Annotated in this window: 39 protein-coding genes (1 of these 39 cut by a window edge); 23 read left to right on the top strand and 16 right to left on the bottom strand. The window is 38.1% G+C overall.

Going from position 1 to position 43,449, the window contains the following annotated elements; all coding sequences use genetic code 11:
* From H4O18_RS16720 to H4O18_RS16735, 4 genes are all read right to left on the bottom strand, one after another.
* Positions 1–313, bottom strand: partial view of a LysR family transcriptional regulator gene (locus H4O18_RS16720; protein ID WP_072861161.1) — the start only. The gene continues 581 nt to the left of window position 1, outside the view; the window shows 313 of its 894 coding nt (coding positions 1–313); the start codon lies at positions 311–313; its stop codon lies off the left edge, out of view.
* Positions 314–442: 129 nt separating this feature from the next.
* Positions 443–874, bottom strand: coding sequence for an META domain-containing protein (locus H4O18_RS16725; protein WP_072861160.1), 432 nt, complete (start codon positions 872–874; stop codon positions 443–445).
* Positions 875–878: 4 nt separating this feature from the next.
* Positions 879–1,502 (bottom strand): Pr6Pr family membrane protein, encoded by a 624-nt coding sequence (locus H4O18_RS16730; RefSeq protein ID WP_187586669.1) that lies wholly within the window; start codon positions 1,500–1,502, stop codon positions 879–881.
* Between the two features lie 125 nt (positions 1,503–1,627).
* Positions 1,628–1,990, bottom strand: coding sequence for a hypothetical protein (locus H4O18_RS16735; RefSeq protein WP_072861158.1), 363 nt, complete (start codon positions 1,988–1,990; stop codon positions 1,628–1,630).
* Between the two features lie 1,298 nt (positions 1,991–3,288).
* Here H4O18_RS16735 and H4O18_RS16740 point away from each other — a divergent pair.
* From H4O18_RS16740 to H4O18_RS16750, 3 genes are all read left to right on the top strand, one after another.
* Entirely contained in the window at positions 3,289–3,834 is a 546-nt protein-coding gene (locus H4O18_RS16740) for an RNA polymerase sigma factor (RefSeq protein WP_187586671.1), read from the top strand.
* A 5-nt stretch (positions 3,835–3,839) separates the two neighbouring features.
* Positions 3,840–5,108 (top strand): outer membrane beta-barrel protein, encoded by a 1,269-nt coding sequence (locus tag H4O18_RS16745; RefSeq protein WP_187586673.1) that lies wholly within the window; start codon positions 3,840–3,842, stop codon positions 5,106–5,108.
* 592 nt (positions 5,109–5,700) lie between these two features.
* The gene (locus H4O18_RS16750) at positions 5,701–6,372 is read left to right on the top strand and encodes a fibronectin type III domain-containing protein (protein WP_187586675.1); all 672 of its coding nucleotides are present in this window, start codon (positions 5,701–5,703) and stop codon (positions 6,370–6,372) included.
* Between the two features lie 75 nt (positions 6,373–6,447).
* Here the strand turns inward: H4O18_RS16750 and H4O18_RS16755 are convergent, their stop codons facing one another.
* From H4O18_RS16755 to H4O18_RS16795, 9 genes are all read right to left on the bottom strand, one after another.
* Positions 6,448–7,125: an ABC transporter ATP-binding protein gene (locus H4O18_RS16755; protein WP_072861155.1), complete on the bottom strand. Its 678-nt coding sequence runs from the start codon at positions 7,123–7,125 to the stop codon at positions 6,448–6,450.
* A gap of 97 nt (positions 7,126–7,222) precedes the next feature.
* Entirely contained in the window at positions 7,223–9,640 is a 2,418-nt protein-coding gene (locus H4O18_RS16760; RefSeq protein ID WP_187586677.1) for an ABC transporter permease, read from the bottom strand.
* Positions 9,641–9,665: 25 nt separating this feature from the next.
* The gene (locus tag H4O18_RS16765) at positions 9,666–12,149 is read right to left on the bottom strand and encodes an ABC transporter permease (RefSeq protein ID WP_072861153.1); all 2,484 of its coding nucleotides are present in this window, start codon (positions 12,147–12,149) and stop codon (positions 9,666–9,668) included.
* Positions 12,150–12,310: 161 nt separating this feature from the next.
* Positions 12,311–14,710 carry an ABC transporter permease gene (locus H4O18_RS16770; protein ID WP_187586679.1) on the bottom strand — a complete coding sequence of 800 codons (2,400 nt, stop codon included), beginning with the start codon at positions 14,708–14,710 and terminating at the stop codon, positions 12,311–12,313.
* 215 nt (positions 14,711–14,925) lie between these two features.
* Positions 14,926–17,301 carry an ABC transporter permease gene (locus H4O18_RS16775; RefSeq protein ID WP_187586681.1) on the bottom strand — a complete coding sequence of 792 codons (2,376 nt, stop codon included), beginning with the start codon at positions 17,299–17,301 and terminating at the stop codon, positions 14,926–14,928.
* A gap of 149 nt (positions 17,302–17,450) precedes the next feature.
* Positions 17,451–19,883, bottom strand: a complete 2,433-nt coding sequence (locus tag H4O18_RS16780; protein ID WP_187586684.1) for an ABC transporter permease — start codon at positions 19,881–19,883, stop codon at positions 17,451–17,453.
* Between the two features lie 152 nt (positions 19,884–20,035).
* Positions 20,036–20,731 carry an ABC transporter ATP-binding protein gene (locus H4O18_RS16785; protein ID WP_187586686.1) on the bottom strand — a complete coding sequence of 232 codons (696 nt, stop codon included), beginning with the start codon at positions 20,729–20,731 and terminating at the stop codon, positions 20,036–20,038.
* Between the two features lie 147 nt (positions 20,732–20,878).
* Positions 20,879–22,129, bottom strand: a complete 1,251-nt coding sequence (locus H4O18_RS16790; protein ID WP_187586688.1) for an efflux RND transporter periplasmic adaptor subunit — start codon at positions 22,127–22,129, stop codon at positions 20,879–20,881.
* A 1-nt stretch (position 22,130) separates the two neighbouring features.
* On the bottom strand, positions 22,131–23,477 hold the full coding sequence (locus H4O18_RS16795) for a TolC family protein (RefSeq protein ID WP_187586691.1): 1,347 nt from the start codon (positions 23,475–23,477) through the stop codon (positions 22,131–22,133).
* A gap of 376 nt (positions 23,478–23,853) precedes the next feature.
* Between H4O18_RS16795 and H4O18_RS16800 the strand changes: the two genes are divergently transcribed.
* Together H4O18_RS16800 and H4O18_RS16805 are read left to right on the top strand one after the other, a co-directional pair.
* Positions 23,854–25,227: a sigma-54-dependent transcriptional regulator gene (locus H4O18_RS16800; RefSeq protein WP_187586693.1), complete on the top strand. Its 1,374-nt coding sequence runs from the start codon at positions 23,854–23,856 to the stop codon at positions 25,225–25,227.
* A complete protein-coding gene (locus tag H4O18_RS16805; RefSeq protein ID WP_187586695.1) occupies positions 25,217–26,566 on the top strand; it encodes a sensor histidine kinase in 1,350 nt (449 codons plus the stop codon). Before H4O18_RS16800 ends, H4O18_RS16805 begins: the two co-directional genes overlap by 11 nt.
* 228 nt (positions 26,567–26,794) lie before the next feature.
* Here H4O18_RS16805 and H4O18_RS16810 read toward each other — a convergent pair whose 3' ends face one another.
* A complete protein-coding gene (locus H4O18_RS16810; protein WP_187586697.1) occupies positions 26,795–26,965 on the bottom strand; it encodes a DUF6747 family protein in 171 nt (56 codons plus the stop codon).
* A 337-nt stretch (positions 26,966–27,302) separates the two neighbouring features.
* Here H4O18_RS16810 and H4O18_RS16815 point away from each other — a divergent pair, with 337 nt between their 5' ends.
* From H4O18_RS16815 to H4O18_RS16830, 4 genes are all read left to right on the top strand, one after another.
* Positions 27,303–27,611, top strand: coding sequence for a hypothetical protein (locus tag H4O18_RS16815; protein WP_187586699.1), 309 nt, complete (start codon positions 27,303–27,305; stop codon positions 27,609–27,611).
* Between the two features lie 324 nt (positions 27,612–27,935).
* Positions 27,936–28,214: a helix-turn-helix domain-containing protein gene (locus H4O18_RS16820; protein ID WP_187586701.1), complete on the top strand. Its 279-nt coding sequence runs from the start codon at positions 27,936–27,938 to the stop codon at positions 28,212–28,214.
* A gap of 6 nt (positions 28,215–28,220) precedes the next feature.
* Positions 28,221–28,898, top strand: a complete 678-nt coding sequence (locus H4O18_RS16825; protein WP_187586702.1) for a hypothetical protein — start codon at positions 28,221–28,223, stop codon at positions 28,896–28,898.
* Entirely contained in the window at positions 28,895–29,548 is a 654-nt protein-coding gene (locus H4O18_RS16830; protein WP_222942445.1) for a P-loop NTPase family protein, read from the top strand. The genes H4O18_RS16825 and H4O18_RS16830 overlap by 4 nt, the downstream gene beginning before the upstream one ends.
* A gap of 214 nt (positions 29,549–29,762) precedes the next feature.
* On the opposite strand, the gene H4O18_RS16835 is transcribed toward H4O18_RS16830, so the two are convergent.
* Positions 29,763–30,359 (bottom strand): N-acetylmuramoyl-L-alanine amidase family protein, encoded by a 597-nt coding sequence (locus H4O18_RS16835; RefSeq protein WP_246474367.1) that lies wholly within the window; start codon positions 30,357–30,359, stop codon positions 29,763–29,765.
* Between the two features lie 236 nt (positions 30,360–30,595).
* Between H4O18_RS16835 and H4O18_RS16840 the strand changes: the two genes are divergently transcribed.
* The 13 genes from H4O18_RS16840 (at position 30,596) to H4O18_RS16900 (ending at position 42,293) form a co-directional block, all read left to right on the top strand.
* Complete coding sequence (locus H4O18_RS16840) at positions 30,596–30,883, top strand: hypothetical protein (protein ID WP_187586706.1); 288 nt, start codon at positions 30,596–30,598, stop codon at positions 30,881–30,883.
* Positions 30,883–31,167, top strand: coding sequence for a hypothetical protein (locus H4O18_RS16845; RefSeq protein ID WP_187586708.1), 285 nt, complete (start codon positions 30,883–30,885; stop codon positions 31,165–31,167). Before H4O18_RS16840 ends, H4O18_RS16845 begins: the two co-directional genes overlap by 1 nt.
* Positions 31,154–33,583, top strand: coding sequence for a TraG family conjugative transposon ATPase (locus H4O18_RS16850; RefSeq protein WP_187586710.1), 2,430 nt, complete (start codon positions 31,154–31,156; stop codon positions 33,581–33,583). Before H4O18_RS16845 ends, H4O18_RS16850 begins: the two co-directional genes overlap by 14 nt.
* A gap of 62 nt (positions 33,584–33,645) precedes the next feature.
* The gene (locus H4O18_RS16855; RefSeq protein WP_484463090.1) at positions 33,646–34,176 is read left to right on the top strand and encodes a conjugal transfer protein; all 531 of its coding nucleotides are present in this window, start codon (positions 33,646–33,648) and stop codon (positions 34,174–34,176) included.
* Positions 34,176–35,018 (top strand): hypothetical protein, encoded by an 843-nt coding sequence (locus tag H4O18_RS16860; RefSeq protein ID WP_187586714.1) that lies wholly within the window; start codon positions 34,176–34,178, stop codon positions 35,016–35,018. Before H4O18_RS16855 ends, H4O18_RS16860 begins: the two co-directional genes overlap by 1 nt.
* A gap of 21 nt (positions 35,019–35,039) precedes the next feature.
* Positions 35,040–35,657 (top strand): conjugal transfer protein TraK, encoded by a 618-nt coding sequence (locus H4O18_RS16865; protein ID WP_187586716.1) that lies wholly within the window; start codon positions 35,040–35,042, stop codon positions 35,655–35,657.
* Positions 35,647–36,606 carry a conjugative transposon protein TraM gene (gene traM, locus H4O18_RS16870; RefSeq protein ID WP_187586718.1) on the top strand — a complete coding sequence of 320 codons (960 nt, stop codon included), beginning with the start codon at positions 35,647–35,649 and terminating at the stop codon, positions 36,604–36,606. The genes H4O18_RS16865 and traM overlap by 11 nt, the downstream gene beginning before the upstream one ends.
* Positions 36,603–37,403, top strand: coding sequence for a DUF4138 domain-containing protein (locus H4O18_RS16875; RefSeq protein WP_187586720.1), 801 nt, complete (start codon positions 36,603–36,605; stop codon positions 37,401–37,403). Before traM ends, H4O18_RS16875 begins: the two co-directional genes overlap by 4 nt.
* A 515-nt stretch (positions 37,404–37,918) precedes the next feature.
* Positions 37,919–38,254, top strand: coding sequence for a single-stranded DNA-binding protein (locus tag H4O18_RS16880; protein ID WP_187586722.1), 336 nt, complete (start codon positions 37,919–37,921; stop codon positions 38,252–38,254).
* A 69-nt stretch (positions 38,255–38,323) separates the two neighbouring features.
* Entirely contained in the window at positions 38,324–38,773 is a 450-nt protein-coding gene (locus H4O18_RS16885) for a JAB domain-containing protein (protein ID WP_187586724.1), read from the top strand.
* 487 nt (positions 38,774–39,260) lie between these two features.
* Complete coding sequence (locus tag H4O18_RS16890) at positions 39,261–39,848, top strand: BfmA/BtgA family mobilization protein (protein WP_187586726.1); 588 nt, start codon at positions 39,261–39,263, stop codon at positions 39,846–39,848.
* Positions 39,811–40,845 (top strand): MobB family relaxase, encoded by a 1,035-nt coding sequence (gene mobB, locus H4O18_RS16895; RefSeq protein WP_187586728.1) that lies wholly within the window; start codon positions 39,811–39,813, stop codon positions 40,843–40,845. The genes H4O18_RS16890 and mobB overlap by 38 nt, the downstream gene beginning before the upstream one ends.
* Positions 40,842–42,293, top strand: a complete 1,452-nt coding sequence (locus H4O18_RS16900) for a type IV secretory system conjugative DNA transfer family protein (protein ID WP_187586730.1) — start codon at positions 40,842–40,844, stop codon at positions 42,291–42,293. The genes mobB and H4O18_RS16900 overlap by 4 nt, the downstream gene beginning before the upstream one ends.
* A gap of 106 nt (positions 42,294–42,399) precedes the next feature.
* Here H4O18_RS16900 and H4O18_RS16905 read toward each other — a convergent pair whose 3' ends face one another.
* Positions 42,400–42,612 carry a hypothetical protein gene (locus H4O18_RS16905; RefSeq protein WP_187586732.1) on the bottom strand — a complete coding sequence of 71 codons (213 nt, stop codon included), beginning with the start codon at positions 42,610–42,612 and terminating at the stop codon, positions 42,400–42,402.
* A 320-nt stretch (positions 42,613–42,932) separates the two neighbouring features.
* Here H4O18_RS16905 and H4O18_RS16910 point away from each other — a divergent pair, with 320 nt between their 5' ends.
* Complete coding sequence (locus tag H4O18_RS16910; protein ID WP_187586734.1) at positions 42,933–43,244, top strand: hypothetical protein; 312 nt, start codon at positions 42,933–42,935, stop codon at positions 43,242–43,244.
* The last annotated feature ends 205 nt before the right edge of the window (positions 43,245–43,449 follow it).

Below are 43,449 nucleotides of genomic sequence, written 5' to 3' on the forward strand. Positions count from 1 at the left end.
TGTACTGCGTAATGGATGTGCTGGAACCCACATGTAAAACCCCTTTGAACGCCTCGTTGAACTGGTTTAGATCAAACTCGATTTGCCTATAGATTTCTTGAATGTTTTCTGTATGTTTTAGAAGAACTTCTCCTGCCCTGGATAGTATTACCTTGTTTCCCCTTCGATCAAAAAGTGCCAGGTTAAATTGACTTTCCAACTCTTTTATATGTTTGGTCACAGCAGGTTGGGATATTAATAATTCCTCTGCGGCTTTGGTAAAATTTAGCCTTCTAGCGACCGTATGAAAAACCTTTAAACGAAAATCGAACATTTACAATATTACTCATATTTTTCAGTATGGAAAGTTGGAAAAATAAAAATCTGCTTATAAGAATAAAAATTACCAAGAGCTTTAGGTATTGAAAGCAGTAAATAACCCAGAAGATTTGAACGCAATGGTCTATTCTTTTATTTTTTTGAATCTCATCATGGGTATTTCTCCAATCATTAAATTTAGCCTACCCTCCTTGTCAAGGCTAAAGGCATTTATTTTTTTCATCATATTCAAAAACTGTGGTTCGCCATCACCACAATACATCATTGTGGAAGGACCAGGTTCGCCTATGGTGATACTATTACCATCAATTTTAAAATCGGCGGAATAACCGTTACAGCTGTTATTGCCCGTAATCTTCCCTGTGGTTTGGTTAAATGAAATTACCGGCTTCTTGTCCGGATATAGGCCATCAAAAGCAATCCGCGTTCCTGATATATACTCCAATTCCCATATGGAATTGTAAAGGTTATTATTACTCCCATTCTTAGTTGCGGTACATGAAACGATAACCACCATAAACAAAAGGGTTGAAACTAAAATGTAATTCTTTTTCATATAATTATTCTTTGATCAAGTTTTTACGAAATTTTCCAGTGATTATGAGCAATGTCATCATCAGGATGGATACACCCAAAATTATGCCAATATTAAACAGGGAACGTTCGAGGCCTATTTCAGGTATATTTAGAAATGGATAAGGATAGTAATTTGAAATATATCCTCTTGAAACTATGAACACAACATAGATCAATGGATATAGTAACCAGTTTAGAACTGATTTGGTCTTCAATTCAGTTGTTTTCGAATAGATGAACCAATATATTAACATGTAGATCGGGATAACCGTATGTAGTAATTCATCCACCACAAATTGTAAGCCGGTAGGGCTCCATATGTGTCTTAAACTAACCTGATATACCAAGCCTACAATTAATATAAATGTAGTTAAGGCAGTCATGGCTCCAGTGGACAGAATTAGGTTTAAAGGATTCTTCTTGGAATCTAAATATGACATTGTAAAGTATAGTGCGACCAATATATTGGTCAAAATGGTGAAAAAACTAAAAAAACGAATAATGGTTTCAAATAACCCCGCTTGCCTATTCATAATCAATAGGATAAATTGACCAAAAATTGCAAACCACCCCATTGTAAATCCTATGGTTTCAAGTTTTCTTTTCATTTACTTTGAATTAATTAACTAGACCAATGGCAATATACTTATTATAAAGAAATCCGAATATTAGAGAGATATTGAATGATGAAGTTTTAAGACTTGGTAAAAAAGCTATTTATTTCCTACGACGATTATTCCTTTGCTTTGGAAATTATCCGATTCTTCCAACCCATGATTGCGGAATGCCCTTTTAAATGGGCATCATGGGAATGATAGTATATATTCTTTTTCAAATCCAAAATAACCGGCCATTGTATGTTGTCCACTCCCTGCCCCAATACATTGACAATGGCCGTTTCAACAAACTTCGAGCATATTGGCCCCAATAATCTAATTTCATCATGATGACCTGGACCGGATAAACCAATATAATAATCAGCAGGTTTACCTGAAAAGGAGCATATGGGTATTTCGGGCATATCGGGCAAAGAATTTTCCACAAGTCCTCCGAAAGTTTCGCTATTTGAAAACAAGGTATTTCTGACACTTTTCATAAATCCAAATCTAGCCTCTTTTCTGTTTGGATAGAAGATTGCCCCATTTATTTTATCATCTGAATTATTAACTATTAAATAGGCTTGGGTTCAGATTATTACAGTTTTAATCAACACAACTTGTTTTTTACCTAATTTAATTCCATAAGCCGAGTATTGGCTGGCATCTGTTTATACCCTGAAAATATAGGTATTTGGGATTTACTGAACTTGTCCTTCCCAAACCGAGACACCCCAGATGGCGGCTGGCCGGCAAGTATTTCCATAAGGCTGTTGCAAGTTCAAAATAGGTCTCATAAATGATCAAAATACTTTGGTTTGTTAATTTTAATTCGGCTGAAGCAACCAAATCTAATGATTGACGTCTTCTACGAAGAATAATTAATCTTTAATGAGATTATGGGTAGCGACGATGTCAAACTAATTTTCGATTAATAAAAAATAATCCCAACGAACACCTAGGTATTGAATCAACTGTGGCATTATAATACAGAATAGGATTGCACGAATAGACTATAGTTCCATGGCTGAAAATCGTTCGTAGCGCGGTTAATGGTATAATGGCCCCATCACAAGGAATTTCCATCCTCCCCCAAAACTTAAAATGGAAATAATTTCAATTGTCAACTGGATCAATGTTATGTGGGCCTATGAGTCCTTTGGGCCTATTTGTGAAACAAAGTATTAAGCCATTCTTGAAGTCCGGATATTTTTTTCTATGTACATGTAGCGTTTTACCGCAACCTTTCGTATAGGGAATAATTTAGGTTAATGCCATGGTCCGTAGATCATTCGGGCAATTGGCGTTAAGGTATTTAAATTCAATCTAATAACTATGCGAAGGAATGGGCCATTTTGTTTAAAGCACTATTGATGCTGGGCCGTTAAAGGTAATTCTGTCCTTTTGGAATAGGGAAGACAAATTGATTTTAAATTTCGATCAAGATTAATATTAATAAATTTTTATTGGTATAAGAATAGTTCTTGCACCGCTTGAATCAAAATATAAAAAATAACAGCCGTTGCTTTAAAGGGTCATTTGATTTGAACCGGAACCCATTTATTTTAAGTATTCATTTTTGGATGGACCAAAGTTCAATAATGCCCCTATATATATTATTATAAAGCCATAACCATCATTTTAAATAATTCTAAGTATAAAGTGTGAACGGTTTTTTTAAAATATGGGAACCTGTTCATTCACAAAATAAAATTGCGGAGAAAAAGAACAATCAATGTGGCTACCGGTTTCAGGAAATTCTTTTTAATTCCCTTAACTGGTATAATTGTGAATAAGGTTGGGCAAGGACACTAAGGAGGAAGAGACGAAATTAATTTCTGGTTGTATTTCGAAAATAGGAAAAGATCAGGAACGTCTGTATAAGAAATATTACGGTTATGTCATGGCCATAGGAATGGCATATTGTACAAATAAGGATATAGCAAGAGAAGTGGTTGATGATACCTTTATTAAGATTTTTGATTCGATCGAATCCTTTGATCACAAACAATCGTTTAAAGGTTGGATAAGAAAAATTACCATTAATTGTGCCATAGATGAATTTAGAAGAAACAAAAAACATCTATATCATTTGGACGTATCCGATTGTTCCAGGGATTTGCCGGCAGTGGAATTATTGGACAACTTGGACATTGATGATATTTATCAATTATTGGGAGAACTTCCTGAAATGTTAAGGACGGTTTTTAATCTCTATGAAATCGAAGGATATGACCATAAGGAGATTTCTGAGTTAATGGGCATAGGCGAAAGTTCATCTAGGACTTATCTCGCAAGAGCTAAGGAGAGATTGAGGGGCTTGGTAACCAGACATTTTAAATAGTAAGGATGAAAGAACAATTTGACGAAGAATTAGCAAAGAAAGTAAGATACACAATACTTCACCATGTAGAAGTCTATGAGGATGGCGCATGGGAGCGTTTTTTAACCCGCAAGAAGAAAAGAAAGAACCGTATTCATTATTGGTGTATGACGGGAGTCGCCTCTTCTATGTTGTTACTGATTTCAATTGGCTGGATATTAATAAAAAACCCACATCATCCTGTAGATTTTCAATATCCCGTAACTATAAAGGACCTCACCCTACCCCATTCCAGAATATTGGAATCTACATCAGGCGAGGATAGTGTTGGAACTGGTATAAATCTCCTGAAAGAGAGCACCGAGATGGATAATATTAATGTAACTAAAGTTAGTGATTCTAAGCCAATGAATCTAGATGCTGAAGATGCATTGGCCCATATGAATAGTAGATATGTCGATTCTAACGGAAAAGTGAGAACAATAGTTGCCGTAACAAAGTCTGTAAAGATATTTGAGAACGCTTTGCCTATTCAAGTTGGAGACATTGATTTGTTCAATTTACCCTTTGACAATTATGATTGGATTACAGAGCAGTTTGCAACTCTCAAAAAGGATGTCGACTACAAAGTTACAAGTACTGTCCAAGGGGATGTTGAAATTGGATTCCAGGTGTCGCCAAGTTATGGTTCAAATAATGCCAATAGCCAGACCCTGACTTCCACCAACTTTGGGGCCGGGGTTGTTTTGAATGTGCCGATAAAATCCTCGGCATTTGCATTTAACACTGGCATCATATTTAATAATTTGCGACTTAAGAATGAAGAATCAATTCTTGCAACATCTGAAGCCTCAATGGAAGAGGATAAATACAATAAGGAAGAAACGAGTCTTAAGAATTTGGATATACCTATTAATATTATGTACAAGATCCCTAGTAAAAGAAACTTTATTTTTATTCAAGCAGGGATGTCGTCCTATTTAACGTTTAATGAAAATGCGGTAGCAACAAAAACGACCTTCCGTGAGGTAGAGGTATATCACGATGTTAATGGGACTGTGCAGAGTTACAGGGTTAAGGAAGAGATATCTTCAAAAAAAGAATCAGACTATAAAGGAAGTCGGTTACACCCCTTTGGTACAATTAATTTATCCATTGGTTATAAGGCTCCTTTATCGGATCGGGTAAAATATGAAATACAACCCTTTTATAAGTTACCGTTAAATTCTATATCCACTGATAATACCAAAGTTCCGATGGGCGGTATAGCCTTAAAAGTTTCCCTAAATCCATGATTGTATTCTGGAAAATCAGTACTTATAAATAAAATGATATGGAAATATAGCTGTGAGTCGGACATTTGGATACATGTAGGTAATTCTGACAGCATAGTTTTCTAGAGCCTTTAAATATATTTTATTGATTGAACTATGTTGGATGGGTTTAGTTAAGAACAGGTATTCATTATCATTGGAATAAATTGTCTTTAAGTCCACTGGAATAATGTGAATGAGTACACGAAATAAGACATAGGTTGGAAAATCACTAGAATTTGAATTAGTTGTTGTTTTTATTTATCAAAAGTCTCTATTGTTCTTGATAGGGGCTTTTTTTTGTATCCTCAGTTAATCCAAGTTATTGCATTTGTCATCCATATTAAATAGTGCGTTGAAATATCATATCTCTTGACATTTAGTATGATATATTGTTCGTCGGAAAAACAAAGTTTATGAGCCACCTTGTCCAATGTCTTTTATTGAACTTGGCCATATTTAGGATCGATTTTTCATTCTTGTTTGGATTATTTAAAAAAAAAAATTAAAAGCATGTAGCGTTTAGTAAAGCTTCAACGTAATGGGGTTATTAACATTAAAAAACAAAAATTACATGAAAAACAAGATTAAATTCCCATTGTATTACTTTTTAATTAGTATGGCTTTAGCCCCAGTTTTGACAACGTCTTGTAGTAAGGATGACGACAATGATTCGGATTCAAAAGTAGCGGCCCCTACCCTAAGCAATGCCAGTGAACTTATGGCTACTTCGTTTAAAGCATCCTGGTCGAAAGTGGATTTGGCGGATAGTTACCTCATTGAAGTTTCCACCAAAGCTGATTTTAGTACTTCGGTTACGGGTTACAATAAAAAATCGGTTACCACCAACAGTACCACAATCAGTGGATTAGAAGGGGAAACCAAATATTATTTCAGGGTCTACGCAAAAGATGGCGGTGACGTGTCAAAAGCATCTGCAGCTAAAGATGCTACGACCACTAAACTAATAGCAGGACCAGTGCTAAAGGATGCAACTGATATTCAGAATACATCATTCAAAATTGAGTGGAGTGCAATAACCGGAGCAGATAAGTACCTGGTAGAAGTTTCCACCAAATCGGATTTTAGCTCTACCGTTGCCGGTTTTAATAAGAAGGAGGTAAGTGAATTATCCGCAGCCGTAAGCGGTTTGACAACCAAAACCAAGTATTACGTTAGGGTTTATACCAAAAAAGGTACAGATGTATCCAAACCATCGCCGGTCAAGGAAATTACAACAAGTTGATTGTGATAAAGTGTTTTTAATAGAGGCTACCCTAAAAAGGTAGCCTTTTTTGTAATTAAGTAGTATCTAACTGCACTAGCCATTCAATGCATTGATTTGTCGACCATCCAATAGATTGATGGTTCGTGAACCGTACGTAGCATTCTTTTCTGAGTGGGTAACTTGAATTATGGTAACCCCTTCATTATTCAATTGCTTGAAAAGTTCCATAATCTCCTCGCCCTGTTTGGAGTTTAAGTTTCCGGTAGGCTCGTCGGCCAAAATAAGTTTCGGAGATGAAATTAATGCCCGCGCAATGCCAACCAATTGTTGTTGTCCACCACTCAGCTGTGAAGGAAAAAGATCTTTTTTTCCAACTATATTAAAACGATCCAAGGTATCAGCCACCAAGGATTTCCGTTCAGAGCTGCCGACTTTCTTATACAACAAGGGCATTTCCAGATTTTCCTTTACCGTTAGGTCATCCAACAAGTGGTAGGATTGAAATACAAAGCCAATATATTGTTTGTACAAATTGGCTCGATTCTTTTCTTTTAAGGTGTGAACTGGCTCGTTCAAAAAACTGTATTCCCCTTCGTCAAAATTATCCAGCATGCCAATAACATTGAGCAGCGTTGATTTACCGGAGCCTGAGGGACCCATAACCGAAATAAACTCCCCTTCTGCCACAGTGAGGTTTATATCCTTTAACAAGAAGATACGTTGCCCGCCTGAGTTTACCCATTTAAAAATGTTGTTAAGTTGTAATAGCATAATTATTGTTTTTCATTTGCTCGAACGGAGTCGAGTTATTATTCCTATGTCGTCCTGGTTTTCGATAACGGCCGCAATAAAAGGTTAGATTTATTTTTCACTCCGTTCTTAAACTTTTAAGAGGTTTGATCAATGCTGCCCCTATAGACTGGTAGCTAATTGTCGCTACAGCAACAGCCATAGCAATCATACCTGCACTCAGGAATATTTCCCATCCAATATCCACCTTATAGGCAAAATCCTCCAACCATCGGTTCATCATATACCATCCTATAGGTATCGCAATAAGTATGGCAATAACAATCAACTTCAAAAAATCCAAGGTCAACAGTTTATAAATACTTTCAAAGGGAGCTCCTAAAACCAACCGAATACTTATTTCCTTTTTTCTTTGTTCCACCATAAAGGCGGACAGTGCAAACAGCCCTAAACATGCCACTAAAATAGCAAACAGGGCAAAGCTGTTGAATATTTTCCCCATACGTTGCACATCCTCGTGCATTTGGGTAAATTTCTGATCTAAAAAGGAATAAGCAAAGGCTTGGTTGGGTACATTTTTGTTCCAAATTGCTTCAATGGCTGCCAAGCCCCCCCCAATATTATCCGACTTAAGTTTTACCGAAATTGCACCGAGGTCATTGTTTGCAACAACTAAGGTAAGAGCGCTTATATCTTCCTTCAAGGATTTAAAATGGAAATCCTGTACCACCCCTACAATGGTCCAGTCCCTTCCATTGTTAATGTACTTTCCAATAGGGTTCTCATAACCGAGATCCTGGGCCATTTTCGCATTAATAATCATCGAATTAATGGAGTCGGAAGCAATTTGCCTGGAAAAATCCCTACCCTCCTTCACCTTTACCCCCAGTGTTTTTATGTAATCATAATCCACTCGCCAAACTTGCGCAGGTATCCCTCGATCTTCAATCCCCTCCCCCACTTTTTTAAAAGTATTGCCATTCCTTTTGGCGCCATCGATCGGCAAATAATCACTTTTTGTTACAGCTTGTACTTGAGGAAGCTGTAACAATTGTGCCTTGAAGCTTTCCGATTTATTTCCCAAAATATTGGCCCCTTCCAAAATCACAACCTGATCTTTGTCGTAACCCAGTTCTTTATGTAGGATATAGTTCATTTGCTTGTAAATGATCAATGTTCCGATAATCAGGATAACCGATGCAGCAAACTGAAACACGACCAAACCGCTTCTAAGATTTCCGCTCTTACTGCCGACACTAAGGCTCCCTTTTAGAACATTAACAGGTCTAAAGGAAGAAAGATAAAATGCAGGGTACATTCCTGCTATAATTCCAATAAATAGGGCCGAGGATGCCATAAGCGGTACAAACCACCAAACCTCCCAGGGAAATAAAATGGACTTTGCTGCAATTTCATTAAAGGTGGGTAGCAAGACCCAGGCTAACATCAGCCCCAATAAAAAGGAGATTAGACTGTACAGTACCGATTCGGTAAGAAATTGTGCAACCAAGTTACTTTTGTAAGCCCCAACAGTTTTACGCATTCCTACTTCCTTTGCCCTATTGGCCGATTTGGCGGTTGAAAGGTTAATGAAATTGATACAGGCCAATAATAAAATAAACCCTGCTATGGCTCCAAAAAGCCAAACAAACCGAATATCACCATGTTTTAGACCATCCCCCATGGCAAGATCTGATCGTAAATGTATATCGGCAATGGGTTGCAACTTGTATTCAACAGTTTTTAGGACTTGGATAAAAGCTGGGTCACGTCCATACGCCAATTGGGCCGGGATGATGTAGTTTTCCATTATGGAAAACATTTTTTTCTCCAAGGCTGGAATACTGGCATTTTCGTCTACGAGAACATAGGTGAAATAATTCTGATTGGTCCAGCTCATATTCGTATCCTCTATGGGTAACAAAAAATTAAACTGGAGATGGGATTTTTTGGGAAAATCTGGCATAACGCCGGTAATCGTATAAGGTCTTGAGGTGTTGTTATCCAATACAATAGACTTGCCCAGGGCATTCCCTTCAGGGAAATATTTATCTGCCTTGGATTTGGTAATTACAATATTGCCAGGTTGTAACAAGGCCTCCTTGGTATTTCCCTGTACCAAGGTTATCTCAAGAATTTCAAAGATGTTCTGGTTGGCAAATACAAACCCGTCCTCAAAATTGTTCTGGGATTCACCCGTTAATCGCAGACCACGTTTCCCAGCGCCAAAGAGCTCGCTCATATTTATTTTTCCAGCCTTTTCTATCTCCGGAAAATCGGATTGTAGGGCATCCGCAAAAGGCAATTGAAAATGGACGCTCTTTTTAATTTCACCATCCATAAAACCCTGCAAAACAACCCGATAAATACGGTCCTTGTTTTCGTATTGCTGGTCATAGCTGAGTTCATCTTTAATGAATAATGCAATCAACAGACATGCCGCAATGCCCACGGCAAAACCACCGACCTTAATAAAGGTGAAGAGCTTATCAGTCTTAATGCTTCGCCAAGCAATTTTTAGATAATTTTTTATCATTATTGTTGATTTTATTGATTGATGATTATTCGTTTCTCAACGATTCTGCCGGGTTGACCATTGCCGTTTTAAACGATTGGGAGAGGATTGACAATGCTGCTACCAGTAGTACTACAATGAGTGGCACTACGAACATCCAAATACTTAGGTCAATTTTGAAGGCGTATTTTTCCAACCATTTTTGGGTCACAAAATAGATGATCGGTAGTGCTATTGCCCCCGACAGCAGCACCAGGCTAAGCAATTTACTTGGAATTATAGCCAAGGCCTGTCCCACCGTGGCGCCCATAACTTTCCGAACACTTATCTCCTTGGTCTTTTGCATAGCCATATGCGAACCCAGACCGAATAGACCTAAAGCAGCAATAAAAATTGCCAACAATGAAAACACCAAACAGATGATCCCAAATTTCGATTCGGCCTGGTACTGCCGGTTAAAATAGTCGTCCATAAAAAAGGAGTTGTACAAATCGTTTGGAAAAAACTCTTTGAATTTGGACTCTATTTGGCCCGTGGTTTCACGAATATTACCAGCGGCTATATTTACAGTTACGAACGAGACCCCGTAGCCCATGAGATTCATAAAGACAATTGGGTCGTACCCTTTTTGAAGTGATTGTTGATGATGGTCTTCCACTACTCCGATTATGTCAGCTGTTCTATCAATAGGGCCATACTTAAAAATCATCTTTTTGTTGATAGCCGCTTCAGGTTCTGAAAACCCTAATATTCTTGCCGCCGAACGGTTGATCAGGACCCTATGACCGGACGGAACGGGACCTTCCCTTGTATACAATGAACTAGTATCTTCCTTCACAAAATCTCTTCCTGCCAAGAGGTCGATGTCGTAGGTCTTCATAAAATCTTGATCTATAATTACGAAATTGGCACTGACCCCCAATTCTCTTGGTTTATGCACCTGTCTTATGGTATTCCCTTGTACAATTGGTTTTCCTGGTATTTCATCGGACAAGGCAACACTATTGATTCTTGGGTTTTGAACCAATTCCATTTTAAAAGATTCCACTTTCAGTTGGGTGGTTGAATCAGCATAAGTTGGTGCTGCAAAGACAAGATTTTGTTCAGCATTGAAACCAAGGTCCTGGTTCTGCATGTATGAAAATTGGTTATAAACAATGTAGGTTCCCGCAATAAGGGCTATTGAAATGGCAAATTGAGAAACTACCATAGCCTTTTGTAGTGTATTCCCTTTTGTTGTTTTATGGAACTTTCCCCGAAGAACTTCAATGGGTACAAATCCGGACAATACAAAGGCTGGATATAGACCTGCTAAAACTCCCCCGATAAGAAATATACCTATCATGGCCCACCAGACTTGCCATTCACCCCACATCTCAAAGCTTAAAACCTCTATTCCGACCAATGAATTAAAAGAGGGAATCAACAAATTAATAAATACAAATGCTATGATAACTGCAAAAAAATTAATGAGGAGCGATTCAAATAGAAATTGATGTATAAGCACTGATCTAGGGGCGCCAACCACCTTTTTGATCCCGACTTCTTTGGCTCTCTCCATCGATTTGGCAGTAGATAGGTTGATGAAATTAATCATAGCAATGGCAATGATAAAACCCGCTACGATCAATAAAAAGTACAAGGTACCTTCGCTGTTATTGGCAGAAATCTCTTTTAATAAATGAGATTTTAAATGAATGTCCTTAACTGGTTGTAATGCCATTTTTGCTTCAAAACCGTGCTCAATCATAATATCCCCCAAATATTTTTTTACGAATTCCGGAAACTTGGCTTCAACGGTCTTCTGACTTGTTCCCGGTTTTAGTTTAATGTAATTGTAAAATTCCGGCCATACCCAACTGTTGGCATGATCGCCATTTGGGCCGAAGATGTTATAGGAAACAATCATACCCATAGGTAAGTGCGTATTGTCCGGTCGTTCTTTAAAGACACCGGTTACCTTTAATTTAAAATTATCATTGACCTCTATCATTTTTTCAATAGGGTCTTCATTCCCGAAAAAGCGATGGGCTATTTTCTCGCTCAGTATGACGGAGATAGGTTCATTGAGTGCTGTTGCGGCATCACCTTGAATGAATTGTAAATCGAAAAGATCGATAATAGAATTATCGGCAAAATAAATATGATCATCATTGGCATCAGATTTTATTTCGTCACCAAAGGTATTGGTATATGAAATATTCATGGTACCAGAAAACGCCATCGGCTTATCGGCGATACGCGTATAACTTTCAACTTCCGGAAAATCCGATAGCATGGCCCGGCCCGTCATAGGGTGATTTGTCGCTGAAGTAACAAAACCATTGTCGCCCAAGTTTGTAGTAAGGGTAACCCTATACAGGTCATCAACATCAGGAATAAAGGTATCATAGCTTTTTTCGAATGTGATGTATTGTGTCAACAGGATAAATGCCGTTATTCCAATTGCTAGCCCTAAGACATTGATGCCAGTAAACAGTTTGTTCCTTAAAAAGAATCGTAAGGCAATTTTTAGATGATTTTTTAGCATGATTCCTGTTTTTAGTCCTCCCTTTAGTCCCGCCGTAGACGGGGAAACAGTTCGGTTTTTGATTTAAATTTTAATGTCTTCGTATCAATTGCACATCATTGGATATTCTTAGATATAGGATAATCTTTACTGCTACTGCCATCGCTCTACTGATTACTTAATTATTCCGTTCTCAAACTTTTTACCGGGTTGGCATTAGCCGCTTTAATGGCCTGAAAACTCACGGTTAATATTGTAATCGCCAACGATCCAATAACGGCAAAAGCGAAGATCCACCACTCCAAGATTACATGGTATGGATAGTCTTGCAGCCAACCGTTCATAACGTAGTATGAAATAGGTATGGCTATAAAACAAGAAATGATTACCAGTTTTAAAAAATCTTTGGAAAGCATGTTCCACACGTTGAATACTGTGGCTCCTAGAACCTTCCGGACCCCAATTTCCTTGGTACGCTGTTCCGCAACAAATGATGTGAGTCCGAATAGGCCAAGACAACTTATTAATATGGCCAAGGCCGTAAAAATTCCAGATAAGGTTCCAATGCGTTCTTCAGCAGCAAATTTTTCGCCATATTCATCATCCACAAAATCATATTGAAAAGGAAGACTAGGAAAATGTTCTTTAAACACATTTTCAATAATCGCCATGTTCTGACTTGCACTTTGATTTGGATTCAATCTTAAATTGTAGAAACTGGAATTGCCGTGTTTATCAAAAACATAAACACCCTGCTTAACAGGTTCATATGGCGATTGCGTAATCATGTCTTCTACAACACCAATAATTTTTAAGGGCGGACCCGGATCTTCTTCATCATCATCTTTCAAAAACTTGCCAACTGGATCCTTGATGCCCATGTATTTTACTGCAGTCCGATTGATCAATACCGCGTTTGAATCGGTAGCGAACTCCCTCGAAAAATCTCGACCATCAACAATTTTCATACCCAAAGACTTAACGTATTCCGGAGTTACTTCGGTCCATGCCAAATCTTCTTGAAAACCTTCGGGCTTCCCCTCCCAATCAAATCCACTGCGGTTGGACCAAATCTGTGTGGTTGGACTGCTGGAAGCCGACATTTCGATTACCGCACCTGAATTTAAAAATTCGCTTCGCATTAAATCATATTTACCTTCAAAATCTTGACTGAAGGTAGGTATCTGAACAAGGCCAGCTTTATCATACCCCACGGGTCGGTTTTTGGCATAATTGATCTGCTGCATTACTATGACGGTTCCAATAATAAAGGCCACGGAAACAGTAAACTGCAGTACGACCAAAATTTTTCTGGGCAAGCCGGCATATTTTCCGGATGTGAAGGTTCCTTTTAATACATCCACTGGTCTAAAAGAAGACAGATAAAGTGCCGGATAGCTACCTGCCACTAAAGCAGTAATCGTTATAAACACCAATAATACAACCCAAAAATTAGTGCTGTTCCAAGGGAACGAAATTTCCTTCTTGGATAAATCATTGAATCCGTTCATGGACAATAAGACTATTATCACGGCAATAATAAACGCAAACAATACCACTAAGAAAGATTCACTCAAAAACTGGTTGATCAATTGATTTCTTTGTGAGCCAATGGATTTTCGAATCCCCACTTCCTTGGCCCTTTTTTCGGACCTAGCCGTACTAAGGTTCATGAAATTTATACATGCCAATAGCAATACAAAAGCCCCAATTATTCCGAATAACCACACATATTTTATGCGCCCACCAACTTGCTCCCCGTTTTCGAAATTGCCTCGTAGGTACCAATCTTTCATTGGAAAGAGAAATATTTTTGGATTGAATTCCGCCGTATCCTCGTTTGCATTTTTTTTCACATTCAGAATGGCCTCGGTAACTTTTTCCATTGTAGAATTGTCAGCAATCTGGACGAACATCTGAAAGGAGTTATTTCCCCATTGATCTTCAGCATTCTTCATCCATTCTTGGGTCGCGATCATTTTGTCCCACGGCATTAGGAATTCGACATCATTAAATGAATTATTAAAAGGAATATCCTCATATACCGCAGTCACCATTACATCGTATTGATTGTTTACTTTTAAGGTTTTACCAATAGGATCCTCATTACCAAAAAGTGCATGGGAGACGGATTCGGACAGCATTACGGAATTTAGTTCTCGCAAACCATCTTTCTCCCCTTTTATAATTTTTAAATCCAACATTTCAGGAGCTTCCCGCTGCATAAAATTTCCTGTTTTGGAAAGACTTTTCTCTTTGTATCGCAGATATCTGGAAATGTTCCAAGAAGACATCACCAAATGCTTAAAGTTATCTGCATAACCGTCTCGTAACACTTTTTCCAAGGGTCGGGGTATCGCAGGGCCTGTACCGGTTTCTTGGTTAAATGTTTGTGATTGGAACACTTGGGCAATACTGTCTTTGTTTTTAAAATAGCTGTTATGACTAAGTTCATCTTGGATCCATAGACCAATTATGAGCGTTACCGCCATTCCCAAGGCAAGCCCGCCAACATTTATTGCGGAATAGCCCTTATTTTTCCATAGGTTCCTCCAAGCTATTTTTAAATAGTTCTTAAACATGATTTGCGTTTTTGATTTGATTGATGATATGTGTTTTCAACTTTTAGTTGTTCACTTTCGACTATATACAACTTATTTTTACTATCAACTGCGAACTGATCGAACCACCCTTTCCATTTTCTGCCCTCTATGCCACCTTCCCCACACTCAATACCGTTGGCCAAATTCGTTCGCCTTGTTCACTGTTCACTGGCTACTAACAACCGTTTCCTTTTTCACTCCGTTCGTAAACTTTTTACCGGGTTAACAATGGCCGCTTTTATGGTATGAAAACTGACCGTAAATAACGCCACCGCTATTACCATAGCTCCCACCCCCAAAAATATGAGTGGATCGATGGATATACGATATTCATAATTCTCGATCCACATCTGCATGATATACCAGGCCAAGGGGACTGCAATTAAAAGACTGAGCAATACCAGTTTTACAAAGTGAATTGATATCATACCAACAATACTCTTCACCGATGCCCCCATAACTTTTCGTATCCCTATTTCCTTGGTTCTCAACTCTATGACCATTAATGATATGGCGAAAAGGCCTAAACAGGAAAGGAATATGGCTATGGCCGATGCAGTACTAAATACTGTGGTCATAACTATTTCGCCCTCGTACCAGGCCTGTAGATTCTCATCCAAAAAGGAAGCGTTGAAGAGGGCATTATCCGTAAGCTTTTCCCAAACTAATGCGATATGTTCCATCACCAACTGTGGATTATCCGATTTAACCTTTAGGAAAATATAATTTATACGTTCCGTTGCGGATAGATGAATGGCAATTGGATATGACTTATCGGACGGAGAATAGGCATTAAAATCTGGTATTACTCCTATAATTCTATTCCCCAATCCTGCTTCTTCCCCTCCAAAATATTTACCAATAGGATCAGGTTCTCCCATAGCCTTTACAAAGCTTTCGGTAACCACAAACGCATTTATTGTATCCGTAGCAAAGGCAGGATCAAAATCCCTTCCCTTAATAATTGGAATTTGTAAAGTCTTTAAAAAATCATAATCCGCCAAGAGCCAATCGGCCGAAACCTGGTTTTGTTTATAATCGAACCCTACAACCGACCTGACAGTAACCTTGTCCAAGCCCCTTCCTAAATTACCACCTGTCCCGGTAATGGAAACAATATTGGGATCGTTTTGAAGTTCGTTCCGCATACGCACCAATATTTTTCTACCATCTTGTTGGAAACCTACAGGAATACTTATAACCTGCTCCTTTTCAAAACCTATAGGTACTTCCCTTAAAAAATCCAGTTGTTGGCCTGCTATCCAACTTATGCAGATTAACAGGCTGGAAATGGCAAACTGACTTACCAACAAGCTATTGCGAAGCGCTCCTGGTCTCTTGGTGGAGATCTTACCCTTTAAGACGCCAACCAAACTAAAGTTGGCCATTTTTAAGGCTGGGTATCCCCCAGCAATCAGGGTTACCAGTAAAAAGACGCCTGTCATAATTGCCAAAAAGGTGGGCTGGAATAGCGCTGAAATTTCAATACCACCTCCAAATTGAGCATTAAAGACGGGTATCAATTGGGAAGCTAGGCCCAATCCCAACATAAAACCAACAAAATAGAGCAGCAATGCTTCTCCCCATAACTGCATAAAAAGTTGCCCCTTATAGGCCCCTAGAGTCTTCCTTACTCCCAGCTCACGGCTTCTTTTAAAAGAATTGGCCATGTTAAGGTTTACAAAATTAAAACAGGCAATCAATAGAATAAAGGCCCCCAAAGACATAAGTGCATATACCAATAGCTTGGAAGAACTCCTTTCCCCTGAAAAATGAATATCATTTATATTGGTGAGGTTTATGCTCAATAGTTCGGAGGATTTCTTAACATCCGACCGACCCGACCTTAGTTGGGCTAATTGATCGGGATAGTATTTTTCCACAAAAGGTTCCAGTTTCATAGCAACTTTTTGCAGATCACTATTTTTGGAGATTTTAACAAAAACACTGGATCCATTCGAGCCCCAATTATTTTGAAGTTGTGCATAATTGGGAAGTGATTGGATGCGGGCTACCGCATCAAAACGAATACTGGAATTATTTGGACAGTCTTTGACCACAGCCGTTACGGTGTAGTATTCCACGTCTTCGCCTCTGCCTATTTTTAGCTCCTTCCCTATGGGATCCGATTCCCCAAAAATGGCCTTGGCCGTAGTTTCGCTTAAAGCTATGTCTTGAATACCGGAAAGTGCCATGCTACCATTACCAATAAGTACCGGAAAATTGAACATATCAAAAAAATTGGGATCAGTCCTAACAACCACCCGTTCAATATTTTTTTCCTCGTATGAGAAATTTTCAGGCATCCCCATATTTACCACTATAGCAGCCTCCACTTCCGGAATATCGGTCCTTAAAGCAGCAGCGGCAGGCAATGGCATCTGGGAACTCATTTCAGTACCCTGGGCACTGTTTATAAGGCGGGAAGTTCTAAACAGCTGGGGCTTATCCCTGTGGAAAGAATCAAAACTCAGATGAAAATAGGCCGTCAAAAATAAAAGGATACAAATGGAAAAAGCGATGGCCAAGCCAAAAATATGAATGGCGGAATGCAATTTATTTCTCCGCATATTTCGCCAAGCGATTTTAAAATAATTCCTAAACATGATCTTCGTTTTGATTTGATTGATGATATGAGTTTTGATTACTATCTATCCACTATCCATTGTTTACTGTTCAATTATCACTGTATACATCATACTTCCCACTTTCCGATTAACTATTCTGTACGTAAACTTTTTACCGGATTTACTATGGCCGCCTTTATACTTTGGTAGCTTACAGTTAGTACCGCTATGGTGAGGGCTATTAGCGCTGCAAATACAAATACCCACCAACTAATTTCTATTCTATAGGTAAAATCCTCGAGCCACTTGTTCATTAAGTACCAGCCAATGGGCAGGGAAACTATAATGGCTACCCCTACCATTTTTAGAAAGTCGGTCGTAAGATGATAAGTTATTTGGCCAATACTGGCGCCAAGGACTTTTCGGATGCCAATCTCCTTGGTGCGTTTTTGGGCATTGAAGGCCGCTAGGCCAAACAATCCAAGGCATGCGATTAAAATGGACAATATGGTAAAGGTCACGAAAATGCGTCCTAACTGCTGCTCTGCTTCATAGGTGGTATTAAAGGAGTCCTCCATAAATCGATAGCCGAAAGGCTGCCCCGGTGCGACTTTGTGCCATATTCCTTCAATACTTGAAATCGAGTGTGAAAAATTCCCAGCTTCAAGTTTTACGGCCAAAGAACCGGTAGACCTTCCCAAAGTCATACTCAAGGCGCCAATATTTTCCCTGAGCGATTCATAATTAAAATCTTTGATGACACCAATAATTGTAAAATTGTTAGAAGTCCCATTTTCAAAATTGCGAATAATTCGCATTCCCAAGGCTTCTTTGGGCTTCACTCCCAAAATGGCAACCGCCGACTCGTTGATCAGCATAGCCGTAGAGTCGGTACCAAACTGTCTATCAAAGTTCCTGCCCTCCAGGATTTCCATATTCATAGTGGGGATATAATCATCGTCAACATTCCATATCTGCATATTTATAGAATTTTCCGCCGTTGCCCCCCCTTCCTTAAAAAAGGAGGTATTACTTCGAACGGATGGAGTTGGTAAAAAACTGCTCAACGTTGCACTTTCCACTTGGCCAAGTTGTTCCACCTGCTCCTTAAAAGTGGTAGCTTTATCGCCCAATGTATATACATCATCAACAATCAGAACCTGATCTTTTGTAAAACCCAGATCTTTACTTTGAATGAACTTCAATTGCATAAAGACTACCAAAGTGCTTACTATCAAAAATATTGAAATAGCAAATTGAAATACCACAAGTAAACTTCTAATGTTTCCTCCACCAGTACTAGTTGCTCCTGCCCCCTTAAGCACCTTCACCGGCGCAAAACGCGACATAAAGAATGCAGGATACATTCCAGAAAAGAGTGCTAAAACCGTAGCACCAACAAATAAAGCAATCCAGAAAATGGGATTGGTAAATGGTATGGAAATGGACTTCCCGGAAAGTGCATTAAAATAAGGGATGGCCACTATTGCTATGCCCAAGCAAAACAAAAGGGAGATAAAGGAAATTAAACCCGATTCGGTCAAAAATTGCCGTATCAAGGCAGATTTGTCCGACCCCAAAGTTTTGCGAATACCAACTTCTTTTGCCCGTTTAAGGGACTGTGCCGTTGATAGGTTCATAAAATTAACACTGGCCAATAATATCAAGAACAAGCCAATGAACGAAAGAATATAGACATTTTGAATACTACTATTTGGACTTAGTTCATGGTCTTTGTTAGAATACAGATGTATATCCTTTAATGCTATGGTGTTATAATACAGGTAATTACCAGAGGCCGCCAACTGTTCTTCGGTTACACCGGGCAGAAATGTCTGTACATACGGCATTATGTATGTACCGACCATGGACTGTAAGGGCTCCTGAAGATTGGCTATATCTGCACCTGGTATCAGCTTAATAAATGTGAAAAAATTATGACTGGTCCATTCCTGATTTTGCGCATCTTCATTCCCTGCCATCGCCATAAAAACATTGTGATTTCTAAGAAATGAACGCTCTGGCATATCCTCTATTACGCCTGTTACAGTATAGGTATCGGTGTTGTTCAATATCAAACTTTGACCTACAGCTTTTTTTAATCCGAAATGTTTTAGGGCTGCCGTCTTGGTCAGGACTAAGGTGTTGGGTTCTTTTAAGGCAGTTTGCACATCCCCAACCAACAGTTCAAGACCGAACATCTCAAAGAAAGTAGCATCCACAAAGGTTGCACTTTGTTCCTTTATGTTGGCTTCCGTATTGCTCTTTCTAAGGAGCATACTGCCCAAATTCCTAAATCTAGTAGTTAGTTCAACCTGAGAAAAATCGCTTTCCATTGCTGCAGCCATTGGTGCTGAAACTTGTGCAGATTTACTCTCCGTTCCACCAAATTTTATATCTGCATTTATTCTATAAATGCGATCGGCCTCAGGGAACATCGTATCAAAATTCATCTCATCGTAGATGTATAAAGATATGAGCAGTCCCCCGGCCATTCCAATGGCCAGGCCAAACGTATTTAAAAATGCAAAAAAGGGCTGCCTTTTAAGGCTTCTCCATGCAATTTTAATGTAATTTTTAAACATGATTAGTGTTTTTTTGCACTGAAACTTGTTCAGTTCCTATTGATTTTGATGAATAAACTCCTTTATTGCATTTCGTATAAACCTCCCAGGCATCAAAACCATGTAGGTTTCCTATTCTTATAAGTTAAACTTTCCTAGCCCAGCCTAGTATTCTACATCAAGGCCCCCATAGCCCTATTATGGCTTTCGGTGGCAATCTGCCCATCAAATAGGTTTACCACTCTGTGTGCATAGTGAGAATCCCGGTCCGAGTGGGTAACCATCACAATGGTGGTTCCTTCCTGATTCAACTCTGTTAATAGGTTCATCACTTCGATCCCGTTTTTAGAGTCCAAATTTCCTGTTGGCTCATCTGCCAAGATCAACTTGGGATTGGTAACCACTGCCCTTGAAATTGCTACACGCTGTTGTTGACCTCCAGAAAGTTGTTGTGGAAAATGCTTTTCCCTGTGCGCTATTTTCATTCGTTCCAATACGGCCATTACCTTTTGCTTGCGCTCATTCTTATTCATTTTAAGATAGATCAATGGCAATTCCACATTTTCAAAGACGGTAAGTTCATCTATCAAATTAAAACTCTGGAAAACAAAACCCAGGTTTCCTTTTCTTAATTGGGTACGTTGATTTTCCTTTAGGTGCCCCACTTCATGGCTAGCGAATTGATAACTTCCAGAGGTAGGATTATCCAACATACCAATAATGTTCAACAAGGTAGACTTACCACAACCCGAAGGTCCCATTATGGCTACAAATTCGCCCTCCTGAACCTTGAGGTTTACATTGTTCAAGGCCAATGTCTCCACTTCTTCGGTCCTAAAGCTTTTTTTTAGATTTTGTATTTGTATCATTCTTCGATTGGATTTTAAGTGTTATAATTAAAGACTTCTATGTTTCGTTTTAGTTACAGTTTTTTAGTGTTATTCTTTCTGCTAGACCACCTTTCGTCTCCGCTCAGGGTTCTTTTTTCCAAATTGGGTAGCTGAGCCAAGCCGAAGTTATTTCAGCACTATATTATCGGCATCTCCAAAACTATCATAGTTGGAGGTGATTACTTTTTCTCCATTCTCCAATCCTTCCAGCACTTCATAATATCTGGAGTTTTGTTTTCCTATTCTTATTTTCCGCTTCAATGCCTCATTACCATCCGGGCTTACCACAAATATCCATTGTCCCCCGGTACTTTGGAAAAAACTTCCTTTGGGCAGCAAGAGTGCATCACTGGATTCGCCCAACTGAAGTTTTATATTATAACTTTGCCCTGCACGGATGTTTTGTGGTTTTTCACCTATAAAGACCAAATCGATCTTGAACTTGCCATTGCGCACTTCAGGATATACCTTTCTCAACCGCAGGGTATGCTCTGTTCCATTACGCTCAAAAGTTGCATTTAAATCGCGTTTCACACGATCTATGTAATGTTCATCTATATCTGCCTCGATCTTATAATCTGTGAGTACATTTACTTGCCCAATACGTTGGCCTTGACTTATATTCTGTCCTATTTCGGCATCCAAAAACCCTAATTGCCCATCTGCAGGTGCCCGTACGTTCAAATGGTCCAGGCGTTCGTAAACCATAGTAAGGGTCTTGCGCATACGTTCCAGATCTGCATCCAATCCCGCCAAGGAGGTGCTGCGCATTTCATCGTCATGTTCGGTCTGTAGTTTAACTATTTCATATTGCTTTTGGGATAGCTCAAAATTCTCTTTCGATACTAAATACTCCTCCTTTGAAATCAATTCATCATCGTATAATTCCTGGTTCTGTTCAAAATTCCGTTTCAATTTTGTTAAATCGTACTGCGCGTTGGCCAAAGATTTTCTACCCTCAACCTGTCTGGAATCAAATGTTATTTTGGTAGACCTTAGGTCGTTCTGCTTAAGTGCCAAATTGCTTTCACTGTTCAATATTTGCTCATATAGACCAATATTCTCCAGTTTAAGGATAATATCCCCTTTTTGTACCATGGCCCCTTCCTCAATCAGTTTTTCGGTTACACGCCCCCCTTCGTAGGCATCCATATATATGGTAGCAATAGGGGCCACCGTACCGTTGATGGTGATATAATCATCAAATTTTCCCTGTACCACCTCCGCTATGGACAATTTATCCTTTTCCGTTCTAAAAGTATGGCCCGTATTGGCCGTTATCATTTTCCAACCCATAAATAGCATGATAACTCCAATAGCAATATACCCGTAGTGCTTTGGCCTTAATCCTTTCTTCTTTTCTAATTGTATATCCATTTTAATTGGTGCTATTAATGTTAAAAATAGGTAGACCTTGATAAAAGGCCAGTGTATTCTGGTTAATTTGAAGCAGTAGTTTTACCTGTAGATTTTTATTTTGTGATGTGGCGTACATGGACTTTGCAAGATTAAGTTCCATTATCGTAAACAAGCCCTTTTCATATTTTTTTTGTGCCACTCCAAAAGCCTGTTCCTGGGCCATAATTTGCTTTTCACTCTGAATGAGCTCAACATTTAACGCCTTATTCTCTTGAACAAGTTGTTGTATGGCCTTAAAAATTTCCTGCTCCTGTATTTCCAGATTATTTTCTTCCCTTTTTAAAGCAATTTTCCGTTGCTTGATGGCAGAACGCGTAGACCAGGCATTAAAAATGGGAACATTAAGCGAAAATCCCACATATCTGGATGCATTGTCCTGAATTTGATTTTTAAATGGAATTGTAACGCCCAAGGTGTCCCTAGTGGTTTCATAGTATCCGGTACCATAGCCGGTAGCAAAGGAAAGTGATGGGTAAAGCGCTCCCCTGGCAACACTCAGTTGTTTTTTGACTGCCTCAGTTCTATACCTTTGGGCCTTGAGAAGGGGTACGAAATCCTTGGCCAGGCCGTAAATACTATCTGCTGACAGCTTGTTATCGGCCATTGTATTGGGTACTAAAGGGTTTATTTGCAGGGTATTGGCATTTTCCAAATTCATTTCCTGTATCAGGGTAAGCTTTGCGGCCTGTAACAGATTTTCATTCTGGGTAACGTTCAATTGATCCGTATACAATATGGATTCTGCTTCATATAGATCGGCCTTGGCCTTCAACCCTATTTCAATTTGTTTATTGGCCAGTTTAAAATTGTCTTCAGAGATTGCCAATTGTTCCTTTAAAATTGCCAGAAGACCCTCATAAAACTGAATGTCATGATAGGCCGTCATAATCCTAAGGGCCATTAAAAATCTCTGCTGTTGCGACGTTTCCTGTGCAGCCTTTAATAAAAGCTTACTTGCTTTAATAGTGTTGACCTTTTGGAAACCTTGAAAAAGATCAATGGAAGCGTTCAAGGAATAGCCATTGGAAAAAAATTCCGTATCGATTATATCATTGGTATTTGGATCTGTAGATCTACCATAACTAATATTATAATCGCCAAAACCGTTAACCCTTGGAAGCATGTCCCTTATTGCCTGGTTATAATTCTCTTTACCCGAATCTTCCAGATATTGATAGTCCAGCAGCGTAAGATTATGTTCCAAGGCATAGGAAATGCAATTTTCCAAGGTCCAGTTCTCCTGACCATTGGCGACAACACAGCTAAACAAAAACAAGAGAAGCAATTTTCCTTCTATAAAATTCATAATACAAACAGGGTTAAAAAAATCACCAATTCCACCGCTATGACAATAATTGGCAAAGTACCCTATTCCAAGTCTGTGCCAAATAATTACTATATTGATTTACAGTTAGTTATATTTTTATTTTAGAATGCGACATATTTGATTGTAAAATAGTTGTACAACAATTGTCCAATATTTGGACACTATTTATGTCGTTATTATTACAAATTGTAATTTTGATAAGTGAAGTAATTGTCTGCTGGGATAAGAAAGGGAGGTGAAGTGGACTCTTCGTTAAACTTCAACACTGACAACAAATCTATATCCGCCCCACTTATTTCAAGCAAAAGAGATATTTATAAAAACTGATCAAAAAAAATGCCTTATTAATAATATTATGGTCGAGGGAAAAATATTAGTTGTAGACGACAATAAAAGTGTTTTGAGCGCCTTGGAAATCTTGTTGCAATTTGAATACACCAGCATTACTACAATTTCCAATCCAAATCTGATATCTTCCTTTCCCGACTTATCCCAAATTGATGTCGTTTTGTTGGATATGAATTTTTCTGCTGGAGTAAATACGGGAAATGAAGGATTATTTTGGTTGAAGGAAATTAAGAAAAAGGCACCTCTTACCGCAGTTATCATGATGACTGCTTACGGGGCGGTAGAACTAGCGGTACAGGCGCTAAAAGAGGGAGCATCCGATTTTATATTAAAACCTTGGAACAACGATAAGTTCTTGGCTACCGTAAAAGCGGCTTATATGCTTCGCAAATCCCAGAAAGAAATTAGTAAATTAAAACAAAAGGAAAGTAATTTAAAGCAGGTAATTAATCAGGACAAAAATTATATTATTGGGAATTCGAAGGCACTCACCGCCGTTTTGAACCTTACCAATAAAGTGGCCAAAACCGATGTGAACGTTTTGATTACCGGTGAAAACGGTACTGGCAAAGAACTAATTGCCCGACAATTGCACCGAATGTCTCCAAGACAAAATGAAGTTTTCATCCCGGTCGATATGGGTTCTATATCAGAAAATCTATTCGAAAGTGAGCTATTTGGCCACCTTAAGGGATCGTTTACGGATGCCAAGGAGGACAGGACCGGAAAATTTGAAGCGGCCAATGGAGGAACCCTGTTTTTGGATGAGATAGGCAACCTTTCCCTACAAATGCAGGCTAAACTACTATCCGCCATTCAGAATAAGGTCATAGTACGCGTGGGATCCAATAGGCCCATTCCGGTAGATATTAGATTGGTCTGTGCCACCAATGGCAATTTGGAACAAATGGTAACCGATGGTCTCTTTAGAGAGGATCTTTTATATCGAATAAATACCATACATATTCAGGTTCCAGCACTTCGGGATAGAGGGGATGATATTTTGATACTTGCTGATTTTTATTTGAAAAAATATAGCGCCAAATATGCAAAACACGGACTCCGGATAAACGATATTGCCGAAGAAAAGCTGATGCAATACTCATGGCCGGGAAATGTGAGGGAACTTCAGCACACTTTGGAAAGGGCAGTAATTCTTTGCGAAGGAAATATTCTGAAACCTACGGATTTTATATTGAATGCGAAACCATCCCAATTAATGCCAGCAGGACTTAAAACCTTGGAGGAAATGGAACAAATTATGATTGTAAATGCCCTGCAAAGCCATGATGGCAATTATAGTGCAGCGGCGACGCAATTGGGAATATCGCGACAAACGCTCTATAATAAAATTAAAAAACAGGATAATAATGGTGAGTAAAAACTTCTATTTCCAAACCATAGGCCGAGTTATCTTTATTACCGCCACATCCTTAATGCTTGCTTTTTTATTGGCCCGGGAAAACTATGTTTTTGGCATTTTAACCCTAATTGCACTGGTATTTCAAGCCTACTATTTAATCAGATATGTAAATGAGACCAATAGAAAAATTGCCTATTTCTTCGATGCTATAAAAAATGAGGATTTCACCCTTAGATTTCCCGAAAAGTTGACTCTTAAATCCCTTGAAGAGCTCAATCACAGTCTGAATATGCTAAATGAAATGATTCAAAAGATCCATTTGAAAAATCAGACCCAAGAACGATTTTACCAAGAGATCCTAAAACAGGCGGACATTGGCATTTTAGCAATCAATGGTAAAGGACATATTCTTTTTGCCAATCCCAGAATTGAACAAATGCTGAATTACACGCCCCTTAACCACATTAAGCAACTAACGCAAGTAGATGAGGATTTGTATCAGTTATTTAGTGAATTAAACCCATTTGAACGTCGAATGCTCCAATTGACCAATGAACGGGAAAAAATAGATTTGGCAATAAAGTCCTCCTCCTTTAATATGGATGGACAAGAATTGTTATTGGTGGTCATCCAAGATATTCATCAGGAATTAGACGAAAAGGAAACCGAGTCTTGGACCAGGTTGATTAGGGTATTGACCCATGAAATAATGAATTCCATCACTCCAATAACTTCCATTTCCGATTCCATTTTAAAATATAACACGATTACTGACAAAAACCTTGAGGATGAAACTGTATATCAAAAACGTTTGGAAAACACCATTAAGGGCCTGGAAGTGATAAAAGATCAAGGAACTAATTTAATGAGTTTCGTGCAATCATACCGCAGTTTTTTAAATGTTCCTATGCCGGATAAAAAAATTGTTCGTGTACCTAATTTATTGGAGAAAGTAATATTATTGGTAGGGCAAGACAAAGAATTTTCAAATACTTCCATTGAAATGCGGATGCAGACCCAGGACCTGGAACTTTTTATTGATGAAAAACAAATTACTCAGGTTTTAATCAATTTGTGTAGAAATGCTCTGCAATCCCTTAAACAGCAAAAAGATAGTTCTATAATATTGATGGCCGGAATAAACAAAGTAGGGCAAAAATATATAGAAGTAAAGGACAATGGCCCAGGAATACCTGTTGAATTGATAAATGAAATCTTTGTCCCATTTTTCACCACCAAAAATTCGGGAACAGGGGTAGGATTAAGTCTTTCCAAGCAGATACTGCGGATGCACGGGGGCAATTTAAAGGTAAATTCCATACCCAATAAAGAAACTTCCTTTTTATTGATTTTTTGAATATCGCAACACAAGCAGAATTATTCCAAAGGTCAATTTATATTTAAACTATATTAAAAGTATGTAGTCCAAATCATTACTATTTCCGTCGATATATTCGGTCATAACACGCCATTCAAAACAATGCTTTGGTATTGGATAGCCACTGGAATATTAAAGTGATTACAGGTATAAATTTTTATTAATTTATTTTTTTAGGAAGGACGGTCAAATATGGATATCGATAAATTAATCCCATATGAATCCATTCATCAATCTATCTGTAAATGCGTAAAGTACCATTACGAACAATAGGGTGCACACCCAAAAATATATCTTAAATCCATTCTTTATAATTTGGTTTCCCAGGTTCTTAAAGGCTTCTGAATAGACCTTTTTAATAAGTATTGTTTTAGCCATTTTTCTGTCTTTATTAAATCTTGGCCAAAAATAGATCTCCCTAAACAGCCCGCCCGATGTAATGGATAAAATGATAATAATTTGGTCTAGTTGTAAACGAATTTTAATAAGCCCAATATTTCAGACCGTTTGTCGATATTGTGGATAATTCGCCACTATTTTAAGTATGGATACGAAATTGTTTTGTAGATGTTTATCCAGCTCTTCCAAATGATTAACTCTGTATTGCAATTGGTCTTTTTAAAATGAAACATATCGAAAAAGTATTGATATATAAGGAATTAAGGTATTATTTGGATGGTGCTTATTCAATGCATCAATTGTAAATCTATTAATTGTGGAAAAAGAGAATTCTAAATTTTGTGAATATACCAAACACTACAAGGCAATATCATTTAATGTAAGGTATTCCTATGCGACCAATGACCTTCGGGAATTGTTTTTTGCCGCGCAACCTTTGGAAACCTTGAACAGCAAGGAATCTACCGGAGATTTCATGTATGGGAAGATCGATAGGGATTTTAAATTAAAGATAGGTATAAAGGAATTTCAAATAATAATGTCCCGGGAATTGCATGAAAGGATGGGTGTGCTATACGACGAAATTAGAAATGAATATGTCCAGTTCATCAATACAAACCTATAATTTGCACGATGTAGCAACCGATGGAATCAAATAATAACAAACAGGATCGAAATACGTAACTACGAAAGAACTACCGCTTCCCTTTAAATTTTTAATATTTAGGTTTTAGTGATATACTTACTGAAGATCCCTTCCTAAATAGATCAAATGCCTAAATTTTTATCCATTAAAAGGCAAATGTTAATTGTTCACCCCATTACGGGTGATATGGTGAACTTATTTTTCTGAAAAAAGTAAGATTTGTAAGCGAAAGTCAAATCATGATCGGGACCGACAATGGTCAAAATTGAATTCTGTTGGTCCCTTTCTTTAAACATTTACACTATGCCAGCAAATTTGATTACCACAGACGATCTTAGGGAGTTTAAGATCGAACTATTGGAGGGTATGAAACAACTACTCTCAAAACAAGCCAACGGTACCCTTAAAAGGTATCTCCGATCCTCGGAAGTTATGGACATGCTTCAAATAAGTGCCGGAACGCTCCAGAATCTACGAATCAACGGAACTTTGCCTTATACCAAAATGGGAGGAATTCTTTTTTATGATACCGAGGATATTCAAAAAATCATGCTGTCCAATCGAATACATCATGAATATTGATTTTCTATGAACTATATAAAACACCTAAATGGCGTCTTTCTACAATTTTCAAAGGACCACAGATTGAACCCTACCCACATAAGTTTGTACGTGGGTCTTTTTCAGTTGTGGAACAACTATCATTTTCGGGATAGTTTCCATATCAACCGTGAGGAAGTAATGGCCTATGCAAAAATAGGATCAAAATCTACCTATCACCGCTGCTTAAAGGAATTGGATCACTGGAAATACTTAAAATATATACCGTCCCATAACCCTTTTCAGGGAAGTAGGATCAAGATGTTCAATTTTGGGACAAGTGATGGACAAGTGGTGTACCCGTACAGTGCCAAAAACGGGACAAGCAATGGACAAGTAGTGGTACGTAATAATAAACATATACAAACATTAAAAAACAATACAAAGGGGGGCAAACATGGCCCGCCCCAAAACGAAAATGAAGTTGTTACTTTTTTTAAAGATGAAAATTGGCCAATAACCGAAGCCAAAAAGTTCTACAACCATTATCAAAGTGTAGGATGGAAACTAGGAGGAACAACGGAAATTGTAAATTGGTTCGCTATAGCCCGGAAATGGATGCTGAAGGAAACAGAGTTTAAAGCCGAAAAAACAATTATCCCGGTTAGCCAAAATACGGACAACTTGAAGACCAGTTCAATGAAAAACTTTAATCAGCCATTATGAACCCACACATTATCTTTGAGGGACATAAAAAATATGTCCTAGGAAGTCTACAGAATAATGAAATCTGCTATGACTTTGATAGTATACTGGCTTATCTCAATGCCAAAGGGAAACTTTTGTTCGGAAAGAATTTTAGAATATTTGAGGAGGACCGCAAGATTTTGTTCAAGCTTTGCAACTATTATATTAAGGACCGAAGCAATTGCGGGAAACTGGGACTGGACCTGACCAAAGGAATCCTTCTTTCCGGTCCCGTTGGTTGTGGCAAGACCAGTCTCATGAAGTTGCTTCGTCATCTGACTCCGAACGGTAGACCCTATGAAGTGATACCAGCCCGGAATATTACTTTCGCGTTCAATAATATCGGCTTTAAAATTGTTGAGGATTATGGGAATGGTAAATTTTATTGTTTTGACGACCTGGGCGTAGAGCCTACTGGTCGATATTTCGCCAAAGACTGTAATGTCATGGGGGAAATACTTCTTTCACGCTACGAACTATTATTGAACCACAACATCCGTACTCACGCTACAACCAATCTCAATGCCCAGGAACTAGAGCTACGTTACGGCACCAGGGTGCGTTCACGAATGAGGCAGTTGTTTAATTTGATAGCCTTTGACAAGGACAGTGCAGATAAGAGAATATAGTTTTATTATTGGAATAATCTTAGTGGAGTACGTAGGTATTTATTTTGGCTGTTCCTTTTGAATGTTTGGTCTAGATATGTCTTTGTGGAATTACCATGGTATTATATCCCTGCTTGAGAAACCTATTAGCTAAATGAGCTTATTGTCCATTGATGTTGGTTCAATCCAATGCCGATTGGAATTTGACCTAGATTTTTTTCTTATTTTTTTTTTATCATTGTTCCTTAAAATGGTTGTAGATACCTAGCAATATTGCCATGGCGATTGCCCTAATGCTTTTTGGTTGTCCATAATATTCCACCTCATCAAGATTGGTGACAAAGCCAGTTTCTATAAGAATGGATGGGCAAAACCCAATGGTTTCCCTCAGTACCTGGAAATTGGCCAGCTTTACCCCCCTTTCCGTTATACCCAATTCTTGAATAATCTCTTCTAGAATAGAATTTGCCAGATGTTGGGCTACTTCAATGTTGGGGTTTTCCTTATTGGGATAATAAATTTCCATGCCGCGGGCATTGGTCTTGGCCGCGTTGCAATGTAGTGACACAAAAAGATCACACTTTATACTCGCAGCCAGTCTACTTCTATCCCGCAAAGAAATCAGGGTATCAGTGTTTCGGGTCATATAGATATCGAACTCGTTATCCAAAATAGAATGATTTAAGTTTTGGATTTCATGGGCAATGTTCAAAACCACTTCCTTTTCCAAAACCTTATTGACTCCTACCGCACCAGAGTCTTTTCCCCCATGCCCCGGATCGATGACCAAGATTTTTTTTGTTGTTCCTCCTTGGCCAAAAATAAGGTACATATTTAAGAACACGAGCCATAAAATGACGTTTCTATGGCAATTACGTTTGCTATCCTCCGAGTTTATTAACATTTCAATTTTATTCTACAATTTTTTTTGATGTCATTTATCACCAAAATCCATTAAAACAATCCAATTAATATTTTATTCACAAAATACTGAAAATCAGTGTTTTAAATTCAAATATAAACTAATTTTAGTTTATCAGAATTTATCTAAAAACTAAACTTGATAAAATGAAAAAATTACAATATTTGGTTGGTCTTGCTTTTATGACTTCTAAATCCACCTCCGCCCAAATTGGGGGTATAGAGCAATCCGTTAATGATGTATCGGATACCATCCGTACTATATTCCCAATTATTTTGGGTGTTATCTTTCTAATCGGCTTTCTTTTTAATGCCGGTCATTTCTTCGGGGAAAACTCAGACCTTAAAAAGGGCATTACGCGTGTATTGGTATTTGTACTTATAGCTGGAGCCGTTGTTGGAATCTTTACTTATCTCATCGGAATTGTTGTTTAATGAAAAGGTTCGAAGTCTATAGGAATATTCGGAAAAAAGCAATGATCATGGGACTGTCCATAACCTTTTTTGCCATTATGATGACATCCGTTATAGGTTCCTTGATCCTTATTATCTTTTCGTTCAACCTTCCTATAATTGTTTCAACCATCATTTTCAATATTCTTCTATTCAGCGCCCTGACCTATTGCAATAACAATCCACAAATATTCCATCTTAAAAAAGTGCTGCCCAATACCATCAGTAATAAAAGAGAAAGTTTCTTGGACTATGAAGAAGATTAATATATCTGGTTTCCATCCTATCCTGGATATTCAGGGACATATGGTCTTTGCCAATAATGGCAACTTGGTCCTATGCTATTCCATATTGAACCCTGAAATTTATTCCTTGTCTGAAAAGGATTTTGAGGATTTGCACGGAACTTGGTTCCAAGCGTTTAAATCCTTGCCGGTAAGCACTATTATACATAAGCAGGATGTTTATAGGGAGGCTATTTTTAATGCGTGCAATCTCCCAAAAGATAGTTTTTTGCAAAAGGCAACCTACAACTATTTTAAGGGCAGGGAATTTATGATGCAGTCTTCCTATCTCTTTTTTATTCTGCCCCTTGACAAATCATTTAACGCTTCAAAATTTGTCAATCCCTTCCGGAAAGTGGACAAGGGTATCCTTAAGAAGGTGGACCATAATGCCCAAGAGTTTATCAATGCGGTAAATGACTCGGTTTCATTTATCAATAATGGAGGAAAAATAACCTTAACTCCTATGGAGGAGGTCGGGATCTTGCAGATGACCCATCAATTTTTCAACGGTTTTAATAATGGCTTTGACACCGATATCCAATTGAATAAGAATAGTTTGGATATAGGTGATTTCCAGTTTGATCTGATGGCGGTAAATAGTGAACTCTGCTTCGGAGATCGTATCGAAAGTAGTAAACCCAATGAAAAGTTTACTTCCGACGATTTTATATTTCATCAAGGTTTTATGGATGGATTGGGGCTTAAGCTCAACAAGAACCATATCATCAACCAGATTATCTATATGGACGATAAAACAAAGTGGCGAAAATTTCTGGAGAAAAATATAGAGGAACTAAAGAAGAGCTCCAATTTTGGAACCCAGAATAAGGTTGTTCTTAGAAAAATAGAGGCTATCCTAGCCAAAATCAATGAGGATGATAGTTCTAGAATAGTTAGGGGCCATCTCAATATCATTTTTTGGGGCCGGGGAAAACTTGAGCTGGAAAGATTGGCAACAAAGATCAAAACGGAGTTCAAGGAATTGGATATAGTCCCTTATTATCCCAAAGGTGAGGAAAGGAAACATTATTTTCTGAACAGCTATTGTTGTTTTACCTCCAACTTTTCCAATGAAGATCTTTATGTGATGGATCTTAAACATTGCCTTTGCCTATTCATAAACAACGGAAATTATTTGTCCGATGAAACGGGAATTGTGTTTAATGATAGACAGCATAATATCCCCATTTTAAAGGATGTATGGGACGAAAGCAAAAAACGGATCAAAGCCCGGAACTTTGCCATTTTTGCACCCACTGGGGAAGGGAAATCTTTTCTGGCCAATAATATCCTTCGCCAATATTTTGAAAGTGGTGTCAGATTAGTGGTAATCGACCTGGGTGGCTCATATGATAAATTTGCAAAGCTCTATCCGCAAGACCACATTGTTCTAAGATATGAGCAAGGAAAAAATCTTGGTATCAACCCTTTTTATATTTCGGACAAGACGGATCTTACCCCTGAACGACTGGAAGATCTTACTGTTTTTATATTGGAGCTGTTGGCCGCGAGAAGCGAAACCACCAAGGCTCAAGAAGTCTCCGTTAAAAAAGTGCTCCTTTATTATTATGAGAAGGTCAAAGGGGCTCATTCCTTGGCCTCATTGTACAAATTTGTGGATGACAACAAGACTACCTTGATCAATGACCTTCAGATTCGGGAAGTACATTTCAGTATCTATGACTTTCTCCATATCCTTTCGGAATATGTAGGGAATGGAATCTATAGTTTTCTTTTTAATTCGCGGATTGACCAAACCTTTAGATTGGAAGACAAAAGACTCATTGTATTCGAACTTGACGAGGTAAAGGACAATAAGGAAATTCTTTCTGTTATGCTCAAATTGATTAAATCGGCTATTCAAAGGACTATTTGGCGGAACAAGGCGGAAAAGGGCATCATTCTATTCGACGAATTTGCTAAACAGTTGAAATTTAAAAATGTCCTTGAAAGCGTCGAATTCTATTACCAAGCCATCCGGAAACAAAATGGGGCCATCGGTATTATCCTTCAATCCATCAATCAATTGCCCAATAATTCCACATCGGCAAGTATTCTTGAGAACACTCAAGTAATATATAGCCTTAGGAATGAAAAGGGTTATGATGAATTGAGGAATAGGCTCAATCTTTCCTCACACGACCTGAACCAGTTGAAATCCATTAGGAACCAGCTGGGAAGTGGTCGAAAATATACAGAAATGTTTATAAAAATTGGTAAGGAAAGTAACGTTTTTAGATTGGAAGTCCCCCCAGAGGTCTATGCCGCCTACCTAACTGATGGGGCCGAAAATACAATTATAATGGACCTATATGATAAACATCATAACATGGAAATGGCCATTACCCAATTTGTTGAACAAAGGTCATTGGCCTCTAGTGAACTTAACAATTAAAACTAAATAAAATGAAACACTCTAACCTCAAACTATTTTTGGTTCTGACCTTAGCCCTATTCATGGGAAACACATCAATGGCCCAGGGAATGCCCGTTTATGACAATACCAATTTTATATCCTTTATGAAGTCCTTATTGGAGTCAGGAAAGCAGACCGCGGAATTATTGAAGACGGTTAAATTTTTAAAGGAGCAGAAGGAGAATATCGATAGGGTAAACAATGTGGTCAAACAATTGAACGCTGTAAGGGAATTGGCCAGGAACAACCAGCATCTCCATGATATGGTCCAAGGTGACCTAAGGGAAATTCTGAATTCTCCCTTTATCAAGCCTGGGGAAGTGGACCGTATTTCAAATTCGTTCCACAGTATCATAGAAAATTCCTTGTTGGCAATGGATTTTATTGATCAAGTGCTTTCCAGTGATAATTTGAAGATGACCGATGCGGAACGCACCGCCATTCTCAAAGAAAAGGAAGTAGAATCCAAGGAAATGGTAGCCGAAATCGAAGCCAAGACCCGACGCTATCGGGAGATAATCACCTTTAGGGAAATGCAACACAAAATCAACAACAGGGAAACCAATTACTAATGTCAGGGGTGTTTTTAAGTATAGGGCTTGAATATGTGGACACTGTCTTTCAAACTATAAAGAACAGTGATTTCTCACAATACACCATTACTGGGATGAAAACCCTTGCCGTACTTCTGTTCCTTTTCAATATTCTAAAAAAATATAGTGAGGGAGTGGCCAATAATGAAGGCTATACCTGGGGTTTGACCCCGGCCGAATTGGCCAAGAACTTTACAGTGGTCGTTTTGGTTATTTTTTCAACACAGGTACTTGGTGTTTTTGATAATATTCTGGTGGCTATTGAAACCCAATACCGGGACACCGCCCCTGCCCTGCTTCCCTTACAATTACAGGATTTGGATATCGAACAGGATGTAGGTGCGGTCGAAGCTGCCAAAAAGGCAATGGCACTGCTCTATGAAGCTTTGGTAACACCTTTGTTCGGGCTTAAAATATTGGCATTTATCATCAGTATGATATTATGGCTTTTAGATCTGTTCATATACCCCCTGTTCTTGGCCCAAAGATTCTTCCTGATGGGGGTTATGCAGGCCTTCTTTCCATTGGTCATTAGCTTGGCAGTGTTTGAGAAATTTCGGTCCATGGCCTATAATTTTTTTAAGCTCTATACTGGAGTATATATGTTGGTGCCCGCTTTCTTCTTGGTCAATATATTCATAAACAAACTATATACAGAGGTAAATACTAATTTCTGGCCTAGTCTCTTCGGAACTGAATGGGGAAGCCAAACTTTTGCCCCCGTCGTTCAATTGGGGTCCATTGGGTTTATTGTGTTGCTAAAATTCACCTTGTACCGCAGGGCAATCTCATTTACGCTTAGACTTTTTAGTGCGACTTAAATCTTTAATCGGAAATAATCAATGAAAACACCTTATAAAAACATACGAAATATTCTTGGACTGAATCGTTTTGTGGTCATTGCGGTAGTCATTGCGTCATCGGCTATTAGTGCTATTTCCATGCTCCTGGTATTAAGGCTTCACAATGAGGCCATGAACAATGCTTTTATGGTAAATACTGAAGGGAATGTAATTCCCCTAAAACTTGTAGATCAAAAAGAGAACTTGGAAGTGGAGGCCATGGCTCACTTGGAATTGTTCCACAACTATTTTTACAATATCAATCCAAATAATTATGAGCACAATTTGGAAAAGGCTCTGTGGTTGGGCAATAGCTCTGTTGATGCCCTTTATAGGCAGAAAAGGGCCGAAGGAGTATATAATCGTTTGCTGCAATATTCCCTCGTGCAGAAGGTACTTTCCATAGAGTCTAAAATCAATTTGGACAGCGAACCTTTCGCTTTTGAGACCAAAACAATTTTTGAAATTAATAGGGGGGCAACCAAGGATACCTATGAATTGGTCAGCAGTGGCAGACTTATCCGAATTGAAAGGGTCTTCCCCAATAATACCCATGGATTTTTAATCACTGATTTTTTTGAAAATACGATGAGAAAACTGGAACAATATGAAAATTGAAAAGAACAAAATCGTTTTTACGTCCATTCTCCTCTGTATTCTCCTGTTTATTACCGCCTATGCCGTAATTATAATGGATGAAGGGGAGAATCCCAACCTGGATATCAATCAAATTCCTTTACCGGAATTAAAGAATGAACAAAAAATATATGACTCAAAATTGGATGCACTTAACGATATTAAAGAGGAAAAACAATTAAATGTACCCAGTGTCTACAATGATAAATTTTTGGATTCCACCGGGCGGTACGACCCAGATTTATTGAACAAGGAGAAAAGGCGAATGGTGGATAGCATTTATAAATATGGACGTATACAATATTCACAAAAGCACTATAACAATGTAAAAATGCACGCCCCTAGGGCGAGTATTCCGATAGCGGAAGTTAATCCTTTAGATGATGGAATTACAACTGCGGAAACCCAGGTAGCCTCCAAGGAATTGGCTCTTGATCATCAACTTTTTTTTGCATCCCACCCTATTTCTGATGAGGACCGGACCACTTCTCCCCAATCTATCCTGGCAAGGGTCGACGGTACTCAAACTGTAAAGACGGACTATCGTTTAAGAATGCGCCTATTGCAAGACACGAAGATCAATAGTGTTTTGATTCCTAAAAATACCCGCATCTATGGATTCGTAAGTTTTAAGCCGAACAGAACATTAATACGCATTGAAAACATCGACCATTTCCCTATACAATTAATGGCCTACGATTTTGAAGATGGTTCCGAGGGCATATATCTAAAGAATAATTTTCGCGCGGAAGCCACAAATGAAGTGGTGGATGATATAGTGGACGATATAAATATTACGGGGATGCCACAAATTAAAGGGGTTCAGCGGATCTTTAGACGTAATAGAAGGAACACTCGGGCCACGATAATCGATAATTACAAACTGATACTAAAATTGAAAAAGAACAATCCTAAATTATATTTTCAATGAAAACCCTACTCCTTATTTTAATATTTGGTATTTGTATTCCGATGTCCGCTCAAGGTCCCTTGGATACCATTTATGCCAATGAACAAAAAAATGTGGCCTTGTTTTTTTCCGAACCGATTCGCCAGGGTATTACGGGCGCGCAACATTTTGTATTTACCTATAACCGGGAAAAGGAACAGCATTTTGGTCTTTTGCAGGCACAGCCCGGTCCTGAAAGCAATCTATTGGTGGTTACTTCCAAAGGACAGCTGTATTCCTATATCTTAAAATACGAACCGCAATTGACCAATCTAAATTATTTTATAGATGAAAATGATAGTATTGGGAACGAAGTCCCTCAAAAGACCATCTTGGATTCGGTAAAAATAGATACGAAATCCAATGACGTTAGGTCGGACTATTTTAACAGGGCATGTAGGCATGTAATAAAATCCCAATCTGGATATATTGCTTCCAGACAAAAACGGGGTATATCCTTGAAACTATTAAAACCTGTTTATTACGGTTCTGAAGTTTTTCTGATTATTGAGGCTATGAATAATTCTGGCATCGATTTCGAAATCGATTATCTAAATGCTTATAAGGCCAATGGAGCCAATAGGCCTAAAGCTTCCTTTCAGAATATTCAATTGAAGACAATTTATACCTACGATCTGCCAAAGATCATCAAAAACAGGGAGAGGAAACGGTTTGTATTTGTCCTTCCCAAGTTTGTACTGGCACCTATGGAAAAATTGATTCTTGAGTTAAGGGAATTAAAGGGAAGTAGGTCTTTACTTCTGGATATTCATCTTTAACCATAAGTTTTAATAAGTTATGATAAGTGTTTGTTATTTAATGATATAAATACTATTAAACGTAAGTAACACCAAGAATTTTTCGCACTTACATCCCCACTATTGGTATTTGTTTCCAGTATCTCAAAATAGATATAAGATATAGTTTTAGTATTCGATTTACGCATTGTCCACTTCCGGACATTATGGATTTTACATTGTCTTTCAATTCACTTGCACCGCTGTAGCCGCTCCCTTTTTTTGAAGGCAAAACAACAATATTTTTGGATGAAAACACTGCATAAAGCCATCGCTCCTTCCCCACTGTTTATAAGTGTTTTCATCCAAAAATATTGTATTCCATCAAGCAACAAAAAAAGGTAACGACGACGGCTCTATGGAAAGTAAATCGAAATATCAAATTATGGAATCATCGAAAATATCTCAAAACGGAAGTGGACAATGCCTAACAAAAAAAAGGAAAACACTCCGGATATAATAAGTAAATCATTTGTTAAACCTTAAATATTTTAATTATGGGAATTATTAGAAACAATGTTCAGTTAATCGGTAATGTAGGACAGGATCCCAACATTACGAATCTAGAAAATGGTAAAAAAGTGGCTCGATTTTCCTTGGCGACCAATGCCTATTTCAAAGACTCCAATGGAGAAAGACAGAAGGAAACCAATTGGCACAATATAGTGGCATGGGGCAAGAGTGCGGAAATTATAGAAAAGTTCGCGGCCAAGGGAAAGGAAATTGCTGTGACGGGAAAACTTAAATCCCGAACATACACTCCTGACGATGGCATTCAACGCTATATAACCGAAGTGGAAGCTAGGGAAATTTTGCTCCTAGGAAATAACTAAACAAAAAAAGAGGGTATCACCCGAAAATTGATCCCTCTTTTTACTAAATCAATATATAAACACTTGATAATGAAATACAAAGTTAATGAAATCCAGATAAGTTACAAAGAACAAATACGCTCTCCCTTCTGGCACGTGATTGGATGCTCACAGGATGCGGCAAACATATTATACAACCAGTGGAACAAGAATACCATAGGGATACAGGAATGTTTTAAGGTGGTACTGTTGAACAATAGTAATAAGGTCAAAGGTATCTATAAGCTTTCTCAAGGCGGCATTACCGGCACCTTGGTGGATCTAAGGATACTTTTTGCCGTAGCCCTAAAATCCCTTTCAGTGGCGATAATACTTGTCCACAATCACCCCAGTGGTAAACTGAAGGCAAGTGAGGCCGATGTGCTCCTTACTCGGAAAATAAAAAATGCCGCAGAATTTCTCGATATAAAAGTTCTGGACCATTTGATCATTGCACCAGATGGCGGATACTTTAGTTTTTCGGATCACGGTCTAATATGAGTTTGAAAGCCAATTATTTTTTAACCTAGGTACAATCCCCCGGGCCCTTGCAAATCGCAGGGCCTTTTTTTTGTCCTGACTTTTGGAGCATTAATCCTTTTTATTCCCATTTTTTTTCAATCCCATTTATTTTCATATCAAAACGAAGCATTTGGTGCCATTTCCCATTTTAGTTTTATGGACAAAAGGAATATATTTAAAAGACAGTTTCATAGTACATCTTTTGATTCGTTGATTCCTATTGATTTGACTTTCCAGGATAGCGATTCTAACTGAATATTTTAACGGATGAACATTTTATGTTCGAGGTTTTTGTAGCGCTATCAGCGGACAAAAAGGAGAAGCAAGAGGATAACATGCCAAGGCAATGTTATTGTTTGTATTTAATTGAATGTCAGGAGTGTAGGTGGGTTTATTAAAAGTTATGACAGAGGTGACTACAGTAAATCCGGCGCGAGGCCAACATAATAGTGAATTTTTACAGTAAATGAATCTTCAAGGCAAAAAGGCATATGACTTTTCAGCGATAAGTATCAAATCCAATATCGCTGAGCGGTTTCGGAAGTTTTCCAAAAAAGTGGGTCGCTCCCACTCGAAAACCATACAGACCATGATCAATTTTTTCGAGTGGAACGAAATCTCCCCCAACGATTCCATGGGACCCAATATGATCAGCTTGGAGAACAGACTTAAAAAAAGGATAAATGCCCTAGTGGCCATAATCAAGAACATCGAAAAAAACCAGACCAAACCTACCAACGCCATGTTGGAATTATTGTTTCAAGAAAATAAAAACGAAACCCAATTTACTGATGATAAACTAATGTTCGAACAACATGATTTGATTTCAGAAAATGAGGAGCTTGAATATTATCGAAATCAATATGAAGATATCCGGGTACAGTATCACAAAGTAAAAAACCATCTTGAAAATATCCTGGATAAAGTCTCCTATGTTAAAGGAAATTTTGGCAGTGGATACCTAAAACTTCAGATGAGCCAACAGGATTTTGAAAATTTAAAAAAATCATTGAACCATGTACATCACGATAACAAAACAAAAGACGGACGGTAACTTTGCTCAAAGCGTAGCGGATTTCGTAGCCTATCTGGAGAAGGAAAACCAGCATAGGTCCATGGACGACTTGGAACATTTCTTCGATCAATACGGAGATGGGATATCAAAGGAAGAAGTGATCCAAGAAATTGATGGCAATACTTCCAAGCTTAAAAAAACGGAGCCCAAATTCTACTCCATTACCGTTAATCCAAGTGCCTTTGAATTAAAAAGATTGCAAAACCCCTCACAAAACCTCAAAGAATATACCCGGGATTTAATGAAGGACTATGCCGCAGCCTTTAACCGTGAAATTAATGGGAGGGCCGTGACTATCGACGATATTAAATACTTTGCAAAAATTGAACACCATAGAACTTTTAAAGGGACAGATCACCAGATTCGGGAAAATCAACCCTATGCGACTAAAATATTGGAATTAAAAAAGCAAATTCGAAATATTGAACAGGGAAAAGCACAAGGCGATATTGCGAAATTACTACGCGATATTGCCCGGCTGGAAAGGGAGGCTCCTCATCAGCAGAATGGGCAACGTATTGTACAGGGCATGGCCAAACAGGGACCGCAACACCACATCCATATCATTGTCAGCCGAAAGGATATGTCCAACTCCTTCAGTTTGTCACCAGGTAGCAAATACAAGTCATCAGAGACCATTTTTAATGGGAAAGCTGTAAAACGCGGCTTTGATAGGGATAAGTTTTTCTCATCTTCCGAAAAAACTTTTGACAAGCTATTTGGTTACCACCGAAACTATGCTGAAACTTACCAAGCTCGAAAAACATTCATAAATAACCCAAAACAATTTTTCTCCATTCTTTCCGGACTTCCTACCAATGAAAAGAACCTAGCATTTAAATTATTGCGCAAAACAGGAATTGATTATCCAGTGATGAATATTCCGACCAATAAGGTACAGCTAGCCCTTAAAACGCTACAAAGATTAAAAAAAGGACTGGACAAAGCCATACAATCGGGTTCCATTGGGATATGAACACCGACTGGGCACATACCGTTCTTTATGTCGTTATACCTGTTATATTTATCGGTACGTTTTTATTCGTTTTTCTACATAAGGAAGGAACCCACGTTACTGATAAAGTGTATCAGGTAAATTTTAAACTGCAAACCGGTAAATTTAAAATCGATAATATCAAACGCGGGGCATCCGTCATTGGTGCTGCAGGCAGTGGAAAGACGGAAAGTGTCATCTATAATTTTTTGAAGCATTTTAGTCAACAGCAATTTTGCGGAATCCTACACGATTATAAGAATTTTGAACTCACAGAGATGGCCTATCCCCTATTCTCTATTAATGATCAAATAAAATTCTATACCATCGCCTTTGATCAAATTCACTTTAAAGTAAACCCCATAGCCCCAAGATACTTGCACAACGAGGAGAGTGTCAATGAAATTTCCAAAGTGCTTGTCGAAAATTTACTGGAATTTAATGAGGCCAGTTCCAATAGTACCACCAAATTTTTCAATGATGCCGTTGAAGGACTGTTAAGCGGATTGATATGGAAGCTAAAATCGTCCTTTCCGCAATACTGTACCCTTCCCCATTTAATTGCCATATTCCAATCCATGGACACCAATAGGTTGGTTGCATTCTTAAAATCAGACCTTATTTCCAAAGGTATGGCCAGTGCCTTTATCAACGGGGTGGATTCCGACAAACAAACGGCCGGAGTAAAGAGCACCCTGGCCAACGCATTCAAGAAGATTAGTTCCCAACAACTGTTCATGGTGCTTTCCAAGGATGAAGTACCTCTTGATATAAACAGTGAGGAAAACCCAGCAGTGATCTCCCTTGTGAACCATCCCAAATATGAAGCCGCTTATTCACCTATAATAGCAGCTGTTCTACATACTGTAATAAAACAGATGAGTGTCAGAAACCAACGACGTTCCTTTCTGTTGATGGAGGAGGCTCCTACCTTAAAACTTTTAAATATGCACCGCATTCCTGCTACCTTGCGCAGTTATGATATTGCCACCGTATACGTAATGCAGGACAAGGTACAGAACGATATCCTTTATGGTGACAAAATGAGCAGGGCCATATTGGCCAACCTCTCGTACCAATTTTTCGGAAAGGTAAACGACCCCGATACCGCCAAATACTACGAACGCTTCTTTGAAATCGTTAGAAAGGAAACGACAAGTATCAACCGTGGAAATAACCTTAATTTCGATACTCGGATTACCACAGGGGAAAAGGAGGTCTCCAAACGTAGGGCCGATGTTTTTTTTCGTTTACAACAAGGAGAATTTATTGCTTTTGCAGATGGAAAGGACAAAAAGGTGAAATTCAATTTACAATCTATCATAAAGGAATTGCCACCCAGAAGGAATTATTATTCCCAAGAAGATTTGAGAATGAATTTTGAAAGGATCTACCGGGAGATTCGGTCGATTACAAAAATAGATACTTAACTCCGCATAATTTTCGACAATAAAGTAGTGCTAATTAAAATGCTAATTTTAACAAAACGGAGGCTTTTTACAATGAGGTTTTTCTATCACTAAATGATTATGGTATTTAATTATCCTCGGAAATGTTATAAATGTCTTCTTTGACTTTTTTTGATAACCCCTGGGTTTTGCCCGTTAAATTTTGGTCAGCAATGTCGTTGGATTCGACAATGGTGTCCATTTTAAAAACCTGTTTGTCAAAAGGAGGTACATCCCGATCGATGACATACCCAGATAAAGCCAATAAGTAAGTACCAAATAATAGAATAGACCTTTTCATCACATATTATTTTTGTTCGTGAGATTTAATATTGATGAATTAAAGTTAGCCTAGGTATAATTTTCTCATTAGCTCAAATGCAAAATTTTTTATCCTCTTCAACATGTTCATTATACTACCTTTCCAATTTTTATCGTTGCTATTCGTAATATTTTCCTTTTGAAAAAGAACGCTTCGAGGAAAAATTGAGGTGAAATCTTGAATGCCTTCGTTGTCCTTCATTATCATATAATCGTTTCAACTAATGGTTGATTCATTTGAATTAATATTTAGGAAACCGCATTATTATTTTCACCTAGGTCAACTTTATTTTTTTAGCTATGATTTTTTCACTCGAAATGATTATTCCGTTCTTTTGTGGTTTCGCCACGGCATTTGCACTATTATACATATTCGGATTAGTTAACGAACCAAAAAATCAATTATCCAAGAACATTCAAGAATTTCAGTTTAACCGAAATATAGACCGGGCTACAAGTCTGAACAAAGGAGGTATTGACCAAAATTTTGTTATAAGTTTAAAAGACGACCAAACTTCCAAAACCAAGATAAGGTTTAACAAGAGCCTAAAAATGCTCAAGATCAAAATTGAAGAGTTTAAAGCTCGAAGCAATATTTCTCAATTACAATAAGATATTTTTAGGATTAGTGAATAAGGTAATAATATTGAGCGTGTCTTTTCCCAAACAATTGGATGAAAGCTAAAGTCTTGATAAATAAACTGGAGTTCAGGATAAGCTGTAGTTGGAAAGTCCACCATTTCAACGAAAAAACACGGATTTATTGTCGATTAAACAGAATAAATAACAATATTTGGAGTTAAAGTATCATACCTAA

It is taken from the genome of Arenibacter arenosicollis (genome assembly GCF_014397245.1).
GTDB classification, from domain to species: domain Bacteria; phylum Bacteroidota; class Bacteroidia; order Flavobacteriales; family Flavobacteriaceae; genus Arenibacter; species Arenibacter arenosicollis.

Coding starts and splice junctions, on each gene's coding strand:
- H4O18_RS16800 (WP_187586693.1), top strand. CDS start 23,854: ATGGTCGAGGGAAAAATATTAGTTGTAGACGACAATAAAAGTGTTTTG.
- H4O18_RS16820 (WP_187586701.1), top strand. CDS start 27,936: ATGCCAGCAAATTTGATTACCACAGACGATCTTAGGGAGTTTAAGATC.
- H4O18_RS16730 (WP_187586669.1), bottom strand. CDS start 1,502: ATGAAAAGAAAACTTGAAACCATAGGATTTACAATGGGGTGGTTTGCA.
- H4O18_RS16785 (WP_187586686.1), bottom strand. CDS start 20,731: ATGATACAAATACAAAATCTAAAAAAAAGCTTTAGGACCGAAGAAGTG.
- H4O18_RS16805 (WP_187586695.1), top strand. CDS start 25,217: ATGGTGAGTAAAAACTTCTATTTCCAAACCATAGGCCGAGTTATCTTT.
- H4O18_RS16810 (WP_187586697.1), bottom strand. CDS start 26,965: ATGGCTAAAACAATACTTATTAAAAAGGTCTATTCAGAAGCCTTTAAG.
- H4O18_RS16735 (WP_072861158.1), bottom strand. CDS start 1,990: ATGAAAAGTGTCAGAAATACCTTGTTTTCAAATAGCGAAACTTTCGGA.
- H4O18_RS16875 (WP_187586720.1), top strand. CDS start 36,603: ATGAAAACCCTACTCCTTATTTTAATATTTGGTATTTGTATTCCGATG.
- H4O18_RS16795 (WP_187586691.1), bottom strand. CDS start 23,477: ATGAATTTTATAGAAGGAAAATTGCTTCTCTTGTTTTTGTTTAGCTGT.
- H4O18_RS16750 (WP_187586675.1), top strand. CDS start 5,701: ATGAAAAACAAGATTAAATTCCCATTGTATTACTTTTTAATTAGTATG.
- H4O18_RS16725 (WP_072861160.1), bottom strand. CDS start 874: ATGAAAAAGAATTACATTTTAGTTTCAACCCTTTTGTTTATGGTGGTT.
- H4O18_RS16775 (WP_187586681.1), bottom strand. CDS start 17,301: ATGCGGAGAAATAAATTGCATTCCGCCATTCATATTTTTGGCTTGGCC.
- H4O18_RS16755 (WP_072861155.1), bottom strand. CDS start 7,125: ATGCTATTACAACTTAACAACATTTTTAAATGGGTAAACTCAGGCGGG.
- H4O18_RS16840 (WP_187586706.1), top strand. CDS start 30,596: ATGAAAAAATTACAATATTTGGTTGGTCTTGCTTTTATGACTTCTAAA.
- H4O18_RS16760 (WP_187586677.1), bottom strand. CDS start 9,640: ATGATAAAAAATTATCTAAAAATTGCTTGGCGAAGCATTAAGACTGAT.
- H4O18_RS16900 (WP_187586730.1), top strand. CDS start 40,842: ATGAACACCGACTGGGCACATACCGTTCTTTATGTCGTTATACCTGTT.
- H4O18_RS16860 (WP_187586714.1), top strand. CDS start 34,176: ATGTCAGGGGTGTTTTTAAGTATAGGGCTTGAATATGTGGACACTGTC.
- H4O18_RS16790 (WP_187586688.1), bottom strand. CDS start 22,129: ATGGATATACAATTAGAAAAGAAGAAAGGATTAAGGCCAAAGCACTAC.
- H4O18_RS16825 (WP_187586702.1), top strand. CDS start 28,221: ATGAACTATATAAAACACCTAAATGGCGTCTTTCTACAATTTTCAAAG.
- H4O18_RS16780 (WP_187586684.1), bottom strand. CDS start 19,883: ATGTTTAAAAATTACATTAAAATTGCATGGAGAAGCCTTAAAAGGCAG.
- H4O18_RS16890 (WP_187586726.1), top strand. CDS start 39,261: ATGAATCTTCAAGGCAAAAAGGCATATGACTTTTCAGCGATAAGTATC.
- H4O18_RS16845 (WP_187586708.1), top strand. CDS start 30,883: ATGAAAAGGTTCGAAGTCTATAGGAATATTCGGAAAAAAGCAATGATC.
- H4O18_RS16835 (WP_246474367.1), bottom strand. CDS start 30,359: ATGTACCTTATTTTTGGCCAAGGAGGAACAACAAAAAAAATCTTGGTC.
- H4O18_RS16910 (WP_187586734.1), top strand. CDS start 42,933: ATGATTTTTTCACTCGAAATGATTATTCCGTTCTTTTGTGGTTTCGCC.
- H4O18_RS16745 (WP_187586673.1), top strand. CDS start 3,840: ATGAAAGAACAATTTGACGAAGAATTAGCAAAGAAAGTAAGATACACA.
- mobB (WP_187586728.1), top strand. CDS start 39,811: ATGTACATCACGATAACAAAACAAAAGACGGACGGTAACTTTGCTCAA.
- H4O18_RS16885 (WP_187586724.1), top strand. CDS start 38,324: ATGAAATACAAAGTTAATGAAATCCAGATAAGTTACAAAGAACAAATA.
- H4O18_RS16850 (WP_187586710.1), top strand. CDS start 31,154: ATGAAGAAGATTAATATATCTGGTTTCCATCCTATCCTGGATATTCAG.
- H4O18_RS16855 (WP_484463090.1), top strand. CDS start 33,646: ATGGGAAACACATCAATGGCCCAGGGAATGCCCGTTTATGACAATACC.
- H4O18_RS16770 (WP_187586679.1), bottom strand. CDS start 14,710: ATGTTTAAGAACTATTTAAAAATAGCTTGGAGGAACCTATGGAAAAAT.
- traM (WP_187586718.1), top strand. CDS start 35,647: ATGAAAATTGAAAAGAACAAAATCGTTTTTACGTCCATTCTCCTCTGT.
- H4O18_RS16865 (WP_187586716.1), top strand. CDS start 35,040: ATGAAAACACCTTATAAAAACATACGAAATATTCTTGGACTGAATCGT.
- H4O18_RS16905 (WP_187586732.1), bottom strand. CDS start 42,612: ATGAAAAGGTCTATTCTATTATTTGGTACTTACTTATTGGCTTTATCT.
- H4O18_RS16830 (WP_222942445.1), top strand. CDS start 28,895: ATGAACCCACACATTATCTTTGAGGGACATAAAAAATATGTCCTAGGA.
- H4O18_RS16765 (WP_072861153.1), bottom strand. CDS start 12,149: ATGCTAAAAAATCATCTAAAAATTGCCTTACGATTCTTTTTAAGGAAC.
- H4O18_RS16880 (WP_187586722.1), top strand. CDS start 37,919: ATGGGAATTATTAGAAACAATGTTCAGTTAATCGGTAATGTAGGACAG.